This is a genomic window from Nocardiopsis endophytica (assembly GCF_027706725.1).
Taxonomy (GTDB): domain Bacteria; phylum Actinomycetota; class Actinomycetes; order Streptosporangiales; family Streptosporangiaceae; genus Nocardiopsis_A; species Nocardiopsis_A endophytica.
In genome coordinates this window covers 1-45,977 of record NZ_JAQFWQ010000052.1, presented here as the reverse complement: position 1 = coordinate 45,977, position 45,977 = coordinate 1, and the positions used below count along the sequence as shown (strand labels likewise).

Genomic DNA, 45,977 nt, shown 5'->3' with positions numbered 1-45,977 from the left:
GCCACGACCGCGGGCGACCGCGCACCCCGCCCACCGCGCCGCCCACCCGGACCGCCCGCGGCCCGACGGACGGCAAGCAGGGCCGGGAAACCGCCCCGCTCACCCCGTCGCCGCCCTCCCCGGTGACCACGCACACGCGCCGCACCGACAGCGCTGCGGTGTAGGCCGCCGACCTCTCCTCGTCGCCGCCATCCACCCGACACCCCGGCGACCCGCCGCCCGGCCGGAGCCCGGAAGCGGGGTACCTGCTCGGCCGCCCGCCCGCACCGCGAAGACCCGACACATGAGACCGTCCCGATAGGGGCGAATTCCCCGAGGCGAACACCAGCACGCCCCCGCACCGCCGCTTCCTCGGTGATCCCGGGGAACCCGGTGGCCGAAGCCCCGACTCCCCGCCCCCGCCTCCCCGCAGCCCCCACCAATGACCTGGCGATCGAGCGTCAACGCCGGGCGGCCGCCGCCTCCACCGCTGCCGCGGTGCCGTCGAGGATCAGTTCCAGGCCGAACGCGAAGTCATGGTCGGCGGGGTCCTCCGGCGCCCCCTCCGGGGGGTGCTCGAACACCCCGGACGCGAACAGCCGTGCCGCGTCGGGGAACCGGTCGGGGTCGACGAACCGCGCCAGCGCCCTGCCGAAGTCGCGCTCGACGCCGGCCTGGTCCGTCCCGGCACCGCTCAGCCTCTCGGCCATCTGCCGCTCGGCCGCGCTCGTGCGCCGCACATACCCGGCGAGCACCATCTGGACGCCCACCTTGTCCCCTTCGTCCAGCCCGGTGCCGCGCAGGGCGCGCAGCCCAGCGTCCATCCACGCGATCGCGTTCGGGCCGCTCGGCGGCCCGGTGAAGGGCACGTCGGCGAGCCAGGGGTGGCGCCGGTGCACGTCCCGCAGCGCGTTCGCCCACGCGCGCAGGCCCACACGCCAGTCGTCCTCGGGAAGGTCGAGGTCGGGCGGGGCCCCGTCCGCCGCGTCCTCCATCAGGACGACCAGGTCGTCCTTGGACCCCACGTGGCGGTAGAGCGACATCGCCGTGACGCCCAGCTCCTTGGCGACCTTGGCGAGGGTGACGCCCGCCAACCCGTCGCGGTCGGCCAGGCCCACCGCCGTGCGCACGACGCGCTCCACGTCGAGCTCGGGCCGCCGCCCCAGTCTGCCGCCGGCCGACGGCAGCCTCCACAACCGCCTCAGCAGGGCGGGCACCTCGTCCATGCCTGGAACCTACCTCCCGTCGGGCCGAGGACGGGGGACAAGGACGGGGACAGGGACCGGGCGCGGCCCGCACGAGCCCGCCCGCCCCTCATTCGTTTACTTCATATAGTTTCTCTCGTATATTAATGACGTCCGCCGACGACCCCCGGGAGGGGACCCATGACCACCGCACCCGGCACCGGTCCGACCACCGGGGCCGCAGCCCGCCTCGGCCCCGTCCCGCGCTCCGAGCGCTCCCTCGCCCCCGACCTGGCCCGGGGCGGCATGCTGCTCTTCATCGCCCTGGCCCACACCGGGATGGCGCTCTTCGCCACGGTGCCCGCGTTCGCGCCCGACCCGCAGGGCCTCGAACGCGCCTACGACGTCTTCATGTTCACCGTCGTGCACGCACGCGCCCTGCCCCTGTTCGCGATCATGTTCGGCTACGGGGTCGTGCAGCTCGCCCTCCGCCGCCGGTCCGCCGGGCCGCGTGCGGCCCGGGCCGTCCTGCTGCGCCGCAGCGCCTTCCTGTTCGCCCTCGGCCTGGCGCACGGCGTCCTGCTCTTCTCCGGCGACATCCTCGGCGCCTACGGGATCATCGGCGCCGTGCTCACCCTGGTGCTCGTCGGGCGCGGCGAGCGCCTCCACCGCGTCGGGCTCTGGTACCTGGGGGTCGCCGCCGTCTACACGGCCGTGGTCGCCGCCATGGCCGCATGGACCCTCGCCGACGGCTCGGGCGAGCGGGCGGAGGTGCCCGTCAGTGCGTACTCCTCCGGCCAGGCGGCCACGTACGGCGCCGCCGTTGTGGAGCGCCTCGGCGAGTGGCCCATGACCACGCTCATGCTGTCCGCCATGCTCCTCCCCGCCTGGCTGGGCGCGTGGGCCGCACGGCGCCGGATCCTGGAGGAGCCCGCACGCCACCGCCGACTGCTCACGGCCGGGGCCGCCGCCGGTCTGACCGTCGGATTCGGCGGAGGCCTGCCCATGGGCCTGTTCAGCGCCGGGTGGCTGCACGCCGACGCGTCCGCGGCCATGTGGCTCAAGCTGCTGCACGAGTCGTCCGGCCTGTTCGCGGGCGCCGGCTTCGTCTGCCTCTTCGCCCTGGCCTCGCTCGCCCATGAGAACCGGCGCCCGGCGGCACCCGTGCGCGCCGCCGTCGGCGCGGTCGCCGCGCTCGGGCGGCGGTCGCTGAGCGGGTACCTGGTCCAGTCGGTGGCGTGGCTGGTGCTGTTCGCCCCGTTCGCCCTCGACCTCGGCGCCGCCCCGAACCCGGCGGCCACCGCGCTCGCCTCGGCGGTCGGGGTGTGGCTGGCCACGGTCGCCGCCGCCGCGCTGATGGAGCGCCGCGGCATGCCCGGTCCCGCCGAACGGGTCCTGCGCCGGTTCGCCTACGGGCGGCCCCGGCGGGCGTGACAGGACCGTCCGCGTTGTCACCCCGATTCGGTGACAGCTTGTTACTTACGTCCGTGAGAGCGGCGTCGCCACAGTGGGGTCATGCCTATTCCGCCCAACCGCGACGCCGCCGTGGACGTCGACGGCCTGAACTTCGCCTACGGGCGCTACCAGGCCGTCAAGGACGTCTCCCTGAAGGCCCTTCGCGGCGAGGTCTTCGCGCTGCTCGGAACGAACGGGGCAGGCAAGACGACGTCCCTGGAGCTGATCCAGGGGTACCGCCGCCCCGACGCCGGCCACATCCGCGTCCTGGGGCTCGACCCCTTCCGGCAGCGCCGGAGCCTCCGCCGCAGAACCGGGTTCATGCTCCAGGAGGCCGGGTTCCTCACGGAGATGACGGTGCGGGAGACGATCGAGCTGTGGGACTCGATCTCGGGGCGCCGCGACAGCGTGGACCGGGTCATGGACCGCGTCGACCTCGCCGGCCGCGCCGATGTCCGCCTCGACCAGCTGTCCGGCGGCGAGAAGCGCCGACTGGACATCGCGCTGGCGGTGTGGGGCGGCCCCGAGCTGGTGGTCCTCGACGAGCCCACGACCGGGCTCGACCCCGAGTCGCGCCGGCGCCTGTGGTCGCTGGTCGACGACCTGCGCGCCGCCGGGACCACGATCATCCTCACCACGCACTACCTGGAGGAGGCCGAGGCGCTGGCCGACCGCCTCGCCATCATGCACGAGGGGAGGGTCGCGGTCTCCGGGACGCTCCGTGAGGTCCTCGAGGCGCACCCGGCCACCATCAGCGCGCGGCTCCCCTCCTCCCTGGCGGACGACCTGCCCGCGCTCTCGGGGAGCACCACCGTGGCCGCCCCGGGCGGCGCCGACGACTCCGACACGCGCGCGCTGCGGGTCGAGACCTCCGCCCTACAGGCGGACCTGACGGTGCTCCTGGAGTGGGCCGACCGGCGCGGGGTCCCGCTCTCGGGCCTGCACGCCCAGCCCGCCACCCTGGAGAGCCTGTTCCACACCATCCGGACGCGGAGCGAGCGGCTGACGGCGGAGGCCATGGAGGCGGCGGACCAGGGCGCACAGGACACCCAGGGCGCCCACGGCACCGACGGAGACGGCGCCCGAAGCGGCGACGGCGGCGGAGACGGCAGCGAAGACGGCGGAGACGGCCGACAGGGCGCCGGGCACGGCGCCGAGAACGACGTGGAAGGGGTGTCGGCGCGATGACCGCGACCGCATCGCAGGCCACCGCGGCATCCGGGACCGCCGCCGACCGGGACCGCGGCCCCGGACGCGCGGCGCTGATGCTCGCCCTCACCCGGGCGGAGCTGAGACTGCTGATGCGCCGCAAGGGCGTGCTGGCCGTGGCCCTGTTCCTACCCCTGATGCTGGTGGGCATCTCCTACCTGGGCTCCCGCCCGGAGGGCCCGGCCCAGTGGGGGGCCACCCTCGGCGTCTACTTCATGTACGCGCTGATGATGACGCCGTACATGAGCACGACCACCCAGCTCTCCGCCCGCCGCGACACCCTGGTCTACAAGCGGCTGCGCACCACCGAGCTCGACGGCGCCGAGCTGATCGCGGGGAGCATGCTGGCGATCGCGGTGCTGAGCGCGGTCCAGATGGCGCTGATGTTCGGCGTGTTCACCCTCACCGGGGCACCGCTGCCGCAGAACCCCGCGCTGGTGGTCGTGGGGGCGCTGCTCGGGCTGGTGCTGGCGCTGGTGCTGGCGGCGTTCATCGTCGCCGTGACCGGCAGCCACGAGCGCGTCATGTTCACCATGATGCCGCTGCTCATCCTGGCCGTGATCGGCGCCCAGCTCATCGACTACCCGGTGCAGGCGGTCGCCTGGGCGGCGATGCTCGTCCCGATGGTCCCGGCCGCCGACCTGATCGCCAAGGGGTTCGGCGGCACCGGGGTCGGGGCGGCGGACCTCCCGGTGCCGGTGGACCCGGTGGTCGCCGACCTGCTCCTGCTCGTGGCCTGGACCGCGGTGGCCCTGCTGGTCACGCGGCGGACCTGGCGCTGGGAGCCGCGCTCCTGACCCGCGCGCGGCGCCCGGCGCCCGCCCCGACCGCAGACCGTGGGCCGGACCCGCGTCCGGCCCGGACCGAAAGGTGATTCCGCATGGACTTCTTCTACGCCCTCTCCGGTGTCAAGCTCAGTGCCACCCTCGGCCAGGAACTCCTCGTCCAGGTGATCACGGTCGCCGTCATCGGCGGCGTCGTGTTCCTGCTGGCCTCGGACCGCCCCATGGTGCAGATCGCGATCTACGCGGCCCTGGTCCTCTACGCGGTGGGCCGGCTGGCCGCGGTCGCGTTCGTCCGGCGCGGCCACCGCCAGACCACCGGTTCCTGAACCCGCCGCCGGGCGTGCCTCCGTCCTGCGCGCACGGCCGGGCTCCCCGGGGTCCCTGACCCGGCCCCGCCAGGAGCCCACCGCCCGCCCCCCGACCCCGGGCGGTCCCGGACGGCGGCCCGTGGCGCACCCTCCCCGCGCCGCGGGCCGCCGTCGTCCCGGGCGGGGCCGGAGCACGGCCCTCCGACTCCGGAGCGAAGCGCACGCCCGCCGCAGCGCGGGAAACGGCCCTGCCGGATGACCGGCGGGGCCGTCGTCGTGTCACGGGCGCGTCCGGTGCCCTGCGGCGCCACCCCCGACAGGCCGCACAGGCCGCACAGGCCGCACAGGCCGCACAGGCCGCACGGGCCGCACACGCCGAACGGGCCGCACGGAGGCAGAGCGCTTTTCCACTGACGGAGGCGGCCGGATGCGGCCCGATTGCACCGCCGGAAGGCCCTTTCGCAGTCCTTCGCCGCTCCGGTAATGCCGCGCACCGGAATGCCGAGGCCCCCGATCCCGCGACCCGCACCGGGATGGGGTGTGGGCCGATGCCGTCCGCCCCGGTACTTTCGGATTGGACGATCGGGGAACGCGAGTGTATATGATGAACCCCTCGCATTCTTCCGCCCGCCGCCCCTCGGGGAGCGGCGCACGGAGCCCTGTTGTAGCACAGTCGATCATCGGCGAAACAGGGACCCCGTGTCACGGAAACAAATTACCGTGTAACATGACACCTACCGTAATCATGTGCGTTTGTTCCGTGACACCCCTTATTACGGTCACCGCGAAACCGAATCCGCCCAGGGCGCTCCGCCCATCCGGGGCCGCCGCCGGAACACCGCGCACAAGCCGTCGCCGGGATCGCCCATCCGCATCGAAATCGCGGCACACCCCCGACTGACCTGCGGTGACGGCACCGTCGCCCGTCCACGAGACGGCCTCGCACCGCCACCCGGCCACGCCCCCCGTTCCCGGATGGCGGCTTTATCCCGCACGAGTCCCCGAACTTCTTCCCGCGGCATCCACCCGCCCCCGCATTTCCATTCCCCGCACCCCTGACCACAGGTCCCGAACCGGTCACACGGACGCCCCTCGCACCCGACACCCCCACCGAGGACCTCTGCGACGGCCCGTTCACCTGGCGTGATGCCTCCAGGTCTCCGGCCACGCCGACACCGGCGGCGACCCGAGCCCCGCCCGCCCCGACCGGCCACCGGGGCACGGCCGCCCACCGGACGGCGCCCTCCGCCCGCAATTCCTGACACGGTAATCGCCCCGGCCGCACGGGGGAAGGGCAATTCCTCCGGGCCCGAAAACACCACTTGAGCACCGCCGTGGGGTGGGTTAGCTTGGGCGCCGCCGGGGTCACCGCCGCCACGTCGAATCGAACCGATGATTTCCCCCCTCCCCACCCCGAACGTCGGTGCCGACGCGGCCGGAATCCCTTCACACTGTGGACGACTTGGTATCGGTTGGTGACGATAGTGCTCTGCCGTCGGGGGTATCGATGACTTCTCAAGGGATATCGATTGACCGACCGCCTGAACAGCTGCAGGCCCCCGCTCTGCATATCCGAATGGACGTGCTCCTCGACTCTCTACGGAAGAACCGCCCCCGGGAGATCCGCATCTTCCACCCCGCCTCCGCCGGGGCGGCCACCCTGCTCTCCGCGGTGACCCGGCGGGCGCTGTCCTCCGGTTCGCAGGTCCGCATGGTGGTCGAGCGCCGTTCCGGGGCCGAACCCGGGCTGCCCCGGGCGTTCCGGACGCAGTGCCGCGCCGGCGCCAGGATCCGCACGGCGGACTCGGTCCCGCACTGCCTCGTCCTGCTCGACCGGACCATGGCGGTGCTCGCCTCCCAGGGCGCGGGCGAGCCGCAGTGGGCCACCCTCGTCCGGGAGCGGACCATGCTCTCCGGGCTCTCCACCCTGTTCGACCTCGTCTGGGCGTCGGCGACGCCCGCGGACGAGGTCCCCGAGGCCCCCGGGCCCGAGCCGGAGGCGCTCTCCAACGCGATGACCCGGCAGCTCATCCTGCTCCTGAGCGAAGGCCTCAACGACGAGGACGCCGCCCGGGAGCTGGGCACCTCGCTGCGGACCGTGCGCCGGCACGTCGCGGAGATCAAGGAGATGGTCAACGCGAAGAACCGGTTCCAGACCGCGGTGCGCCTCACCAAGAGAGGACTGCTGTGACGACCACCCTCGCGTCGCCCGGCTCCGGGCCGCTGTCCGACGCCGACCTGCGGTCCGTACTCGACCGCGCCGAACCCGTCCCGCTCCACCCGCGCGTCGCCCGGGCCGAGCACCGGGGCCGGATGTTCGTCGTGAAGCATGCGCGCCGCGCGGGCGGCGGGCGGGACGCCCTTCGGCACGAGCGCGAGGCGGGGGAGCGGGCGGCGGCGCTGCGCCTGCCCGACGGCGCCGCCCTGTGCACGCCCCCCGTCTGGCACGACCCCGATCGTCTGGTCTTCGCCGCCCCGGAGGGGCGCACCACGCTGCAGGACCTCGTCGCCGAGGGGCGCGGGGCCGAGGAGGCGCGCCGGTGCGGTGCCGCCGCGGCCGCGCTGCACGGAGACGACGGGCGCGGCCTGCCGCCGGCCGTACCGGAGCGGCCGCGGCTGTTCCCGCTCCGGGTGGCCGAGTACGCGACCACCTCGGACCAGGTCATCGCGCTGCTCAAGCAGCTCGACCGGCACCCGGCGGCGCGGGACGCGCTGGCGTCGGTCTCCGAGCGCCACGCCCCCGGCGCCGGGTCGGTGTTCGTGCACGGCGACTTCAAGCCGGACAACATCCTGGTCAGCACCGGCACCGACACCGGCGGCACGGACGGGATCACGGTCATCGACTGGGAGCTGGCCGGCCGCGGCGACCCGCACGAGGACCTGGCGGCTTTCCTGGCCGGGGCGCTCTCGGCGTCCCTCCAGGCCCGTGTGCACCAGGTCCACCAGGACCGGGCGGCCGACGTCCGCGCGGCCATCGAGGGGGCGGCGGGCCAGTCCTTCGGCCTCCTCTCCGCGATGCTGGACGGCTACCGCGCGGTCCGGCCCTGGTCGCCCGACCCGGAGCGGCTGCTCCTGCTGACGGGCGGGCGGCTGCTGTGCCGGGCCCAAGCCCTCGCGACCGTCGGCAGCCAGGTGGGCACCGTCCCCACGGTGCTGCTCCGCGCGCTCGCCGCCATGCTCGGCGACCTGCCCCGGGCGGTCGCCGGGCTCCGGGCGGCCCTGGACGAGGGGGGCGCACGATGACCGCCTCCCCCGTCCCCGCCCCGGCCGGCGCCGCCTTCCCCGACCCCGCCACCCTGCGCACCTGGTGCGACCGGGTTCGCGCCGTGGTCGCGCCCGAGTCCGCCGCCGCCCCTGCGGGCCGGTGGCTGCGCGCCGCGACCGGGGATGTGAGCGAACCGGCCGCCCACCCGCGCGGCGTGCCCACCCTGCGCAGTTGGCTGTACCGCGACGTCCACCTGGCCGGACTGCACTCCGAGACCGCCACGCCCGACGCCGACGCGGCCGCCGCGGCCCTGTTCGCCGAGCTCGCCACGGGCACGTGGCGCGACCCCGGGTGGACCGTCGAGGGCGAGGCGCCCGGAGACGGCGGCCCCGGGACGGCACCGGACGCGGTGGTGTCCAAGAACGGCGTGCGCCTGCGCGCCGCCCCCGAGGAGCTGCACGTGGGCGCCGACGGCGGCACCGCAGAGGTCCTACTGCCCCGCGCCCGGCCGGGCGCCCTGTTCGGCTGGTTCGGCTATACGGGCCCGGTCGGCCCACCCGTCCGCCCCAAGGCGCGCCTGTACCTGCATCCGCCTTCGCTGGCCGACCGCGGCGTCATCGGGCCGCTGCTGGAGGCACTGGAGCGGCTGGAGGCCCCCTGGCAGGCCAAGGCGGCGACGCGCGGGGCCGGAGCCCCCCGCCCCGACTCCTTCGTGGTCTACCTCCGCGCCGCCGACGCCGGCCGCGTCGCGGCAGAGCTGGCCTCCTCGGGCCTGCCCGAGGTGCTGGCCGACCCCGTCCCGGGCTTCGCCCTCCGCATCGCGCAGGGGGTGGGCCTGGCCGTGCACCCGCCGGGCCTTCCCGGGGGCAGCTTCGGCGTCCGGCTGGCCGACCTGTTCGCCCGGACCCTGGTCGAGCACGGTACCGACGGCCTGGAGGAGCGCATCGGCGCGGCGCTCCACCCCGCCCCGGAGGCTCCGGCAGCCGAGGCGGGGCTTCCCGAGTCGGAGCGCCCCGAGGAGAGGAGCGAGGTCCGTGTCCCCTGAAGCACCGAGCACCGCCCGCCCGCCGGTCCGCACCGTCGAGCCGTCGGCGGGCGGCTGGACGTGGCGGATCCCCGCACCTACGCCTCCCGGGTCGGCCCTCCCGGCCCCGGCGGGCGAAGGACCCGAATGCCCCGAAGGGCCGGTGCGGTTCATCGCGCCGTCGTACGAGCCTCCCGCCGGGCACCCCGGTTCCGCCCCCTCCCCCACAGGCACCGAGGTCTTCAGCGGTGTGCGCGGGCACGGCTCGGTCGCCGACGCGCTCCGTGTCCCCGACCCGCTCCCGCCCGAGGCCTTGACCGGCCTCCCCGAAGCCGTGTTCCGGGGCATCATGGAACGGCCGCGCCGCCCCTTGTCCCCGTCCGGGGACGACCCCGCGGATATCCCCAGCCTGTGGACGGCGGTCCAGGACTTCCTGGACGAGTGCGAGGACGCGGGCGTCCGGCAGGCGGCCTCGGTCCGCGCCCACCTCGGGGACGCGCCGCCGGATCCGGTGTTCTCGGCGCACGGGGTGCACCGGGCGCTGGGGCTCGGGCGCCTCGTCGTCGCCGAGCAGGACGGGCGGCCCCGGTACGACGGCGTCGACGTGCTCCTGCCGTCCGCCCCCGCGCCCCTCCTCCTCGACACGTGCAGGGTGCTCGGCGAACTCGCCCTCACCGCGCAGCTGTTCACCGCCGCGGGCAAGGCGAGCGCGCCCTCGCTGGCGCGCCTGCTCCGCGCGTTCGAGGCGCTCGTCTCCCGGGAGGGGCCGTTCCCGGCCGATCTGCTGCGGCGGGGGACGGCCGTCCTGATGGTGGACCACGCGCGCAGGCTGGCGGCCCAGGCAGGGCTGGACGCGCGGACCGCGGCGCTGGAGATGGCGGTGGTCGTCGCCCTGCTGACGGCGCCCGCCCCGGCCCACTCGACGGCGTCCCCGGCCGCACCCGCCTGACCCGCGCCCCCGGCGGCGGATGCGGCCCGACCCGACGCGCGACGACGAGGACGAAGAGAAGGAAGCCTTGCGCATGAATCCCCCGAAGATCACCCTGCCCCGCGGAAACGTCCTGCTCGTCGGCGCGGGCGCGCTGCCCGTCGCCCTGCTCCCCGGCTGGGTGCTGTACCTGCGCCAGCTCTACGGCTGGCAGGTGCGGGTGTGCCTCACCCGTTCGGCGACCGGCCTGGTGGCGTCCGACGCCTTGGCCGCGATCTCCGGCCGCCCCGTGCTCGGCCCGGAGTGGCGCCCGGCCGGCGGCACGGTCGAGCACCGTGAGGCGGCCGAGTGGGCCGACCTGGTGATCGTCATCCCGGCGACCGGCGCCTTCATCGCCAAGTGCGCGGCGGGCATCACCGACAGCCTCGCCCTGGCCACCGTCGGGTTCACCGAGGCCCCCGTGTTCATCGTGCCGTCCCTCGGCGGGCCGCGGCTCCGTGCCAAGGCCGTGCAGCGCAACCTGGCGGCACTGGAGGAGGACGGGTACCACGTGCTGCCCACGGAGACGGGGACCTCCGCGCACACCGGAGCCGACGACCTCGGGGCGATGCCGTCCATCTTCACCGTCCTGCGGACGATCGCCGAATCCGGCGCCGTTCACGCGGGCGGCGCGGAGCCGGAGCCGCACGCCGCCGCCGAGACCGCCGAGGGGGCCGCCTGATGCCGGTGCCGAGCCGCGAGGCGGAGCGCGGGCCGGTCCTCATCGGGTCCATCGGGTCCGCGGCCGCGCAGGGGCGCGAACAGCACGTCGTCCCGCCGCCGGGCCAGGGCGATGGGCCTCCTGGGCCACCGTTGGCAGCCGCATCCGTCCCCGCCCCGCCCGCGCGGCCCCATCGCCGCGAACGGCCGGGGCGCACTCAGGAAGGCAGGGCCGCATGACCGGAGCGCCGCAGGCCGCCTCCCCCGTCGTCCCGCCGCCCGACCCCCACCGCTGGCTGGAGGACGGCGCCGACCCGGCCGTCGGCGCGTGGGAGGCCGGGCAGGCCGCCCTGCTGGACCGGTCGCTGGGCCGCGACGGCCTGCGGGACTCGGTGCGCCGCGCCCTCGCGCCGTACCTGGAGGTCGGCGGGTACACGGCCGCGGGCTGGCACGGCGGCCGGGTCCTCTACCTCCGCCACGCGCCCGACCGCGACCTGCCGGTGCTCGCCAGCGCCGAGGCCGCGGGGCCGCAGGAGGACGCGTCGGCCCGCACCGTCTTCGACCCCGCCGTGTGGGACCCGTCCGGGGACACCGTCCTGACGGGCTGGTCGGCCGCGCCCGGCGGCGGTCCCGTCGCGGTGACCCTCGTGTCGGCCGCCGGGGGAGACGGCCGCGTCCTCGTGCTGCCGCCGGGCGGGGGCGACCCGCTCGGCCCCCCGCTGACCGGCTGCCACCCCGCAGCGCCGTCGTGGCTGCCGGACGGATCCGGCTTCGCCTACATCAGGGAGGCGCGCGACGGCGGCCGGCTGCGCCGCTGGGCGGCCCTGCACCGGCTGGGCGCGCCTCAGGAGCAGGACGCGGACGTCGCGGCGGGGGCGGCGGACTGGACGGCGCAGCGGACGCAGGTCGACCCGTCCGGGCGGTGGCTGCTGGTGCAGACGCGCGGCGCCAAGGGCACCGCGGTGTGGGTCGGCGGACTGCCGGACGGCGCGCGCCGGGCGCCCGGAATGGCGGCGGTGCACGCCGCACCCGCGTGCAGCGCCCGGTTCCGGCGGGCGGGGGTGCTCGACGTGCTCACCGAGCACAGGGCCCCGCGCGGGCGGCTGCTCAGCGCCCGGCTCGGCGAGGAGCACCGGTGGGAGGAGGCGGTCGCCGAACGCCCGGACGCGCACCTGGTGGACGCGGTGGCGCTCGGCGGGACGCCGGAGGCGCCCCTGCTCACGGTCTGGCGCGAGGACGGCTCCTCCCGGATCCGGCTGCACGGCGGGGACGGGGAGGACGGCCCCGGACGGGAGGTCCCCCTGCCCGGGATCGGGACGGTGGCCGCCGTCGCCCCCGGCCCAGACGGTCGGGAAGCGCTGATCGAGTGGACCGACTTCACCACGCCGCCCTCGCTCCTGCTCCTCCGGCCGGACGGGGGATCCGGGGACGGGGGCTCCTGGAAGGGCGGAGCCGTACGCACCGCCCTCACCGCACCGGGGGCCGCCCGGCCGGGGACGGTCCGGTGCGAACGGCTCCGCGCCACCGCCCCGGACGGGGCCCGGATCGGCGTGTTCGTCATCGGCCCCCCGGAGGACGCGGGGCCGGCGCCGACCCTGCTCACCGTCTACGGCGGGTTCGGGCTGACGCTCACCCCCTCGTTCTCCGCCGCCGCGCTTGCGTGGGCGGCCGCCGGGGGCCGCTGGGCGATGGCGGCGGTGCGCGGCGGCGGCGAGGAGGGGAGCGCGTGGCGGGAGGCCGCGCGGGGCCGCGACAAGCACCGATCGGTGGGCGACCTGCACGCCACGGCCGACCACCTGGTCGCGGAGGGCGTCGCCGAGCGCGGGCGGATAGCGCTGCTCGGCTCCTCGCACGGCGGGATGCTGGCGGCGGCGGCAGCGGTGGACCGGCCGTCGGGCTATGCGGCGGCGGTGTGCACGGCCGCGCCGCTGGACATGGCGCGCTTCCCGCGCTGGGCGGCGGGGCGGGCGTGGATCCCGGAGTACGGGGACCCGGACGACCCGGAGGACCTGGCGGCGCTGCTGCGGTACTCGCCGCTGCACAACGTCCGGGACGGGACGGCCTACCCGCCGATGCTGCTGACCGCTTTCGAGCTGGACCTGCGCGTGGACCCGGCGCACGCCAGGAAGTTCTGCGCCGCCCTCCAGGCGGCCGCGCACTCCGCTCGGAAGGGCCCCGCCGGACGCCCGGGGGAGCAGGACGGACCGGAGGACCCGGGCGCCCTTTACGCGCTCCGCCCGAGTCTGGGCCACACCACAGGCGCGGCGGCGGCCCGCAAGGCGCAGGCGGGCGACGAGTTCGCCTTCCTTTCCCGCGCGCTGGGCCTGCCGGAGCCGCCGCCGAAGCCGTGACGGCTGGGGGGCCGGCACCGGTACCGCCGCTGGGACCGGCGCCGGTCGCCCGTCGGACCGCCGCTCACAGTGAGGGCGGGGCGGCGGGCGCGGGCAGGCGGGCCGTGAGGGTGAAGTGGGATCCGCGCGCCTCGGCGCTGAGCTCGCCCCGGTGCTCACGGATGTGCCGCCGCAGACTCTCCAGGCCGGTCGGCGGCTCGTCCAGAGGGTAGGGGCGCGCCGGCCCCTCGGCCGCCCCGTCGTTGCGGACGACCAGCACCACGTCGTCGCCGTCCCGCTTCAGGCGGATCTCGCACACGGTGGCGCGGGCGTGCCGGAGGATGTTGGTGACCGCCTCCCGGACGACCCTGCCGAGCGTGTGGGACAGCTCCTCGGGCATGTCGGCGAAGGGGCCCTCGGCCTCGCAGCGGATCGACGCCGACTCCAGCAGGCGGCGGGCGGTGTCCACCTCGTGCGCGATCTCGGTGGTCTGGTTGGCGCGCACAAGGTTGCGGACGTCCCGGACGGCGCCGCGGGCCACCTCCTGGACCTCGCCCAGCTCCCGCTCGGCGCGCTCGGGGGCGTCCCGCACCAGCCGGGAGGCGAGCTCGCTCTTGAACGCCACGACCTCCAGTGCCCGGCCGAGGATGTCGTGCAGGTCCTCGGAGATGCGCAGGCGCTCCTCGGCGACGGCCAGCCGCAGCGTCGACTCGTTGGCGTCGACGGTGCGCTGCCACAGCACCGGGCCGGTGGACTCCCAGTAGGCGAGGAAGCCGACCGCCAGGACGCTGGTCACCGAGTAGCGGAGGGCCTCCTCGGTGCTCGATCCGGGCGCCACCACCGCGTACACGCACACGCCGGTGGCCAGGGCGATGGGGACGATGTGCGCGGCGAGCCAGTGGCGGGGGCGCATGGTGACCACGTCGGCGGCGGCGATGCCGGGCAGCAGCAGCCAGAACCAGGGCGCCTGGGTCTTGGCCGTGGCGAGCGTCATGGCGGCGATGGCGATGGCGACCAGGGTCCACAGCAGGACGGTGCGGTGGAGGCCGACGGGCGGTGGGCCGCCCAGGCCGATCACCATGGACCGCAGGATGGAGAACCCCAGCAGCAGGACCACGAGCACGGCGATGGGGACGGGCTCGGCGTCCGCGGTGACCAGGGCGATTCCGGGGAGGATCAGCGCGAACGCCGAATTGAGGTACTGGTGCCGCTTGATGTAGCGCAGGACGACGCGGTCCGGGGTGGGGGGACCGGCGGCGGGCTGGTGAACACGCATGGGACCCGTTCCACGAGTGGGCGTTTACAGGGCGATGGTAGAGCGGCGGCGCCGGTGGGAGCCGGGGGGGAATTCCGGCATTCGCGCGGCCGTCCCGGATGCGAGCGGTATTCGTCTCCGGCGCGCGCCCCGGGACATTCCATTCTGTCCGATCCGCAGTGCGGAAGCCGCCCGCCCTCCCGACGACCGATCCGTGAACAGGGGCTGGAGTACCATGGCGTATCGGCGGGTTCTCCGTTCCCGGGAATTGTCGTGCGGGCGATCCCCGCGCGGCACGGTCGGGCGAGAAGTGAGGGGGAAACGGCTCTGATTCGCGTACTGCTGGCCGAGGACGAGGCCATGACCCGTGAGGCGATCGCCGCCCTCCTCGACCTGGAGCCCGACATCACCGTGGTCGCCCAGACGGAGGACGGGTCGGCGGCGCTGGCCGCCGCACTGGAGCACACGCCGGACATCGTGATGCTCGACGTGGAGATGCCGGAGGGCGGGCTCGCCCTGCTGGAGAAGGTGAAGAAGCACCTCCCGGACACCCGGTGCGTGATCCTCACCCGGCACGCCAGCCCGGGGGCGCTGCGCCGCTCGCTCAAGGCGGGAGCGGACGGGTTCATCGCCAAGAACAGTTCGGCGAAGCTGCTGTCGAACGTGCTGCGGCGGGTGGTGGACGGCCACCGGTACGTCGACCCCTACCTGGCGGCCGACGCGCTGGCCGAGCCGTCGTGCCCGCTGAACGAGCGGGAGCTGGCGATACTCGCGCAGGTCAGCCAGACGTCCACGACGGCGGACATCGCGCGGAACCTGCACCTGGCCAACGGGACGGTGCGCAACTACCTGTCGGCGATCCTCGACAAGCTCAACGTGCGCTCCCGGTACGAGGCCGCGGAGCTGGCGCGCGAGCAGGACTGGATCTGACGGAGGGCCCCTCGGCGCCGTTCGGGCCGCGCGGCAGTGCGGCTGTGCGGCTGTGCGGCCGCCCCACCGCGTGGCGGTCATCCCGCCCGCGCCGCGCCGTCATCCCCGGGGGTGACGGCGGTGCCGCACCCGTCACTCTCCGACGCCCTCCGAATACCCTGAGGTCACCGTTCGCAGGCCGGAGACCTGGGAGAACGGCCGCCGAGGGCGGCCCGGGACACGTCACGTGGCACCAACGTGCCAATCTCCCGCATTCGCTTGGATTCGTCCCCGCGACCCGTGATGCTGTTCATGTCCGGACAAAAAGAGATAACCCGGCACAGGGGAAATTCACCCCGGTGCCCGGCCCCACTACTTAAGGAGTCCGACATGGACCAGCTTTTCGGTGACCTGGACCTGCTCGCCGCCGCCGGTGCCGAGGCGGCCGACGTGACCGTCGCCATGGACGAGAGCGTCGACGCTCCGACCACCGTCCCCTGCGGGATCACGATTTCCATCACCCTGGACTGCTGAGTCCTTCCCCGATAGGGGAACATGCGTCTCGGCCTGTGGTGCGGGCCGTGACTGAAAGGAAGGCCGCTCACCGCTGTACGGCGGTGGGCGGCCTTTCCGTGCTCGACTTCCGGAATGGCGCCCGGCGGGAGCGGGGGGCGCGGGGGGGCGTCAGCCCCCGGCCGCGAGGGCGCCGAGGCGGTCGCGCTTGTCCTCCAGGGCGGCCCGCTGCTCATCGAGGCGGGCGGCGATGCCGTCGACCTCGGCGCGCAGCGCCGGGCACATCTCCAGGGTCACGCCGTGGTCGCCGCTCCTCGCGCAGTCGATGTAGCGGCGGACGGTGCTCGTGGGGAGCCCGGCGTCGATCATGGTCTTGATCTGGAGGACCCGGACGACGTCGGATTCGGCGTAGACCCGGTAGCCGTTGGGGTCGCGCCCGGGGACGAGGACCCCGCGCTCCTCGTAGTGGCGCAACGCGCGCGCTGAGACTCCGGTCCGCGCGGCGAGTTCGCTGATCAGCACCGGCGCTCCTTCGACTTGACCTTCACGCTGACGTGAACCCCTACCGTCCGGGGGCATGGCACCTAAGGCAACCGAACGACGTGCATCCATCTTCCACGGGTACGGCGCGACGCCCCAGGACCACTGGTTCGGGTGGCTCGCCGAGCAGATGGAACGAGTCGGCATCCAGACCGAGGTCCCCGCCCTGCCGGAGTCCGCGTCCCCGGCCCCGGACGCCTGGGCCGCCGCCGTGGCGGAGGCGGTCGGAGTGCCCGACGAGGGGTCGGTGGTCGTGGCGCACAGCCTCGGGTGCCTGGCCGTGCTGCGGTACCTCGCCTCGCTCACCGGGCCGTGGCGCCTGGGGAGGCTCGTGCTCGTGGCGGGGTTCGTGGACACCCTGCCGGCGCTGCCCGGCCTAGACGGCTTCATCGGTGACGGGGTGGATCCGGCAGGGGTGGGGGAAAAGGTCGGCTCGCTCACTGTGCTGCGGTCCGACGACGATCCGTACGTTCCCGCCGGGCACACCGACCGTTTGGCCGACCTCTTGGGAACGACGGCGCTCATCGTTCCGGGCGCAGGCCACTTCCTGGCCGACGACGGGGTGACGGCTCTACCGCAGGCACTCGACGCGCTCGTGTGAGGCCGCGCCCCCTCCCCGTTGATCTCGGGAAAAGCGCCCCTACCAGCACGGTTTTAGCGTCGATTCTCCCGAGATCAACGGGGAGGGCCGTGGGGCACTCAGGCGTCGCGGATCGCCAGGTCGTAGACCCGCCGGACACTGGAGCCGAGGCGGCCGATGTCGGCGCCGTACACGTGGATCGACACGGCCGGGCCGTCGCCCGCGTTGGCCACCCGGTGGATGTCGCCGGGCGGGGCGAAGCCGCAGGTGCTCCCCGCGCCGTTCACGGTGGCGCCGACGGGGACCAGGTGGCGGTCGCCCTCGGGCCCGGCGAGGGCGTAGCGGGTCTCGTCCTCGGCGCCGATGTGGACGCCGGTGACGCACCAGGCGACGTGGTCGTGCACGGGGGTGCACTGGCCGGGGAGCCAGACCAGGGCGACGACGGAGAAGGCGCCGCCGGGCTCGACGTGCAGGACGTGCTGGGTGTAGGCGTCCGGGTCGGCCTTTAGGGCGGAGGCGGGGAGCAGGTCGGGATCGGTGAGGAACGGGGGCAGTGCGTCGGCGACCAGCTCGGCGGTGCGGCCGGGGGATTCCCGCCGGTTCACTGCGGCGCGGACGGCGCCGACGAGCGCGTCGAGGCGGGGCGTGGTCGCGGTTCTGGAAGCGGTGGACACGGCTGCTCCAATGCGGTGGCGATCGGATGCGCGGGCGTCCACGACGGCGGTCTTCCGGGGTCGCCGGGAGGCCGTCGTGCCGTGTTCGCGCTGCCCCGAGCCTCGCCCTGTGGGGACCGAAAATCGACGGCGACTTGTTCAGCCGGTCCCAAGGCGCCGCTTATAGGAGGCGATCGCGGGCGCCGTCGTCAACCGGCCATCGGGCCGTCGCCCGTGACCCCGACCGTGCCCGCCCCGATCCGCCGTGCGGTGTCCTCCAGGACCTCCAGGAGGAGGCGCGTCGCGGGGATGCGGGCGTACTCGCGCAGGGTGTAGGCGGCGACGGTGCGGTGGGCGGGCGGCTCCACCCGGCGGCCGACGACGCCGGGGTGGCGCAGGCAGGACAGGACGAGGCCGGGCATGCAGGCGATCCCGGCCCCGGCGGCGACGAGGCTCTGGACGGCGAGGTTGTCGTCGGTGGTGAAGGCGATGTCGGGTTCGAAGCCCGCGGCGGCGCAGGCGGTGACGAAGTTGCCGCGGCAGCGGGGGCACCCGGCGATCCAGCGCTCGTCGGCGAGGTCGGACAGGTGGACGCCGCGCTTGCGGGTCAGCGGGTGGTCGCGGGGCAGGACGATGACGACCGGGTCGTCCAGGAGCGGGACCGCGAGCGTGTCCTCCTCGGCGACGCCGTCGGGGAGGGCGACGGTGCCGCCGTAGCCGAAGGCGATGGTCACGTCGCACTCCCCGGCCTGGAGGGCGCACAGCGAGCCCGGGGGCTCGGTCTCGACGAGTTCGACGCGGATGCCGGGGTGCTCCTCGGCGAGGCGGGTGACGGCGGAGGGGACGAGGGTGGCGCCCGCGCTGGGGAAGGTGCAGAGGCGGACGCGGCCCGAGCGCAGGCGGCGGACGGCGGCGATCTGCTCTTCGGCGGCGGAGAGGTCGCGGAGGATGCCGGAGGCGTGGCGGAAGAGCATGCGCCCGGCATCGGTGGGGCGCAGACGGCGGCCGACCCGGGTGAACAGGGGCGTCCCGGCGGAGCGTTCGAGGGCGCGCATCTGCTGGCTGACGGCGGGCTGGGTGTAGCCCAGCTCACGCGCCGCCGCGGAGAAGGACCCGAGCTCCACGACGGCGTGGAAGGTCCGCAGATGGCGGGTGTCGAACATGCCGGGAGTATAAGAATCCGTTGGAGAGCCGCTAAGGGGCCTTGGACCGGCCTTTGGTCCCTGCGGCTTTGCACCTCTGCCCTCCGGTCACAGAGACGGCACCGCCCGACCGCAGGAAGGACGCCTCGCGACAGTCCTCTCAACCCGATACGCAACAGCGGCCCCTATCGGGGCCCTGTTCCTCCCCTTCCATCCCCACCGTCCGTAAGTGGGTGGTCACCGCTGCTTGGCGGGCCCGCCCCACCCCAACGCGCGCGGTGGTGCCGGGTCACGGTCATCAAGACACCGCTTGCCCTAAGCTCCGCCTCTCGTCGACGCCGCTATCCCAGAGGCGCCGCCTGCATGACCATGTCGCGATACGGAAGGGACGCGACCGGATAGCCCACCAGATCCAGCTCCTCCTCGATCCGCTCCAGGCGTTCGGACGCCCCCTCCGCGTCGGCGGCGACCACTTCGACCTCGGCGAACCACCCCACACCGGCGATCTCGTCCAGCACCACCGACAACCCCTCCTCCCCAGGACGCCGATAGACGGTGCGGGACTTGTCCACGCGCGCGAGGTGGACCATCCCCAGCGCGTCCATGAGCCGGAGGGCCGCCTCCTCCTGCCCCGGCCCCAGCGCCACGTTCGTCTCCGGCTTGGTGATCACCCCTTCCACGGTGGTGGAGGCGTCGGAAGCGGGCTTGTAGGTGATCTCGGCGAAGCCGCCGCGCCTGCGCACCCGCAGGCACTCCACCGTCTCCATGAAGTCCACATCGGGGCGCGAGTAGTAGTCGTCGGTCTCCCGCGAGGTGGCCGACGCCGTCCAGCCCACCTGTGCAAGCCGGGACCTGACCCGATCGGCTCCGCCCCTCAGAACGCGCTTGCGCTCCACTTCCACCATGTCCATAGGGGGTTCCTCTTCATATGCGGTCACTGATCACTGAATGGACCCGGGCAATGCTGTTCTTGCTGCACACCCTCCGCAGAGCGCCCATCGCCTCGGTAAGGCCGACGGCGTCGCCAAGATCCACACGTGAGAACAGAATGAGCTGCTTGGCGTCGGTCAGCGGCGCCGACAGGCGCTTGCGCAAGTACCGGTTGTAGTAGCGGCGCGGCTCACGTACCACGTCGTCGGCGTCGCGAGGGAGTATCACCGCGTCGGCGCCCTGATCCGCCGACTTCACCGCCATGTCGGCCACAAGCTCGTCCACGGTCATGTAGGCATAGGTTTCGCGCCCTTCTCGGACACTCCACTCCTGCCACACCTCGGCCTGTTCGCCGCCTTGCTCGACCAGCGTCAGGAACTCCGTCAGCGCCGCGTCCGTGCAGTCGTCGAAGATGTCGCCGTCCACGGTGAAATGGTCGCCGTAGGGCTCGCTGACCGCCAGCAGCATGGCGTAGTGCTGTCGAGTGAGGCTTCCGTCCTCGAAGAGCCGGTAGTGAACGCGCTTGTGGCCGGAGGCCGCGTCGATCCAGTCGCCCGCCGACAGCCCCTCCAGGGCGGGGACAAAGCCGAGCGCTCCGCGACGCCATACGTGGTCGCGGGCGGTGATGTAGTGCCGCTGGATCTCCCGGATCACCCCGATCGGCGCGGAGACGATCGCGGCCTTGCGGGGGTCCAGGCGCTCGGCGGGGACGATGCGCGAGTCCTGCCGGACCACCACGTCGTCGCTGGCGTGGTGGTAGGGGTGGGTCCCCTCGGCCAGGTACCCGGGCACGAACATGCGGATGAACTGGATCCAGGACCGGTGTTCGTAGACTTGGACGGCGTGCTCGTGCAGGGACGGCGCATCGACCGCGTACACGTCGCGGTAGGCGAAGAACCCGCCGGGCGCCAGCGCCCGGGGCAGGTTTCGCATCATCGTATGGATGCCGCCGTACCCGCCGCCGTAGGAGTACAGCTCATGCAACAGCGCCGAGGCGGACACGACGTGCGCGGGCTCGGGGATCAGGTCGCACAGGTCCTGTGCATGGCCTTGCTTGAGTCGGCAGGTCCCGACCCGGCCGAAGGTCTTCATCGCGTGCGCCAGGCTCTCCGACTCGACGCCGGGAGCCTCGATCAGCGTCAGCTCCACCGCGTCGCGGGGCTCCTCCTCGGCCAGGAGGTCAGCAAGGTGGGCGACAGCAGCGCCTCCGCCAGGGCCGATCTCCACCATCCTCAGTGGCCCCTCAGGGCAGCGCTGGACGGCGCGGTACATCATCTTCGCCTTCTCTGCCCCGTGGGCGTTGGCGGCCAGGTCAAGGTATCGGGGGTCGGACTTGTGGTGCGTGGCGAACGGCATCGATGGTCCACTCCTGCGCTGGTGGGCAGTCCGCCCGCCGCCCACCCCATGCTGGTCGAGCGGCGGTGTCATCGCGTCCTCCTCCACACGACGACGGCTCTCAGTTCCTCCGAGTCAACGCCGCCAGGGGCGCGCCGCCAAGCGGACGGGCGCCTTTCAAGCGCTTAACGCGCTTAACCGATGGGCACGCAAGGGGGTATGGACGCTGAGGGCAACCCCCGCCTCGCGGCCGCCATCGCCGAATCGGGTCTCTCGTACGCGGCCCTGGCCTTGCATGTGCGGCGTGTCGCCGCAGAGAACGGCACCGAGGTGCGCACCAACTCCGCCGCTGTAGCCCACTGGGTGCGTGGAACCCGCCCCAAGCCCGTCACCGCCGCCTACCTCGCCGAGGCGCTCTCTCGGAAGCTCGGCCGACTGGTGACCGTCACCGAGATGGACCTAGGCTCATGCGACGGCGGCGTGCTCCCCGAGCCTACTGGGGACCCTGCCCGCGACCTGGCTGTTTTGGGGAGGACCGACGTGGATCGACGGGACTTCATCACCGCCGTGGCCGCCGTCTCGGCGCCGCATTCCCAGCGCGCGGCCACGGCGCGGCGGCACGGTCGGCTGGGTCGGAGTTGGGACCGTACCCGTGCTGAGGGAGGGCTTGTCGGGCATTGGTGACGGCGGAAACACGCTGGCATGAGCGATGTCGTTCTGCCCAGAATCGCCCCTCAGCACCGCCATTCACGTCCCCCTGAGCGTGCTGCTAGAGCAGCGCACCGTGGCAGCACAGCAGCGATAGCCTGACCATTACCGACCCGAGACGACACCAGGGGGACCCCGTGCGCGCCCACCGCTTCCAGGACTGGCTCCTCGGCCTGATCAACCAGGACGGGGACCCCGCCATCACGCAGGCGGCGACGTTCGAGCAGTCGGGTTACACCGATCGGCCCTTCGGGATCGTCCTGTCGTTGACCTCCGGGGGGCAGGTCTACCTCCAGGTAGTGCGCGGGTCGGCTGGAGACGGCTCGGACAAGTTGGACGAGGAGCCCATCGTGGAGGGTGAGCCGCCCGCCGCAGTGGCCGCACACCCGATCGGCGGAGGCGGCCAGATCCGGTCAGCCGACGTGGAGGGCTACCTTGCTGCGCTCGTCACCAACGCAGGGTCACGAGAGGTCAGCGGCGTGGAGCGGTTCTCCGAGCGGACGACGAAGGCATACTCGGACCCCCAGAGGTTCGGGGTCAAGGTTTTCTTCCACTCCAAGGCGGCGATCAGCCTGTTGTTCGTGCACACCCTCCGCTCGGGCGACCAGCCGAGCGCGGGGAACGCGTTCAAGGTCCTGGAGGCCGTCTAAGAGGGAGCCGCCGTGAAGCGGGGACGAATCCGCCGAATGGGTGTCGTCGAAGGAAGCTGCCCGGACTGCGGGAGTTACGCCAGCGGGGATCCGGGTCAGCCCACCCCCATGCACCAGGCCCCAGGTGGGCGGAGCACCTGTTCGGGAGTCGGCAAGCCGATGAACTAAGCCGGGAACTCTGGACGCCGGCTGAAGAGGGCCCCGCTGTATGCGGGGCCTTCGTCGTTTACGGGAGGCCCCCGCCCGACGCTTCTCTGCATCGTGATCAATGAGGGAGGATCCCGACCCTAAGGGGTCTTGGACCGGCCTTCGGTCCCTTGGCGGGGAGCGGTGTCGTCGGCTGCGGCGCCTCCGGCGGGGTCCAACGGGTCCGGTCGGCACTGCGGTGGTCGTGCTGCGCCGTCTGACCGGCCGGAACCGCCCACAGCCCGACCGGTTAGAGTTCCGTGGTGCTATACGTCGTCGTGCTTGCCGTGCTCGTGGCGGCGGTGGCGGGGCTGGGGGCGGCGTTGACCCTGCCCTGGTTCGCCGGCGGGTACGGCCTGCTGCTGGTGCTCACCGCCCCGGCGGTGGTCATCGCGCTGTACCTGGTGCTCGCGCGGATGGTGGAACGCCGGCGGCACCGCCGCTTCCTCCGGAACAGCGCGCCGGCGCGGGCCGTCGTCACCCGGGTGCACCCGCTGAGCCGGGAGGTCAACGACGCCGACGGGCACGCCGTCACCCTCAAGGTCACCCCGGCCGACGGACCGGCCGTCACCGTCGAGGACACCTCCGGGATGGACGGCTACCTCCTGCGGAGCGGCGACCGGCTGGAAGGCCGCCTGGCCCCTGGCGACCCGCCTCGGTTCCTGCCGGAGGCGGTGGTCACCGGGGGCGGCTCCCGCCCGGTCGCCCGGCACGCCGCGGGTCCTCCCCTCCTCGGGCGGACGGTCGGCCTCGCCGTCACCGTCGCGCTGTTCGCCGTGGATGTGCTGGAGCCGGTGCTCCCGCTGCCGGGAGTCGGGGAGCCCCTCGCCCGGTACGGCGGGATGGTGGTCATGGCGTTGGGGGTCTACTACCTGTGGCTGGGGCTTCACCCGATGGCGCGCTCCGCTCGGTGGCGCGGGCGCACGCAGGGGAAGGTCACCACGGTGTGGTGGCGGACGGTCGGGATCGCCGACCCCAAGAACGTCGCCACCATTGTCGTCCGGTTCGCGGCGCCGGACGGGCGGGTGGTGCACCGCCGGTACCCCTCCGACACCTACCGCCCCGTGCAGAAGGGGCAGTCCCTCGCCGTGCACTACCACCCTGCCCATCCCTCCCGGTTCGTACTGCCGGACCTGACGGAACGTCCCGTGGTGTGGATCGGCGCCCTCTTCGGGACGGCGTCCCTCGCCCTCGGCCTGTGGATCGCCACTGGCTTCTGATCGTCGGGGTCAGAGGGGAAGGATCCCGGTGGCGCCTGCCCAGTAGAGGAGGGACGCACCGGCCGCGGCGTTCGCGGCGCTGAGGACCATGCGTGCCGGGCGGGCCGCGCGGTGGAGGGCGTCGCCGATGCGGTGGCGGAGAAGCGGGCGGCGCATCTTGACGCGGAAGCGGTCGTCGGCGTGGGCGGGCCAGTGGTCGCCCGGGCGCATGCGGCCGAGGCAGATGGCGCGCAGGTGGGCGATGCGGTCGCGCTCCTCCTTGGGACGCGGGAAGTCCTCGGCGGTGAGGTGGGGCGGGAAGAGCGGTGGGGGTTCGGGCGCCGGGCGGCGAGGCGCCGGGACGGCGGTCGTGCTGGGCGTCCCGGGGACGGAGTTGACGATCTCGGGGCGCACTGCGGCGAGGCGCCGGATCAGGCGGGCGAGTTCGGCGTTCTGCTCGTCGTCGCGGACGGGGGCAGGGGCAGGGGCGGAGGCGGCGATGGTCGCCATGGGTCTCACCTCGTGTGGGAGTGCGGAAGCGGAGGAAGTCGAGGGCGGGCGCCGCCCCCTCCCGGTGCGGCGCCCGCCGGGGGAGCCGTGCGCATCGGTGGTGGTTCAGCGCGCGGCGAGTCTGGCGTGCTCGATGGCGGCGGCGAGGACGTTGGCGCAGCGGGTGCAGGTGCGGGCGTGCTTCTCGATGGCCCAGGCGCGGCTCTCGACCTCGGGGCGTACCTCGTGGAGCGGAGCGCAGAAGTACTCGGTGACGTTGATGGCGATCGCGCAGCGCGTCGGGAGCGGGGCGCAGAAGACGGCGTTGATGACGGGGATCTCGGCACCCCGTCCGCTTCGGAAGAAGAGCCACCCGCGCCCGGAGTAGTCGTCGCGCAACGACGGGCAGGGGTGGCGGTCGATCAGCACCGTTCCCCCTCGGGCGGAGGCCGGAGCCGTCCGAGGCGGACCGGCGAGGGGAGGACCCCGGTCGGAGGTTGCGGGATTCCGCTCCGCACGGCGGTACCCCGTATGTATGGTCGCTTCATCAGGATGCCCAATCGCTACTGACTGTCATCAGAGCTTCGCAGCTACATCCATGATGTCTTGGGAATCCTGAGCGTCAATAGGAATCCCAAAAAATGAGTACCTAGATCTACACTGCTGCCATGTCTCGGACTCCCCGAACCCATAGCCCGACCGTGCAACGGCGCCGCCTCTCCTCGGAGCTGCGGCGCCTGCGCGACGCGAGCGGCTACACGCTGGAAGAGGCCGCCAAGAAGTCGGGCATCGCCCGCAGCCGGCTCGGCCGGATCGAGACGAGCGACCTGAAGACGGTGAAGACGGCGGACCTCGATGCCCTGCTCGACCTCTATGAGGTGACCGAGACCGGTACCCGCGAGGCCATGCACGGCCTCGCCCGAGACGCGGGAGAACGGGGGTGGTGGAGCAGGTACCGCGACGTCTTCGGCACCCGTGCGCTGCCCGACTTCGAGGCCGAGGCCGCAGCCATCCGGACCTTCACGTGCCAGGTCGTCCCAGGGCTACTCCAGATTCCGGAGTACGCCGATGCCCTTGTCCGCGGAACCGGCGCGTTCGCAGACGACGAGATCAGGCGACGCGTGGACGCCCGCATGGAGCGGCAGCAGATCCTCACGCGGTTCTATCCGCCGGACTACTCGGCGGTCGTCGACGAAGCCGCACTCCGACGACAGCCCTCCGATCCCGCCATCATGCGGGAGCAGGTCACGCACCTTGATCACATGGCCACTCGGTCCAACATTCAGCTCTATGTGCTCCCGTTCGCCGCCGGTCTCCACGCGGCCACGCTCGGAAGCTTCGTGATCATGGACTTCCCCGATCCGCTGGATCCATCGATCGGCTTCTCCGAGACGCCCACGGATACCCTGTTCGTGGAGGATGAAGCCGAGATCCAGCGGTACAACGCCATGTGGTACGAGGTAGTGAACGCCGCGCTCACCCCTGCGCAGAGCCGTGACTTCCTGCGTGACCTCTTGGCGTCTCTAGAGAGAGAACAGTGATCATGGAATACCTGGTCTGGCGTAAATCGTCGTACAGCGGCGGAGCAGGGCAGGACTGCGTCGAAGTGGCCGACCTCCCCGTCGGTGCCGCTGTCCGGGACTCCAAGTACCCCGACGCCGGGCATCTCACCTTCTCCGGCCCCGAGTGGTCGGCCTTCCTCGCCGGCGCCGTCGCCGAACGGCTCTGATCCCCGGACGCAGCACGGCCCCGACCGCGCGGTGCGCGTGGTCGGGGCCGTCTCTGTCGTCAGTCGGTCGGCCCTAGATCTGCCCGGTCCAGAAGGACCAGAAGGCCTGGGCGATGGCGGCGATGATCAGCAGGTACCACACCGTCACCACCACCGTGTGGTTCCGGATCAGCACCCCGGCCGCCGACCTCGCGCCCGCCGGGAGCGGGATCCGGCCCGTCCGCACGTTGTCCAGCGTCACATAGCTGAAGATCGGGATCATCACCGCCCACACCACCATGCAGTACGGGCACAGCGCGCTGATCTTGTACAGGCTCTGGAAGATCAGGAAGTGCACGAACCCGATCCCGAAGATCACGCCGCCCTGCAACCCCCACCAGAACCACGGCCGGAACGACGCCCCGGACAGCATCGCCATGCCGATCGCCGTCACGATGGCGAAGCACGCGATGCCCAGCAGCGGGTTCGGGAACCCGAACACCTCCGCCGTCGGGGTGTCCATCACCGTGCCGCAGCTGATCACCGGGTTCACGCTGCACGTGGGCACGTAGTCCGGGTTCGCCAGCGAGTTGACCTTCTCGACCGCCAGCGCGAACGCCGCCAGCAGCCCGATCCCGCCGCCGACCGCCAGGATCCACGGCAGCGCCCTGCCCATGATCGGGACCTCGGCGCCCGGGGGCTCAGGGGAGGGCGCGGGGGACGGGGCCGCCGACCCGGCGGCGGCCTTCTGTGCGCTCACTGCTCGCCCTCGCCTTCCTCGGCCGCCTTCTCCTGCGCGGCCTCCAGCTCCTCGTCGATGACGCTGCTGAGCTGCTTCTCCGACGGCATGGACGACATCAGCCGGCCGTTCACGAAGATGGTCGGGGTGCCCTGCACGCCCGCCTCCTGGCCGTCCGGGAGGTCGGCGTTGATCCGCTCCAGGATCGCCGGGTCGTTCATGTCCTCCACGAACTGGTCGCGGTCCAGGCCGATCTCCTCGGCGTAGTCCACGAACACCTCCGGAGTCGGCTCGGAGGCGCCGCTCCACTCCTCCTGGGTCTCGAAGAGCTTCTGGTACATCTCCTCGAACGAGTCCTGCCGGGCGGCGGCCTCGGCCGCGGCGGCGGACGCCTCGGCGTTCACGTGGCCGGGCAGCGGGAAGTACCGCACCACGAAGTTGACGTCGCCCTCGTACTTCTCCCGCACGTCCTCCATCACGGGGTACATCTGCCCGCACGCCGGGCACTCGAAGTCGAGGAACTCCACGACGGTGACGTCGGCGCCCTCCACCTCGTCGAGGTAGTGGCTGTCGTCGTTGACGAGCGTCTCTGCCGAGACCCGCTCGGCCTCGGCCGGGCCTGAGCCGTTCACCGAGCGCACGATGGCGAAGACGCCGAACGCGAGCGCCAGGACGAGCAGGAGGCCGAAGGTGATGCTGAGATTTCTAGACATGTCCTCACCAGGATCGTTTCGGGGCGCGGCCCCTGGTGGGGGCGGACGCCGGGAAAGGTCGGGGGGTCCGGTGAAGGCGCGCCGCCGGGGGATGAGACGGCGCGCGGGGCTCTAAACCCGCTGGATGCACAGGGTGGTGAGCAGCCGGATGCCGCTCGGGCGCCAGACCGCCGGGGCCACGGCGGTGCGCACCGGCCCACGCCACAGCGGGGGCAGGCGCAGGGCGACCGCGAGGGCGACGCTGAGCAGCAGCATCACCAGCAGGGCCGTCGACGCCGTCCGGTGGTCGGCCGGCGACTTGACCCCGGAGTCGTCGGTGTCCGCGCCGAAGAAGGCGGACGTGTTGATGATGGGGGCGTCGCACTCGTAGTCGTGCGCGCTGTCGGGGGCCAGGGCGGAGGCGCCGCCGACCCCGCCGTCCCCGTCCGCGAGGACCGGGAGGACGCCCGCCTTGATCAGCTCCTCCGGGGGGACCTCCGCGGCCTCCGAGGCTCCGGCGGACGCCGCTGCGTCGGCCGCCGGCTCCGCGGCGGCCTCGGCGACGATCGCCTTCCCCGCGAGGGCGTCGGTGCGCACCTGGTGGGCCTCGGCGGACGCGGCCGCGGCCATGCAGACGATGCACACGTAGTGCAGTGCGAGAACGATGGCCAGGGCGAGCACCCACCCGGGGCGCGCCCTCCATCCTCGCTTCAGCACCGTGTACACGGCGCAAAGGGTACCCCGGGCGTCACCGCCTGTCCCTCCCCTCTCCGCCCTTCGCGCACCTCTGGGCCCCCGGGCGGGGCCCCGGCGCACCGGCCTCCCGGGTCCCCCTGGCCCCCAGGGCACCCGTGGCCACGGTGTGCGGCCAATCACAGCCCCCGGTCTACCTCTTGCCAGGGAATAAATGTACTTGCATACTCTTTCTAGCAAGCAGTCATACGGCAAGCGACCCGAATCCGTGGGGGCATGACCATGAGCGACGTGAAGCTGAGCGTCATCTACTACTCCTCGACCGGCACCATCAGCGCGCTGGCCAAGGAGATCGCCGAGGCGGCGGAGAAGGCCGGCGCCGAGGTCCGGCTGCGCAAGGCCGCCGAGCTGGCGCCGCAGGCCGCCATCGACAGCAACGAGGCCTGGGCGGCCAACGTCGAGGCGACCAAGGACATCGCCGAGGCGACCGCCGATGACGTCGTCTGGGCCGACGCGGTGATCTTCGGGTCGCCGACCCGCTACGGCAACATCGCCTCGCAGCTCAAGCAGTTCATCGACACGCTGGGCCCGCAGTGGGCGCAGGGGCAGCTCGCGGACAAGGTCTACAGCGGCTTCGCCTCGTCGGCCACGCAGCACGGCGGCCAGGAGAGCACCCTGCTGGCGCTGTCGAACACCTTCTACCACTTCGGCGGCATCATCGTTCCGCCCGGCTACACCGACGGCTCCAAGTTCGTCGACGGCAACCCCTACGGCACCTCCCACGTGGACGCCCAGGGCAACAACCCGGTCGACGACACCTCCCGCAAGGCCGCCCAGGTGCAGGCCGAGCGCGTCGTCCGCGTCGCCCGCGCCCTCAAGCCCGGAGCGAGCCTGTAAGCCGAGGCCCACACCCGCGCCCCTGGTGTCAAGGGGCCACCGGGCTACCGGGCGGATCGAGAGCGGACACAAGGGGGCGCCCCAGGGCGCCCCCTTTCGCGTTCCCGCTCCCCGACGTCACCGCGGAGCAGACGTCGGCGAACGTGCGACGCGCGTACTCCCAGCGACTCCTCAGGAGTACGGCGCCATTCCCACTCAAGAGTCAGGGCCGGCTCCAGCGGGCCGACGGCTGTCAGCGACTGCGGGTCCGTTATGGGCAGCACCATCCCGAACCTCTCTGACCCCCATCAGGGGTGGCGGATTCACCACGCTCTCTGCTCTGGAACGGTTGAACCGCCACGCCCAATTCGTCGGCCGCTCCCCCCTCTGAGTGGAGCGACGCCAGGGCCTCAGGGGTCGGACGCACCGCGGAGGCGCACAGGATAAGGAGTGCCTGCTCACCTTAGGTCAGGGCCGCTGGGCTCCTCTGGGCCCCTGCGGATCGTCAGCGCCTGGTGGCACACTCCCTACTGGCGCTCCCGAGCGCATCGACGACTGAGAGGTGTCCAGATGGGCGATTCCCAGGAACGGACGGATCACTACAGGCGCGTCTACACTGCGGCCGCGCAAATGATGTGGCTGCAGTACGGCACGTACGTGTGGAGGGGAGACTCCTGGCCTGACGAAAGACGAGCGGCATGGACGGCGCTGGAAGAGGAACTGGCCCGCATTAGCCAAAGGACCGTGGCCGGCCTCGACGGCTTCGACCCCGCCCACCACCTGATCTCGCGGCGTACACCCGAAGGCGGCCCCATCACCCTGGCCCAGGCCGCCGACGACTGGCACCGCCGCCTTGCGAAGAATGCGGGGATCACCACCGCCCCCAGGCAGAACGGCTACGACGGCATCGCGCCCGACGGGGCGGTCGTCCTGTCCACCTCGTGGGTCTCCCAGGTCCACGGCGCACTCTTCAAGGAGATGGACGCCCGGCTGGCGCCGGGCAGGCCGGACGTGACCATCGGCCCTCAGGCCCAACAGCTCGCGGACCTGCTACACGAACTGGCAGCCCGGCTACGCGCCCCGCTGAACGGGCAGAACCCCGCTCCCGTCCGGACCGCCGCCGTGCCTGTCCCCCCAAGCCCGGAACCGGCCGAGGGCACAGGCTTTGAGGCCGACTTGGAGCAGCTGGGCCCACGGGCCCGGGCCGCGGCCCAGAGCCTGCCCTCCCGCGCCCAACTCCGGGCCGAGCGCGACTTCTCTGTCGCTGGCCCCGCGGTAGAGGCAGCCCAGCGCCTGCTGGCCGTCCTCGACGGCGAGAACTCCCCAGCCTGGCAGGAACCGACCGAAGGGGCCGACCCGGCCCACCACCTCGTCAGCGAGGGGGTGAGCACAGCGACCATGGCGTGGGAGGCCCAGAGCCTGCGCGGAGTGATCGACCGCCTCCCCTCTCCCCGCCCACCCCACCCCGACGAGGTCCTGGAGGATTTCGAGACCCCGGCCGAGCCCGCCGGCACGACACGCCTGATCCTGATGCCGCCCGCGACCGCCCTGGTGACGGCCGAACTCCTCGACGAGTACGCCGCCCGGGTCACCCCCGGCCAGCACATTGGACCGCTGCTGTTCGACAGCTACCCCCTGTGCGCGTTCCTGCGCCGCTTCGACGAGCGATTCCAGCGCCTCTGAGAACGGAGAAGCCCCCACCGTGACACCTGAAACGTCGAGGCCCGCGCAGCCGGAACGATTCCTCATCTACGGCCCCACCACGCTGATGGACGGCGTGGGGCGGTTCAACACCGAACTGGTGCGAGGGCTCGTAGAGGGCGGCCACGAGGTGAAGATCCTGACCACACCGCCGTCCGTCGGCCTCGAAGGCGCTGCGAACATCGAACTCCCCCGGCCGCCAGACGGCCTCAGCGGGCTCGCCAAATGGGAGGGGTTCGCCCTTTCACACGTCGTGCAAACCCTCGATGAGACGCTGCGGGCAAACGAAGGATGGTCGCCAACGACAATCCTCGTCAATGGGAAATTCAGAGACGTCGGCCCACGCATACGCGACCTCTTTCCCGAGGCGCGTCTTGCACAAATTGTCCATAACCTCTCCTACTACACAGAGCACCCTCCCATAGACGACACATGGGCCGTTCCCGCCTTCCAGCGAGGATTCAGCAGAACTCTGGCCTCAACGGATATGGGGATAGGCGTCGGGCCGCTACTGACTTCGGACCTTCTAAGGATGGCTCCCCAGAATACGGCACTCGAAGCGTCCCCCCCGATTGCGGCTTCGTCCCGAGGGGATGCCCAGAGGCGCCAGCGCCTCGAAGAACGCCGCCGGGAGGCGGGGCAACCTATCCGATTCCTTCTTTATGGTCGCCTCGATGATCCAAATAAGGGGACGGAGGTTGCAGTCGACGGGGTAAAGCGCCTCAGAAAGGGAGGCTACGGGAACGCACACCTGACGCTGCTTGGCGTGCCAGGCGAGGAAATACCCCGCTATCAGGCCCAAATGGACAGGAGACTCGGCCCGGGGGTGGTTGAGTGCAAGCCGTACGCCTCCAGCACCCAAGAGGTCCAGCGGGAGCGCGACCGCGCCGACGTGGTCCTCATGCCCTCCATCCGCGAGCACTTTGGCCTGGTGGCCACAGAAGCACTCGGCGAGGGGGTCCCGCTGCTCGCTCCGGAAGGAGCCGGGGCGACTCTCTTCTTCACCGATGAGGACCGGTTCCCGCAGGATCTGACTCAGGGCTTCATTGTCCACGATGAAGCCCACTGCCGCGGCGAGCTCGGTGAAGCGCCACCCCCCGACACGCCACGGTCCGCCCTATGGGCAGAAGCAATGGCGGACATGATCGATAATTACCCTGAACGTCTATCTCAGGGAACCGTACTTCGCGACCAGTATCTGGCGGGGCGATATACTAATCTTCACATGGCAAACGCCATCGTAGAAGCAACACGCGAACTCGACGAAGGCCACGCAAAACAAGGTGAGACAGGCAGGCTATTGCCCGCACAAGCGTCGCGCGTTCTTCCAGTATCAGCGGGGCCGACATTGGAGGCCCTAGAGAGACCCAGGGGACGGCAGGATATGCATCGCCAGGCTCTGAAATCTGAAGATGTCATTACCGAAGCCGGCCAAGCCGTACGCCTTGCGCAACAAGGGTTGGCCGGGCCCGGCCGCCAGGCCCGGGCTGTTCCCCATACGCCGCGTCGTGATCACCCACGACGCGGGAGTGAACGCGGTCCCGAACGCTGACCTTGAGGGGCAAGGCGGGGGAAGGTGGTATCGCCCCCGATCTCCGCCCCATGGCCAACCGGCCGTTCGCAGGAGCACGGCCACAGGCCTGGTGGGGCGGACTCCACCGGCGGGGGTCTGGGCGTTCTCGGCGACTTAGCGGGTCACATTGCCCACCATGGTGACAGCCGAAAGACAAGCGGATCTGGAGTCCCCTCGAAGAACGGGCCGGAATGCTGGCCTCCAGGGGGCTGCACGACGAGGAGGTAGCGGTCCACATGAGCGACGAGCTGGCCTGGATGGCCGAGGACCACTGGCGGACGGTGCGCCCGTTCAGCTACGCCGAGATCCCCGAGGGCGAGCGCAAGGAGTTCTTCGCTGACCTGGGGCGCCGCGCCGAGCTGCAGATCGAGGCGCTGACGCTGACCATGGCCGGACCCGACGCGGGAGGCGAGGACCCCGAGCAGCGGCGCCGCCGCTACGCCCAGGCCCGCCTGGACGCGCGCCAGCAGGTCCTTGAGGAGATGATCCTGCCGGACGAGGACCACCGGCACTTCGAGCAGCCCGGCTGGTGGAGAAAGCTGAAGTGAGCGAACCCCTCCCCCCTGAACACGAGGCCTTGGAGGTCCTGCGGGGCAGGGCGCGGCCGACGGCGAGCGAGGTCGCCACCGCCCGCCGGGCGGTCGAGGACCACGTCCGGCGGCTCATCGACAGCGGCCTGCCCGACCGGGCCTTGGACCTGGTCAACGCCGCCAACGCCGCCGACCCCGAGATGACCTGGCAGCGCGAGGCCGACCGGGGGCGGCTGATGTGGCGGGACGGCGCTTCGGCGCGGCGGGCGCTGGAGGGCCCGGTGGTGCGCATCGACCACGGCCCCAAGGAGACCTTCGTCCGGGGGGTCGACTCCAAGGACGCCGAGGTGCGCGCCGAGCTGAAGAAGCTGGGGTTCCGCCGCTCGTGGAAGTCCAGGGACACCTGGCGGCTGCGCAAGAAGACCACCGCCCTGGACCGCAGGACCCGCGTGTCCCGGCTGAGCGCGTTCCTGGACCACCTGGGGCGCGACCGCATCTCCGAGCAGTTGCACCGCGAGTTCGGCGAGCAGGCGCGCGAACAGGACGCCGCCCGGGCCCGAGCCCTGGCCGCAGGTTTGGAGCCCGGTGTGGCCGATGCGGTGCGCCGCGCCGAACGCCAGGGCGCCTTCCGCAGCGCCCTTGAGCGGATCGATTCGGCCCACGCCGAGCTGGCCGAGCACGGCCTTGGGCCGCGGTGGGCGGCCCAGCGGGCCGAACTGCTGGAGACGGCCCGCCAGACCACGCACGACATCAGCATTCGCCTGGCCCAAGCCCTCAAGGAGGAACGGCCCCAGGCCGCCATGGCCCTGTACGAGGAACTGGAGGTCGCCGCTCCCCCGGAGGATCTGGACCAGGAGCGCCTGAACCGGATGCTGGCCAACCTGGTGCTCCACGGCGCCGAGGTCCCCCGCCCCTCCGAGCGGCGGGCCTTGGCCGAGGAGGCCGCCTCCGGGGTCGGGGAGGCGGCGGCACCGGCCGGTCCGGGGCCGGCGGAGGCCTCCCCGGCCGAGACGGCCGCCGGGAGCGGGTCCGCCCCTTCACCCGCACCCGATGCCCCCTCGCCCCAACCCGCTTCTGAACACACGACACACCCCCAAGGGGGCCAGGAGCACGAGCGCACCGAAGTCCCGCCCCCCGCCACCCCGGCGCCGTCGGCTTCGGCCACCATCGACCTGAGCGGCGCACAGGCCTACGACAGCCACCAGGCCGCCAGCAAGGCCGCATGGTGGATCGCGGAGAAGGGCATCGGCGCCTGGGAGCAGACGGCCACGGCCGCCGAGTTGGCCGATCCGCGGGAACTGCTCGCCGACGACGCCATCGAACTCGCCGACGCCCTCAAACGCGTGCGCGAGGAAGGGGCCCAGGCGAGCCTGCTGCACACCGCCGACGGCTACGGGCAGGTGGCCGGTGCCTCCGAGGCGCTCGCGCGGCGCATCGGCACCGACCGGCTGGATCTGGGCATGGTCGCCTCGATGGCCCAGGAGCACTCCGAGCGCCTGCTGGCAACCGCGGCGCTGCGCGCGGCCGTCGAGCAGGGCGAGGACCCCGCGATGGTGGACCAGGACATGGCCGCCGCCCCGTACACGGATCTGCGGGAGGCGCGGGCGGCCCAGCACAGCATCGCCGCGGTGCTGGGCCGGTGGGAGGCCAGCACGAGTGCCGCGCAGATGGCCGGGTCCTTCTCCAAAGGGGAGGACGCCGCACGCCTGGAAAAGGCCTGCAGGCAGGCCCCCCGCCACCCGATGGCGGGCCTGGAGGAGGGCACCATCGAGGCCGCGCAGCGCTACCGGGAGCTGGCCCGGGCGGCCGGACAAGTGAACCTGCGGCTGGAGGCCGACGCCGGCGCCCTGGAGCACCTCAAGGTCTATTCCGCCGCGCACGCCGAGCGCCTGGGCGCGACCTACATGCAGCAGGTCAGGCCCCAGCACGGGCGCGCCGAGCAGGACCGACATGTACCGCGGGCCGCCGAGCGCGGCCGCGGCCAGGGGTTCGGCGTCGGGTGATCGGCGCCCCGGCGGCATGTGCCGGGGCGCTTCAGCGGCCCATGGCGGCCTCGGCCTGGAGGCCGCGCCCACGCGCCCGCATCCCGCTGGCCGTGAGGCGCCTGGAGGCGTGCACCGCCTCTTGTGGGGGCCGGGCGTTCATCGCATCGGCGCTCAGCCGCCCCGCGATCAGAGCCTCGTCCACTCCGGCCCCGCGCATCTGCTCGGCGAACTGCTCGCGCCGCTCGGCGGAGTCGTAGGCGGGGCGTTCCTCCTCGGTGTCGGCCGCGCGCTCCTGTTCCTCCTGTTGCTCGGCCTCGGGGGCGGGCTCGGGCTGGTCGCGGTCGTGCTCGCCGACGGCCTGCTCCAGCTTGTCCTGGACCTCCTCGCGGGTGGGGGTGCGCAGGTCCACGCCGTAGCGCTCGCGCACCTCCTCGTAGATCACATCGTCCAGGCGGTCCGCCTCGTCTTCGTGGTCGCGCCAGGACAGGGCGATCTGGTATGCCTCGGCGACCTTGGCGGGTGTGGCCTCCTGCTCCCACCACTGCTCGTCTTCGACCACGGCGAGCAGCTCGTGCTCGCGTTCCCATTTGGCCTCATAGCGCCTGCGGGCCTGTTCGCGGTACTGCTTGGCGACCTGGTGATTGTGGTGGATCTGGCGCAGCGCCCACAGGCCTCGGGAGAACGAGTGGCCCAGGTCGCGGGCGCTGCCCAGCAGCTGGTGCAGCTGCCGGTCGAAGGACTCTTCGATGCCGTCGGTCTCGTTCATGGTGCTCGGGCTCCTCACATGGTGCGCACGTCGGGGAACAGGCCCGCGGGCGGGGGCTCGTAGGGCAGCGGGGCCCCGGCCTTGTTCTCGTCCTCGCTGGCGGCGAAGGGCCCGTCGGGGTCGAACAGCTGCTGCATGTGGTAGTCGGCGTGGTCGCGCCACCAGGTGCTCATCCCGGTCGCGCCGTCCTGTCGCAGGTTCTCCCAGGCCCGCCACAGCGCCTCCAGGCGGGCGATCGCCTCGGCGTTGCGCCACCACTGGGCCGACCACCGGCGTGAGCCGCGGGGGCCGACCTTGCGCCGGTAGAGGTGGATCAGCATCTCCCGGACGAAGTCGTCGACCGAGCCGTAGAACAGCTCGGGTGTCTCCTCGCCTTCGCCGGGGTCCTGGTCGCCGCCGCCGTCCTGTTGCTGCCCCCACGGGCCGGGCTCTTCGGGCCGGGCCTGGTCGGCCTGGCCGCTGTCGGGGACCGGGACGCTGTCGACGAAGGCCATCATCTCGGCGAGCGCGTCCTCGTACTCCTTCTCGCGCATCAGGCTCCCTGGGGTTCGTGGGCGGCGATGGACTTCTTGACGGCCTCGGCGTGCTCTCCGGCCATCCACGGCACCGTCTGCACCAGGGTGGGCGGCACGCCGGAGGCCAGGACGACGGCACGGCCGCGGGGCATGGCCCCCAGGTCGGCCACGTCCATGGTGGTCATGTCCGACAGCGAGCGGGTGGTCGAGCGCCCGTCGGAGGAGACGTTCGCCGAGACCGAGCGGCGGTCGTGGTCACCGATGAGCTGGGAGAGCTCTTGGAGGAAGCTGACCTCGGAGACACCGCCGCCGTAGACCTTGACGTTGGCGGCCGACCAGAGCTTGTTCATTCCGGCCTCGCCCCACACCTCCACGCCTTGGGACCAGGACTGCAGGATCGCCATCAGCACGATCCCGCGGCTGCCGAAGTGGGAGTACTGGCTGGGCAGCTCGGTCCACCGGCACACGTTGGCGATCTCGTCCAGGACTCCGAGCAGCGGGTTGGCCAGGCGCCCCCCGGGGGAGCGGGCCCCCAGCTCTTCGGCGGCTTCGACCACGGCCACGGTCAAGGCGGCCACCAGCGGCCCGGCACTTCCCGCGCCCTCTTTGGACAGGCTGTACAGGGTGTGGCCGCCTTCGGCGAAGGCGTGCGGGTCGAAGTGGGGCCGGTCGTCGTCGGGTCCGGTCCGGCTGATCCAGGGAGCGATGGTGGTGCTGGTCAGGCAGGCCAGCATCTGCCGGGCGGTGCCGAAGACACCGGCGCGCTGCTTGTCGGGGGCGTTGACGACCCCGGCCAGGCCGTCTGCCTGCAGCTTGTAGCCGTGTTCGGAGAGGATGCCCACCGCGGTCTCGTCGGTGGGCCGTGCGCTCCAGGTGTAGACGTCGGTGATGGGGCGCTTGTCCAGGGCGGCGGCCAGCAGCAGCCAGGCCACCAGGTTGCGCCCTTCGCCGTCGAAGTAGGCGTCGGTCTGGGCGGAGGCGTCGCGGGTGCCCGCGGCGAAGAGCGCGGCCATCTGGTCGGCCTTGACCTCGTCGGTGACGTAGGTGAGCGGGTCCCACCACCAGGTGGGCTCCTCGGTGGCTACCCTCTGGGGGTCGAAGACCCACGGCTCGTTGCCGGTGATCTCCCTGCGCACGTCGCGGGTGGCGTCGGTGGCGTCGCGCTTGTTGGAGGTGACCAGCACGCTGGAGGCGGCAGGAGCGGCCAGGATCGCCGGGATGCCGCGGGAGGTGGTCTTTCCGGTGCGCGGGCCCCAGATGTCGATGTGCATGTCCTCCCAGGAGCCGTAGAGCATCCGCCGGCCGTCCACGGTGCGACCGATGGGCACCCCGGGGGCACCGCGCACCCCCAGGCGGCGGGCGGTGGCCGAGGCGCCCTCCTCGGTCAGCGGCTGCAGCTCCTGGCCAGCGCCCATGTAGGCGGCCGCGGTGTCCACCCGGGTGCGCTTAGCCTTCTTTCGGCGGCGCAGCCACAGCCCTTGCCCGGTCGCCGCGGCCACGAGCGCGAGCTGGGCGGCGGCCGCGGCGGTGGCGCCGCCGGTCCACCGGAGCTGCCCCAGCGCCAGGTGCAGCACGAGGGTGAAGGGGTTGGCGGGCGGGTCCTGGGGGCTCCCGGTCAGGGCGTGGGCCAGGTGCATCGATGACCACACCCCGCCCACCAGCACGAGTGCCAGCGCCAACAGGACGATCAGGGCGATGGTCTCGGCGCCGATGGCCGAGGGCTGGGACGTTCGGCGGTCGGAGGCGGGCACGGGCTACTCCTGTCCGGTCGGGGCGGAGGCTCCGATGCGCGAGGCTTCGTGCCAGAGCTTGTTGGTGTCGTTGATCGTGGCTTCGGCTGCAGTCAGGTCCACGTGCACCGGCAGGCCCGGCCGCCCGCCGACCTTGATCAGGAAGTTGCCGCGCCCGGGCGGGGCGCCCTCGCGGCCGGTGGTCGCGTCCCAGGCCGGGGGGTCCTGCCAGCTGGCCAGCAGCTTCTGCTCGGCGCGCGACATGTTCACCGCGGAGTTGAGCAGGGGCATCTCGGCCTCGGGCAGTCCGGCGCAGATGACCATTCCGGCCCGCTCGACGAAGCCCTTCGCCATGGCGCGGTCTTCCTCAGTGGGCAGGGCCATTAGGTCGCTCATGGTGTGGGAGATCTCGGCCATGGCCACACCGAGCTGGCGGTTGAGCCGGGTCAGGGCGTCCACCCGGCCCACCATCCCGGCCCCGGCCCGCAGGGCCCGCCACAGCTCGTCGAGCACGACGAAGTAGTGGCGCCGCGGCGCGAGGCCGGCATCCGCCAAGGCGTGGGCCACGGTCACCGCGCCGAACCCGCTGGACCAGCACGCCAGCAGCACAGCCGCTTGCAGGCTGCGCTCCGACTCCTCGATGGCAGACACGTCGAATACCACGGGCCGGTCGAGGCGCATCGGGTTGGTGGTGGGCTTGGAGAAGATCTCGCCCAGACGACCTCCCCCGCCCACCAGCCCGATCAGCGAGGCCTCTAGGTGCTCGGTGATCTCGCGGTAGCGGTCCATAGACCCGCGGTCCAGAGCGACGTGGCGGACCTCATCGGGGGCGTCTTGGACGACTTTGAGCAGGTCGGCCAGCACGGGGGCGCTGTCCTGGTCGTGGCGCTCGTCCAGGACCTGCAGGGCCCGGTCCAGGATCGTCTCCTCGCGGTCTGTGGGCGGGGCCGAGCGCACGATGGTCAGCAGCGCCGAGACCATGTTCAGGCGCCGCCCGTGGGCGTCGGCCATGACGCGGGTGCGGGCACTGCCGGTCAGTCGGCGGGCGGCCGAGCGGGCCTCGCCGGGATCGAGCACATTCAGATGGCCCCGCCCCCGGCCCAGGCTGATGACCTGCCCACCGAGCGCCTCGATGAGGTCGACGTAGTCGGGTTTGAGGTCACCCAGCACCAGCGGCTGCACCCCGTACCCAGCCAGTCCCAGCGCCATACGGCGCACGATCGTGGACTTGCCCAGCCCGGGTTTGCCCAGGACGAACACCGAAGGGTTGGAGATGAGGTTGGCGCGCTGAAACCAGGAGATGGGGTCGCAGCACAGTGTGGCTCCGGTCTGCAGACTGCGTCCCAGGGGCACCCCGACCATGGGGGCGCTGGCGCCCACCGCGAACGGCCACAGCCCGCACACCTGCACGCTCGTGCCGCGGTACTCGTCCAGGTGGGGGATAGTCACGGCCGCCCCGCCACCGCGGCCGGGCCACCCGCGCGGGCCCGGGCGGCGCGGGCGCACTTGTTCCGGCTTGGCGGCGCGGTCGGGCGCGCTGAAGTCGGCCCTGTTCTTCTTTGTTCGCACGGGCGCCTCTTAGAGCTGGTTGCGGATTTCGGCGGGGATGCGCGCGTGCTCGGGCAGCACCAGGCCCAGCGGCAGGCCCGCCAGGAACGCGCTGTCCTGGGACCCGTAGGCCGGGCGCAGCCGCAAGCGGGCGGTGGCCGACAGGTTGTCCACGGCCGCCCGGGCGCGGGCCAGACGGTCAGGGTCGGTAACGGTGGAGGTGACCACGACCCCGAAGTTCACCAGCGCCGCCCCGCGCGCCTCCTCGTTGGCGGTGGCCTCGGCCATGCGGGTGGCCAGCACGTCGCGGGCGGTGGGCTTGCGGTTGGAGGAGGCGTTGAACATGGCGTGGCGCAAATCGGCCTCGACCGCCCCGGCGGCCCGGGCTGGGTCCAGCGGGCGGTAGAGCAGGCTGACGCGCTTGCGGTCGATGTCGGGGTGGGGCTGCAGCAGGCGGGTTAGGACCGACGACTGCACGGTGCCGCGGGGTGCCTCGGTCATGGTCCAGCTGACGGAGGTGGCGCTGTCGTGGCGGTAGTCCTCCCAGAAGGCCTGGGCTGCGGCGGGCCCCACCTCGGTCCAGGACAGGTCGACGTTCTCACCGTGGGCGCGGGCCTGTTCGAGTAGCGGCGCCGAGGCCGGATCGTAGGCGGCGCGCACCACCTCGCACAGCTCGGCCGCCCCGAGCGGCCGGGCGGCCCCGGCTCCGGTGGCGGCCAGGTTGCCGGTGAGCCCGGGCAGGCGCGAGGACAGGTCCAGGCCGACCTCCTCGGGGGTGCGGCGCTTGCCGTCGGCGCCAGCAGCCTTGAAGGTCAGCGCGATGTAGGCACGGACCAGCGACGACCCGCTGGGGTAGGTGCGGGCGACCTCAGTGAGCATGGTGCGGGCCAATTCGGGGGCGTCGGGGTCCAGGTTGTCGTGGACCTCGCGGTGCAGCCGGTGCCCGGTGTCGGGAGCGGTCTCGATGGTGACCTGGGCCGCGACCAGGCCGGGCTCCTCGGCCAAGTTGCCGAGCCACTGGCCCCACCCGGCCACCCAGCTGTCGACCTGCTCGGGATCGACCAGGGCTGCCCCGTCGGGCTCGGAGCCCAGCACCACGGTGTAGTGGGCGGCGAAGGGGACGTGCAGCAGGGCGAAGGGGCGGGCGTAGGCGTCGGTGTGCTCGCTCAGGCGCGAGGGCGCGGCCAGGCCGGGCAGCTGGTAGGTGCCCCACCCGGTGCGCGCCAACGGCCCGGAGCGGTACAGGTGCGCGCCCATGGTGCGCGTGTTGGACCAGGCAATGCGGCCGGAGGCGCGGGCCAGCAGGCTGCGGCCGTGGCGGTCCTTGACCAGCAGGACCGCCAGCACCGCGCCCAGCAGCGCCAGGGATACCGCCCCGGCGAACAGGCCCGCGGTCATCACCATCAGGACCGTGATGAGCATGCCCACCATCAGCAGGACGGTGCCCAAGCTGCCCAGCCCCATCAGCCCGGCGCTGCTGGGGCGGCGCCAGTTCCCGTAGGTGCGGGGGGTGTGCTGTTCAGTTGCTGCCATTGGGTCCCTCTGCTGCCTCCTGGGCGGTGCCCTGGGCGACGTCGTAGGCGGTCTGGACGGCCTGCTGTCCGGCCTGGGCGGCCGCGCCGACCGGGGTCGCGCCCGCCGCACCGGCTCCAGCGGCGCCTTCTGCGACACCCGCGCCACCGGCGGCACCGCCGCCAGGCATCGCGGCCTGGGGGTCAGCTCCACCGGGCACCGGGTTCTGCGGGCCAGCGCCTGTCCCGTCCTGCTGTTCCTGCGACCCCTCGGGCTGCGGCTGGCCCTGCTGCTCGCCCCCGGCGGCACCCGAGGGGGCGTGCCCGGCCCCGGAAGGGTCGGCGCCCGGACCGCTGGAGGGCGGCGGAGGGCCCCCTGAATTGCCGGATTGGGCCGAGCGCTCCACCGCCCCGGTGGCCATCTGCCCTCCCGCGGCAGCGGCCCCTGCCACCAGCGCCGCACCGCCTCCACTACCTCCGCCCAGCGAAGCGGCCGGGGCGACGAGCTTGATCAGGGCGGGCAGTACCAGCAGGGCCGCGATCATCAGTGACAGGCCGACAATGATGTTCATCATCTGCTCGAGCGCACCGTCACCGCTGGTGTCGCCCACGAGCAGGAACGCAGTGGCGTAGACGATGGCCGCGGCCGGTTTGTAGAGCACAAGCGCGAGCATCCACCCGCAGTAACGCTTGAACGCTTCCCGGCCGGTCTCGGTGTTGGTGACGGCGGCGACCAGTGGCCAGGCCCCAGCCATGACCACGAGGAGCCCGTCGCGCACGATCAACAGGACCATCTGCAGCATCCCGGTGATCATGGCCAGCGACCCCAGGGTGATGGCGATGATCACGCCGAATGCCGGGGTCCCCACCACGCTGGCTAGCCCCAGCATGGACAGCACGCGGTCACCGAATTCCACATCGTTGTTGTCGGAATTAACCATCCAGTTGCTGAAGCCGTCGGCGATCGTCAACAGGATGCTCAGCGCGGTCAGTCCGGCACCGGAGACTACTACCAGCGTCAGCAGCGACCGGAGCAGGTCCTTACCGGGTTCCGCGCGCTGCTCCCAGGCCATCTTGGCGGCGCCGATGATCAGCGAGAGCACCACGGCGGCGGCCACGAAGTAGTACAGGCGCTGCTGGATGGTGACCACTGCGTCGCCCCCGTCGACGATCGGCCCGGACCCCAGGAGGACCTCGGCGATCTTGGAGGAGGCGCCTACGATGACCGCCGAAACGAGGATGATAGTGACTCTGCCCAGGTACTCGCCGCCCTCGCCGCGGCGGGCACGCAGTGCGATCATGGCCCCGGCGATGATCAGGGAGCCGACGATCACCGCGAGCGCGATCCAGGACACATATCCCAAAAGGGTGACCAGGCCGTCCCCGGCCTGTGCCTCTGACGGAGGCATCTCCGCCGGGTAGCGCTCGGGATTTCCACTGCTGCCACCGATGCTGTTGCCGCTGGACAGGCCCATCCACCCGGTGGTCATCGCCTTGACGGTGAAGGACACGCCCTCGGCGACCGCCTTGTAGAGGGTGTCGAGCGCCTGACCGGCCGCGCTGCCGATGAGCTCTTCGACGCTCTCCTTGGTGCTACACCCGAACTGGTACCAGGAGCACTCGCTCGCGTTCTCTTCCTCATCCATCCCGAGGCCCTTGTCAGAAGTCGGGACCGGCGCCGGTGGGCCAGTAGCCGGTCAGCGACTGCAGCTCGGTCATGGGAATCACCATCTCGCCGTTCTCGTTGGTGACCACCCGCCAGTCCCCCTCCTCCCAGCGCAGGTCGATCACCGCCGAGGTGTAACGGTCCTCGGCGCCCTCCATCTGCGGCTGCAGGGCCAGGTCCACCCGGGCACGGTCGTGGCCGTAGGTCAGCAGGCGCGCCCCGGCGATCAGCGTGCGCGTGTCGTCGCGCCCTTTGCCCTCTTCCTCCAGGCGTTCCAGGGCGCGCTCCTTGCCCTCGCCCTCGGCGTACATCTCCTGCATGACCTCTTCGATCACGGCCGGGTCGGAGGTCATGGCGGCGTAGTTCGCCCCGGCTGAGACCGCCCCCTCGGGGCTCTTTGCGTAGCAGTGCCGCCACCCGCCGGGGCTGGTCTCGGCCGGGCCGTGCCCGGGGACGGACGGGGCCTCCATCAGCCCCACCTGCTCCCAGGAAGTCTCCACAGGGAAGCCCTCGAAGGTGTCCTTCTCGGTCTCCTTGAGCCCGCAGCTGCTCTGCGATCCGTCGCTGCGCGGCACCTCGGTGGCCGTGGAGGGGGCCTCGTCCGGGTCGACTTGGCCGTCGCCCTGCATGTCCTGCTCGGCACTGGAGCCGCCGCGGTCGAGCAGGGTGGCGCCGGTGGCCACCACCCCGGCCACCGCGACCGCGCCGACCAGGGCCAGGGAGGCGATCACGCCCTTGGACTTGAAGGGGTTGGGGCGTTCGGGCTCACGGGGAGGGGGGGTGTCCTGACTCACGTGCTCCTCGTTCCTGTTCGTGGAGGGCGTAAGGCTCGGCCGTGCTAGGAGGAGGCGGCGCTGACCAGGCCGCTGATTAGTGCCGAGGCGGCACCGATGACGATCGCCCCTGCGCCCACCATCGCGAAGCGCTTCAGATGATCGCCGCCCTCGCCGCGCTGGATGCTGATCGCCATCGCGGCGCCAGCCATGATCAAGCCGCCGACGCAGGCCACTAGGCCGATCCAGAAGACCCAGCGCAACATCGTCAGGACCCCCTCGGATCCGGGCGGGGCCTCGCCAGCGCCAGGGTCGGGCACATCCAGGCCTCCGGCCAGGTCGAGAGCGGCCTGCGCCGTGGTGAGCACGTCCATCACGAGTTGCCTTTCTTCACGAAATCGGGGGGGTCAGGACGTCAGGGCGGTGACCTGGCCGAACATACGGCGCAGAGCGCCCGGCATGTCCTGGGAGTGGGGCTCGGACAGGCGCCAGGCCTCCACCCACGGCACTTGCCAGGTCCTGGGCACGGCTCCGGCCACCAGCTTCTCCAGGTCCCGCAGCGCTTTGGGTCGGCGCCCGGGGGCGTCGGCCACCAGGGCCAGGCCCAGCAGCGTGACCGGGACCTGTCCGGAGGCCCATTCGGTGGCCGCCGCCCGGGCAGCCGTCAACCCGCTGTAGTGGGTGCGGGCGACCAGTACCACGGGTGCCCGGCCGGATGTGGTCACCGGCCAGGCACCCCCGGCTTCGGCTCCTCCGCCGAGCCGGGCGAGTGTGGACTCGCCCGCCCCGCCGTGCACGCCCAGCCACCACACCTGGGCCTGGTGCGAGGGCTCCCGGCGCGGCAAGGGGGCCGGGGGCGGCGAGACGAAAGGCTGGGGCCCGGGCGGGCCGGTGGGCGGCCCGGGCTCTTCGGCGAACGCGACCAGCGGGGCGAAAGGGGCCTGCTCAGCAGGTTCAACAGGTGCGGCGGGAGCCATGGAGGCGGGTGGTGCCGCGCTCAGCCATGGGTTCTCATCGGCCATTGCCAGCCCCCTCCATTCGTCGACAGCATCATAAAGAGGCGAAATTCGCCCAGTTCACAGAGGCCCGTTCGGCCGCTAGACAATAGCCCATTGTGCCTCAATCGGAACGCTCGGCCACTCCAACCCCAAACGGATCACAATGCTACGGTGACTTACCGAATCTACTGGCGCTTCCCCTCCCCCGCCTGTTCCATCGGCTCCGCGGGCAGGCGGCGCCTCTCGGAGGGGACCCGTGCTTCCTTCCGCCCGCGGTACCCAGGAGGGGGATAGTGAACGGCGATTCCAAGGGTGGCCTGGTCGTTCTCGCCTCCATCGCCGTTCCAATGGCGCTCGTCGTCGGAGGCATCCTCTTCCTGTTCACCATCACCGGCACCACGGGCTACTGCAGCGCGACCTCCACCACCGGCGTCAGCCTCGACGAGGACGCCCTGCCCGAGGACGGGATCGGCGTGTGGGGGCCCAAACAGCTGGGCAACGCGGTCATCATCATGAACGTCGCCGCCGACATGGGCCTATCCACTCGCGACCAGACCATCGGCGTCATGACCGCCATGGGCGAGTCTTCGCTGGAGGTCATCGACCGAGGGGACGCTGCGGGCCCCGACTCGCGGGGCCTGTTCCAGCAGCGCGACAACGGCGCCTGGGGTACCTATGAGGACCGAATGGACCCTGTGCGCAGCTCAGAGATGTTCTTCGAACAGCTGGAGAAGGTGGAAGGGCGCGAGGACATGGAGCCGACCCTGGTCGCCCACGAGGTGCAGCGCAACGAGGATAAGTACCACTACGCCTCCTACTGGGAGGACGCCAAGCAGGTCGTCTCGCAGCTGTCGGGCGTGGAGGCCGAGGCGATCCCGATGAACACCCAGCAGTGCGTGGGGGTCGGCGGCGGGGGCGAACCGAACTTCTCCGGCGACTGCCGCCCGGTCGCCGACGGCATCCACGAGAGCGCCTGCAAAGCCTATGCGGCCCTGACCGCAGAGTTCGGCCAGTTCTGGGACGAGAACGGCGGGGTGGGGTGCCAGGACGACCGGGAGTGGGACAACGGAATGGGGGACCACCCGGTCGGGCAGGCCTGTGACTACATGATGGCCCCGGGCGGCGTCGTGCCGTCCCAGGAGATGCACCAACAGGCGCTGGTGGTGGTGCAGTGGATCATGGACAACCACGAGGCGCTCGACGTGAAGTACATCATCTACGACGAGGCCATCTGGAACCCCGACCAGGACGCCTACGGCCCCTGGGAACAGGTCAAGCGCGAAAAGGATGACTACGACGTTGACATCGTCGGAGTGACCGGCGCCCACATCGACCACATCCACCTGTCGACCGGCCCCTGGCACGGGGAGATGGGGAGGTAGAAGGTGAACCGCAACCCACACATCACCGCGCGCCTGGCCGCCGACGGCACCGGCGTGCTCACCGTGGACGGCGCCGAGCAGCCCGTCAGCGCCGACGATATCTCCCAGGCACGCACCCGCGTCATCGGACTGGTGGCCGAGCACGCCGCCGCGCTCGGCCGGGCACTTCCGCTGAGCGCCCACGAGCCCGACGGGCGCACCTTCAGTCTGCTCATCCACTCCGACGGGAGCGTGGAGGAGGCCCTTACCGAGGACACCCCGCCTCCGGCCCAGGCCGCCGCCGAGGAGTCCGGCCAGGCCCTCGGGCCAGCAGCCGCCCCGGCCGATCTGAAGCAGGGCGCCCTCCAGGAGCCTGCCCAGGACACTGCCGCGGCCGACGGGCCCACGGTGGACGCC

The 45,977-nt window shown here is 72.3% G+C and carries 46 protein-coding genes; 25 read left to right on the top strand and 21 right to left on the bottom strand.

Annotation, left to right across the window (positions count from 1 at the left end):
* Nucleotides 1–440: 440 nt before the first annotated feature.
* Nucleotides 441–1,205 carry a TetR/AcrR family transcriptional regulator gene (locus O4J56_RS18000; protein ID WP_270687137.1) on the bottom strand — a complete coding sequence of 255 codons (765 nt, stop codon included), beginning with the start codon at nt 1,203–1,205 and terminating at the stop codon, nt 441–443.
* A gap of 159 nt (nt 1,206–1,364) precedes the next feature.
* Between O4J56_RS18000 and O4J56_RS17995 the strand changes: the two genes are divergently transcribed.
* From O4J56_RS17995 to O4J56_RS17950, 10 genes are all read left to right on the top strand, one after another.
* The gene (locus O4J56_RS17995) at nt 1,365–2,597 is read left to right on the top strand and encodes a DUF418 domain-containing protein (protein ID WP_270687136.1); all 1,233 of its coding nucleotides are present in this window, start codon (nt 1,365–1,367) and stop codon (nt 2,595–2,597) included.
* Between the two features lie 81 nt (nt 2,598–2,678).
* Nucleotides 2,679–3,806 carry an ABC transporter ATP-binding protein gene (locus O4J56_RS17990; protein ID WP_270687135.1) on the top strand — a complete coding sequence of 376 codons (1,128 nt, stop codon included), beginning with the start codon at nt 2,679–2,681 and terminating at the stop codon, nt 3,804–3,806.
* A complete protein-coding gene (locus O4J56_RS17985; protein ID WP_270687134.1) occupies nt 3,803–4,624 on the top strand; it encodes an ABC transporter permease in 822 nt (273 codons plus the stop codon). Before O4J56_RS17990 ends, O4J56_RS17985 begins: the two co-directional genes overlap by 4 nt.
* 83 nt (nt 4,625–4,707) lie before the next feature.
* On the top strand, nt 4,708–4,938 hold the full coding sequence (locus O4J56_RS17980) for a hypothetical protein (RefSeq protein ID WP_270687132.1): 231 nt from the start codon (nt 4,708–4,710) through the stop codon (nt 4,936–4,938).
* A gap of 1,558 nt (nt 4,939–6,496) precedes the next feature.
* Nucleotides 6,497–7,111 carry a helix-turn-helix domain-containing protein gene (locus tag O4J56_RS17975; protein ID WP_270687130.1) on the top strand — a complete coding sequence of 205 codons (615 nt, stop codon included), beginning with the start codon at nt 6,497–6,499 and terminating at the stop codon, nt 7,109–7,111.
* Nucleotides 7,108–8,163, top strand: a complete 1,056-nt coding sequence (locus tag O4J56_RS17970) for a phosphotransferase family protein (protein WP_270687128.1) — start codon at nt 7,108–7,110, stop codon at nt 8,161–8,163. The genes O4J56_RS17975 and O4J56_RS17970 overlap by 4 nt, the downstream gene beginning before the upstream one ends.
* Nucleotides 8,160–9,170, top strand: coding sequence for a T3SS effector HopA1 family protein (locus O4J56_RS17965; RefSeq protein WP_270687127.1), 1,011 nt, complete (start codon nt 8,160–8,162; stop codon nt 9,168–9,170). Before O4J56_RS17970 ends, O4J56_RS17965 begins: the two co-directional genes overlap by 4 nt.
* Nucleotides 9,160–10,098 carry a hypothetical protein gene (locus O4J56_RS17960; protein ID WP_270687126.1) on the top strand — a complete coding sequence of 313 codons (939 nt, stop codon included), beginning with the start codon at nt 9,160–9,162 and terminating at the stop codon, nt 10,096–10,098. Before O4J56_RS17965 ends, O4J56_RS17960 begins: the two co-directional genes overlap by 11 nt.
* Before the next feature lie 73 nt (nt 10,099–10,171).
* Nucleotides 10,172–10,798: a flavoprotein gene (locus O4J56_RS17955; RefSeq protein WP_270687124.1), complete on the top strand. Its 627-nt coding sequence runs from the start codon at nt 10,172–10,174 to the stop codon at nt 10,796–10,798.
* Between the two features lie 214 nt (nt 10,799–11,012).
* Entirely contained in the window at nt 11,013–13,127 is a 2,115-nt protein-coding gene (locus O4J56_RS17950) for a prolyl oligopeptidase family serine peptidase (RefSeq protein WP_270687123.1), read from the top strand.
* A gap of 64 nt (nt 13,128–13,191) precedes the next feature.
* Here the strand turns inward: O4J56_RS17950 and O4J56_RS17945 are convergent, their stop codons facing one another.
* A complete protein-coding gene (locus O4J56_RS17945; RefSeq protein WP_270687122.1) occupies nt 13,192–14,382 on the bottom strand; it encodes a sensor histidine kinase in 1,191 nt (396 codons plus the stop codon).
* Nucleotides 14,383–14,634: 252 nt separating this feature from the next.
* Between O4J56_RS17945 and O4J56_RS17940 the strand changes: the two genes are divergently transcribed.
* Both O4J56_RS17940 and O4J56_RS17935 read left to right on the top strand, forming a co-directional pair.
* A complete protein-coding gene (locus tag O4J56_RS17940; protein ID WP_270687121.1) occupies nt 14,635–15,291 on the top strand; it encodes a response regulator transcription factor in 657 nt (218 codons plus the stop codon).
* Nucleotides 15,292–15,660: 369 nt separating this feature from the next.
* Entirely contained in the window at nt 15,661–15,804 is a 144-nt protein-coding gene (locus tag O4J56_RS17935; protein WP_270687120.1) for a hypothetical protein, read from the top strand.
* Nucleotides 15,805–15,954: 150 nt separating this feature from the next.
* Here O4J56_RS17935 and O4J56_RS17930 read toward each other — a convergent pair whose 3' ends face one another.
* On the bottom strand, nt 15,955–16,305 hold the full coding sequence (locus O4J56_RS17930) for a MerR family transcriptional regulator (RefSeq protein WP_270687119.1): 351 nt from the start codon (nt 16,303–16,305) through the stop codon (nt 15,955–15,957).
* A gap of 55 nt (nt 16,306–16,360) precedes the next feature.
* Here O4J56_RS17930 and O4J56_RS17925 point away from each other — a divergent pair, with 55 nt between their 5' ends.
* Nucleotides 16,361–16,924, top strand: a complete 564-nt coding sequence (locus O4J56_RS17925) for an RBBP9/YdeN family alpha/beta hydrolase (RefSeq protein WP_270687118.1) — start codon at nt 16,361–16,363, stop codon at nt 16,922–16,924.
* A 98-nt stretch (nt 16,925–17,022) separates the two neighbouring features.
* On the opposite strand, the gene O4J56_RS17920 is transcribed toward O4J56_RS17925, so the two are convergent.
* From O4J56_RS17920 to O4J56_RS17905, 4 genes are all read right to left on the bottom strand, one after another.
* Nucleotides 17,023–17,577 (bottom strand): cysteine dioxygenase family protein, encoded by a 555-nt coding sequence (locus O4J56_RS17920; protein ID WP_270687117.1) that lies wholly within the window; start codon nt 17,575–17,577, stop codon nt 17,023–17,025.
* Nucleotides 17,578–17,765: 188 nt separating this feature from the next.
* A complete protein-coding gene (locus O4J56_RS17915) occupies nt 17,766–18,719 on the bottom strand; it encodes a LysR family transcriptional regulator (RefSeq protein ID WP_270687116.1) in 954 nt (317 codons plus the stop codon).
* A gap of 320 nt (nt 18,720–19,039) precedes the next feature.
* On the bottom strand, nt 19,040–19,609 hold the full coding sequence (gene cyaB, locus O4J56_RS17910; RefSeq protein WP_270687115.1) for a class IV adenylate cyclase: 570 nt from the start codon (nt 19,607–19,609) through the stop codon (nt 19,040–19,042).
* A 13-nt stretch (nt 19,610–19,622) separates the two neighbouring features.
* Nucleotides 19,623–20,984: a hypothetical protein gene (locus tag O4J56_RS17905; protein ID WP_270687114.1), complete on the bottom strand. Its 1,362-nt coding sequence runs from the start codon at nt 20,982–20,984 to the stop codon at nt 19,623–19,625.
* 198 nt (nt 20,985–21,182) lie between these two features.
* On the opposite strand from O4J56_RS17905, the gene O4J56_RS17900 reads away from it, so the two are divergent.
* The 3 genes from O4J56_RS17900 (at nt 21,183) to O4J56_RS17890 (ending at nt 23,727) form a co-directional block, all read left to right on the top strand.
* Nucleotides 21,183–21,647, top strand: coding sequence for a hypothetical protein (locus tag O4J56_RS17900; RefSeq protein WP_270687113.1), 465 nt, complete (start codon nt 21,183–21,185; stop codon nt 21,645–21,647).
* A gap of 161 nt (nt 21,648–21,808) precedes the next feature.
* A complete protein-coding gene (locus tag O4J56_RS17895; protein ID WP_270687112.1) occupies nt 21,809–22,321 on the top strand; it encodes a hypothetical protein in 513 nt (170 codons plus the stop codon).
* Between the two features lie 449 nt (nt 22,322–22,770).
* Nucleotides 22,771–23,727: a DUF3592 domain-containing protein gene (locus O4J56_RS17890; RefSeq protein WP_270687111.1), complete on the top strand. Its 957-nt coding sequence runs from the start codon at nt 22,771–22,773 to the stop codon at nt 23,725–23,727.
* 9 nt (nt 23,728–23,736) lie between these two features.
* Here O4J56_RS17890 and O4J56_RS17885 read toward each other — a convergent pair whose 3' ends face one another.
* Complete coding sequence (locus tag O4J56_RS17885; protein ID WP_270687110.1) at nt 23,737–24,216, bottom strand: hypothetical protein; 480 nt, start codon at nt 24,214–24,216, stop codon at nt 23,737–23,739.
* A 105-nt stretch (nt 24,217–24,321) separates the two neighbouring features.
* Nucleotides 24,322–24,624 (bottom strand): hypothetical protein, encoded by a 303-nt coding sequence (locus tag O4J56_RS17880; RefSeq protein WP_270687109.1) that lies wholly within the window; start codon nt 24,622–24,624, stop codon nt 24,322–24,324.
* A 272-nt stretch (nt 24,625–24,896) separates the two neighbouring features.
* Between O4J56_RS17880 and O4J56_RS17875 the strand changes: the two genes are divergently transcribed.
* Together O4J56_RS17875 and O4J56_RS17870 are read left to right on the top strand one after the other, a co-directional pair.
* Nucleotides 24,897–25,736, top strand: a complete 840-nt coding sequence (locus tag O4J56_RS17875) for a helix-turn-helix domain-containing protein (RefSeq protein ID WP_270687108.1) — start codon at nt 24,897–24,899, stop codon at nt 25,734–25,736.
* Between the two features lie 2 nt (nt 25,737–25,738).
* Nucleotides 25,739–25,924, top strand: a complete 186-nt coding sequence (locus O4J56_RS17870) for a DUF397 domain-containing protein (RefSeq protein WP_270687138.1) — start codon at nt 25,739–25,741, stop codon at nt 25,922–25,924.
* A gap of 73 nt (nt 25,925–25,997) precedes the next feature.
* On the opposite strand, the gene O4J56_RS17865 is transcribed toward O4J56_RS17870, so the two are convergent.
* The 3 genes from O4J56_RS17865 to O4J56_RS17855 all read right to left on the bottom strand — a co-directional run bounded on the left by O4J56_RS17865 (nt 25,998) and on the right by O4J56_RS17855 (nt 28,060).
* Nucleotides 25,998–26,663, bottom strand: coding sequence for a vitamin K epoxide reductase family protein (locus O4J56_RS17865; RefSeq protein ID WP_270687107.1), 666 nt, complete (start codon nt 26,661–26,663; stop codon nt 25,998–26,000).
* Nucleotides 26,660–27,355 (bottom strand): DsbA family protein, encoded by a 696-nt coding sequence (locus O4J56_RS17860; RefSeq protein ID WP_270687105.1) that lies wholly within the window; start codon nt 27,353–27,355, stop codon nt 26,660–26,662. The genes O4J56_RS17865 and O4J56_RS17860 overlap by 4 nt, the downstream gene beginning before the upstream one ends.
* Nucleotides 27,356–27,466: 111 nt before the next feature.
* On the bottom strand, nt 27,467–28,060 hold the full coding sequence (locus O4J56_RS17855) for a hypothetical protein (RefSeq protein WP_270687104.1): 594 nt from the start codon (nt 28,058–28,060) through the stop codon (nt 27,467–27,469).
* Nucleotides 28,061–28,309: 249 nt separating this feature from the next.
* Between O4J56_RS17855 and wrbA the strand changes: the two genes are divergently transcribed.
* From wrbA to O4J56_RS17830, 5 genes are all read left to right on the top strand, one after another.
* Entirely contained in the window at nt 28,310–28,924 is a 615-nt protein-coding gene (gene wrbA, locus O4J56_RS17850) for an NAD(P)H:quinone oxidoreductase (RefSeq protein ID WP_270687103.1), read from the top strand.
* 723 nt (nt 28,925–29,647) lie between these two features.
* Nucleotides 29,648–30,586 carry a hypothetical protein gene (locus O4J56_RS17845; protein WP_270687102.1) on the top strand — a complete coding sequence of 313 codons (939 nt, stop codon included), beginning with the start codon at nt 29,648–29,650 and terminating at the stop codon, nt 30,584–30,586.
* A gap of 19 nt (nt 30,587–30,605) precedes the next feature.
* Entirely contained in the window at nt 30,606–32,156 is a 1,551-nt protein-coding gene (locus tag O4J56_RS17840; RefSeq protein WP_270687101.1) for a glycosyltransferase, read from the top strand.
* 212 nt (nt 32,157–32,368) lie between these two features.
* Nucleotides 32,369–32,725, top strand: a complete 357-nt coding sequence (locus O4J56_RS17835) for a hypothetical protein (protein WP_270687100.1) — start codon at nt 32,369–32,371, stop codon at nt 32,723–32,725.
* Complete coding sequence (locus O4J56_RS17830; protein ID WP_270687099.1) at nt 32,722–34,710, top strand: hypothetical protein; 1,989 nt, start codon at nt 32,722–32,724, stop codon at nt 34,708–34,710. Before O4J56_RS17835 ends, O4J56_RS17830 begins: the two co-directional genes overlap by 4 nt.
* Nucleotides 34,711–34,741: 31 nt before the next feature.
* On the opposite strand, the gene O4J56_RS17825 is transcribed toward O4J56_RS17830, so the two are convergent.
* The 9 genes from O4J56_RS17825 to O4J56_RS17785 form a co-directional block, all read right to left on the bottom strand.
* On the bottom strand, nt 34,742–35,458 hold the full coding sequence (locus O4J56_RS17825) for a hypothetical protein (RefSeq protein WP_270687098.1): 717 nt from the start codon (nt 35,456–35,458) through the stop codon (nt 34,742–34,744).
* Between the two features lie 14 nt (nt 35,459–35,472).
* Nucleotides 35,473–35,991 (bottom strand): DUF4913 domain-containing protein, encoded by a 519-nt coding sequence (locus O4J56_RS17820; protein ID WP_270687097.1) that lies wholly within the window; start codon nt 35,989–35,991, stop codon nt 35,473–35,475.
* Nucleotides 35,991–37,724 carry a type IV secretory system conjugative DNA transfer family protein gene (locus tag O4J56_RS17815; protein ID WP_270687095.1) on the bottom strand — a complete coding sequence of 578 codons (1,734 nt, stop codon included), beginning with the start codon at nt 37,722–37,724 and terminating at the stop codon, nt 35,991–35,993. The genes O4J56_RS17820 and O4J56_RS17815 overlap by 1 nt, the downstream gene beginning before the upstream one ends.
* Before the next feature lie 3 nt (nt 37,725–37,727).
* Nucleotides 37,728–39,152 (bottom strand): ATP/GTP-binding protein, encoded by a 1,425-nt coding sequence (locus O4J56_RS17810; protein WP_270687094.1) that lies wholly within the window; start codon nt 39,150–39,152, stop codon nt 37,728–37,730.
* 129 nt (nt 39,153–39,281) lie between these two features.
* The gene (locus O4J56_RS17805; RefSeq protein ID WP_270687092.1) at nt 39,282–40,784 is read right to left on the bottom strand and encodes an SCO6880 family protein; all 1,503 of its coding nucleotides are present in this window, start codon (nt 40,782–40,784) and stop codon (nt 39,282–39,284) included.
* A complete protein-coding gene (locus O4J56_RS17800) occupies nt 40,771–42,408 on the bottom strand; it encodes a hypothetical protein (protein ID WP_270687091.1) in 1,638 nt (545 codons plus the stop codon). The genes O4J56_RS17805 and O4J56_RS17800 overlap by 14 nt, the downstream gene beginning before the upstream one ends.
* A 13-nt stretch (nt 42,409–42,421) precedes the next feature.
* Entirely contained in the window at nt 42,422–43,222 is an 801-nt protein-coding gene (locus tag O4J56_RS17795; RefSeq protein ID WP_270687090.1) for a hypothetical protein, read from the bottom strand.
* Nucleotides 43,223–43,266: 44 nt separating this feature from the next.
* The gene (locus O4J56_RS17790; RefSeq protein ID WP_270687089.1) at nt 43,267–43,575 is read right to left on the bottom strand and encodes a hypothetical protein; all 309 of its coding nucleotides are present in this window, start codon (nt 43,573–43,575) and stop codon (nt 43,267–43,269) included.
* 33 nt (nt 43,576–43,608) lie between these two features.
* Nucleotides 43,609–44,223: a DUF6668 family protein gene (locus O4J56_RS17785; protein ID WP_270687087.1), complete on the bottom strand. Its 615-nt coding sequence runs from the start codon at nt 44,221–44,223 to the stop codon at nt 43,609–43,611.
* A 269-nt stretch (nt 44,224–44,492) separates the two neighbouring features.
* On the opposite strand from O4J56_RS17785, the gene O4J56_RS17780 reads away from it, so the two are divergent.
* Both O4J56_RS17780 and O4J56_RS17775 read left to right on the top strand, forming a co-directional pair.
* Entirely contained in the window at nt 44,493–45,581 is a 1,089-nt protein-coding gene (locus O4J56_RS17780) for a hypothetical protein (protein WP_270687086.1), read from the top strand.
* Between the two features lie 3 nt (nt 45,582–45,584).
* Nucleotides 45,585–45,977: hypothetical protein (locus tag O4J56_RS17775; RefSeq protein WP_270687085.1), on the top strand; the 393-nt coding region annotated here is incomplete at its 3' end.

Bases quoted from the DNA above. Each gene is read 5' to 3' on its own strand.
- O4J56_RS17990 (WP_270687135.1), top strand. From the start codon at position 2,679: ATGCCTATTCCGCCCAACCGCGACGCCGCCGTGGACGTCGACGGCCTG.
- O4J56_RS18000 (WP_270687137.1), bottom strand. From the start codon at position 1,205: ATGGACGAGGTGCCCGCCCTGCTGAGGCGGTTGTGGAGGCTGCCGTCG.
- O4J56_RS17800 (WP_270687091.1), bottom strand. From the start codon at position 42,408: ATGGATGAGGAAGAGAACGCGAGCGAGTGCTCCTGGTACCAGTTCGGG.
- O4J56_RS17945 (WP_270687122.1), bottom strand. From the start codon at position 14,382: ATGCGTGTTCACCAGCCCGCCGCCGGTCCCCCCACCCCGGACCGCGTC.
- O4J56_RS17885 (WP_270687110.1), bottom strand. From the start codon at position 24,216: ATGGCGACCATCGCCGCCTCCGCCCCTGCCCCTGCCCCCGTCCGCGAC.
- O4J56_RS17965 (WP_270687127.1), top strand. From the start codon at position 8,160: ATGACCGCCTCCCCCGTCCCCGCCCCGGCCGGCGCCGCCTTCCCCGAC.
- O4J56_RS17955 (WP_270687124.1), top strand. From the start codon at position 10,172: ATGAATCCCCCGAAGATCACCCTGCCCCGCGGAAACGTCCTGCTCGTC.
- O4J56_RS17785 (WP_270687087.1), bottom strand. From the start codon at position 44,223: ATGGCCGATGAGAACCCATGGCTGAGCGCGGCACCACCCGCCTCCATG.
- O4J56_RS17860 (WP_270687105.1), bottom strand. From the start codon at position 27,355: ATGTCTAGAAATCTCAGCATCACCTTCGGCCTCCTGCTCGTCCTGGCG.
- O4J56_RS17980 (WP_270687132.1), top strand. From the start codon at position 4,708: ATGGACTTCTTCTACGCCCTCTCCGGTGTCAAGCTCAGTGCCACCCTC.
- wrbA (WP_270687103.1), top strand. From the start codon at position 28,310: ATGAGCGACGTGAAGCTGAGCGTCATCTACTACTCCTCGACCGGCACC.
- cyaB (WP_270687115.1), bottom strand. From the start codon at position 19,609: ATGGACATGGTGGAAGTGGAGCGCAAGCGCGTTCTGAGGGGCGGAGCC.
- O4J56_RS17905 (WP_270687114.1), bottom strand. From the start codon at position 20,984: ATGCCGTTCGCCACGCACCACAAGTCCGACCCCCGATACCTTGACCTG.
- O4J56_RS17790 (WP_270687089.1), bottom strand. From the start codon at position 43,575: ATGGACGTGCTCACCACGGCGCAGGCCGCTCTCGACCTGGCCGGAGGC.
- O4J56_RS17820 (WP_270687097.1), bottom strand. From the start codon at position 35,991: ATGCGCGAGAAGGAGTACGAGGACGCGCTCGCCGAGATGATGGCCTTC.
- O4J56_RS17995 (WP_270687136.1), top strand. From the start codon at position 1,365: ATGACCACCGCACCCGGCACCGGTCCGACCACCGGGGCCGCAGCCCGC.
- O4J56_RS17835 (WP_270687100.1), top strand. From the start codon at position 32,369: ATGCTGGCCTCCAGGGGGCTGCACGACGAGGAGGTAGCGGTCCACATG.
- O4J56_RS17925 (WP_270687118.1), top strand. From the start codon at position 16,361: ATGGCACCTAAGGCAACCGAACGACGTGCATCCATCTTCCACGGGTAC.
- O4J56_RS17985 (WP_270687134.1), top strand. From the start codon at position 3,803: ATGACCGCGACCGCATCGCAGGCCACCGCGGCATCCGGGACCGCCGCC.
- O4J56_RS17975 (WP_270687130.1), top strand. From the start codon at position 6,497: ATGGACGTGCTCCTCGACTCTCTACGGAAGAACCGCCCCCGGGAGATC.
- O4J56_RS17825 (WP_270687098.1), bottom strand. From the start codon at position 35,458: ATGAACGAGACCGACGGCATCGAAGAGTCCTTCGACCGGCAGCTGCAC.
- O4J56_RS17915 (WP_270687116.1), bottom strand. From the start codon at position 18,719: ATGTTCGACACCCGCCATCTGCGGACCTTCCACGCCGTCGTGGAGCTC.
- O4J56_RS17900 (WP_270687113.1), top strand. From the start codon at position 21,183: ATGGACGCTGAGGGCAACCCCCGCCTCGCGGCCGCCATCGCCGAATCG.
- O4J56_RS17950 (WP_270687123.1), top strand. From the start codon at position 11,013: ATGACCGGAGCGCCGCAGGCCGCCTCCCCCGTCGTCCCGCCGCCCGAC.
- O4J56_RS17870 (WP_270687138.1), top strand. From the start codon at position 25,739: ATGGAATACCTGGTCTGGCGTAAATCGTCGTACAGCGGCGGAGCAGGG.
- O4J56_RS17805 (WP_270687092.1), bottom strand. From the start codon at position 40,784: ATGGCAGCAACTGAACAGCACACCCCCCGCACCTACGGGAACTGGCGC.
- O4J56_RS17935 (WP_270687120.1), top strand. From the start codon at position 15,661: ATGGACCAGCTTTTCGGTGACCTGGACCTGCTCGCCGCCGCCGGTGCC.